Consider the following 57671-nt stretch of genomic DNA (forward strand, 5'->3'; position numbering starts at 1 on the left):
TTCTGCCGGCAGCTGGGGACACTCCTTGCACCGGCGTTACATCGAATGCTTGGGAAAATGCGACCCGGTTTTTGGCCGAATAGTGGGTTGCGGTTTCCGGATGGGGTGGGTTGCGGAAAGTGCGACCCGGAATATTGCTCCAAAACGGGATGTCGTTTCCCCGACGCGCCTCAAACGGAAAGTGCATCCCATTCCGGAGCCCCAAAACGGGATGCCGTTTCCGCGTGGAAGAATTGTCGCAGCTACGTTAAGCGGCGGCTCCGCTACTCGCCCAGCACCAGCGCCGCGAGCTCTGCCTGGCTGTCCACCACGTAGTCGGCGCCGGCGGCTTCCAGCTCTGCGCGGCCGCGGAAGCCCCAGCTGACGCCCGCGCTCTTAATACCGGCGTTGTGGCCGGTCAGGATATCGACATTGGAATCGCCCACATAGAGCGTGGTCGCCGGGTCGGCGCCCAGCTCTTCCATCACATGCAGCGTGACGGGTGCCTCGGGCTTGGGCGGAAACGCATCGACACGGCCCTGTACCAGCGCAAAGCGCTCGGAACCAAAATACTTCTCGATAAGCGGGGCCGCCGAGACGTGGTCCTTGTTAGTGAGCACGGCAAGCTGCACACCCGCGGCACGCAAGCGGTCGAGCATCTCGATCGTGCCGGCATAGGGGGCGGTGTGGTCCTCCTTGTGCTCGCCGTAATAAGCCCTAAACTCGGCAAGCGTCTGCTCAAACATACGGCCGTCGCCCGCGTACTCGGCGGGCATAAAGCGCTCAACCAGCTTGAGCATGCCGTTTCCCACCTTGTAGCGGTACTCGTCAACGGCAAACGTGGGCCAGCCGTGCGCCTCGCAGGTATGGTTGCCGGCGGCTGCCAGGTCCTCGAGCGTGTTGAGGATGGTGCCGTCCAGATCGAAGATCACATGGGAAAAAGCTGCTGCCATGAAAGCTCCCGTCGTTGGGTTTCAAAACGCACCCCATAATACTGGGCTTACGCGTTGGGTGTGCTTGGAATCTGAACATCTCCAGGGATATCAGGTGACATCGCGCCACTCATGAGATTCCGCCCTAGCAAATTCTCGGCAGCTGCTCTCCCACGAGCATGTCGAGGATGCGGGTAGAGCCCCAGCCGGTGCGCACGCGCACGGCGGGACGGGCGTCCGATCCAAGCGGCAGCACGCGGCCGATGATGGCGGCATTCTCGCCGTAGCGGGCGGCGCGCATGGCGGCTAGAGCCGCATCGGCTTGCTCGGCCGGCACCACGGCGACCATCTTGCCCTCGTTTGCCACCTGCAGCACATCGTAGCCGAGCATCTCACATGCCGCCTGCACGTCGGGGCGCACGGGCACGGCATCCTCGTCGATCTCCATGGCAACACCGCTGGCCTGGGCAAACTCGTTGAGTGTGGATGCCAGGCCGCCGCGCGTGGGGTCGCGGAAGCAGCGCGTGCCGGGCGCTGCGGCCAAAACGTCGGCAATCAGGTGGTTGAGCGGCGCGGCATCGCTTTCGATCGTGCTCGAAAATGCCAGGCCCTCGCGCTGGCTCATGATGGCGATGCCGTGGTCGCCGAGTGTGCCCGACACCAGGATGACATCGCCAGGCTGGCAGTTTGCACCGCTGAGCGCCACACCCGCAGGCACTTCGCCCACGCCGGCGGTATTGATGTAGACGCCGTCGGCCCCGCCGCGCTCGACCACCTTGGTGTCGCCCGTGATTATGGACACGCCCGCCTCGCGCGCCGTCTCGGCCATCGTCTGCACAATCTGGCGGAGCTTATCCATGGGATAGCCCTCTTCGAGGATAAAACCGCACGATAGGTAGCGCACGTTGGCGCCCGAGGTCGCGACATCGTTGACGGTTCCGCACACGGCGAGACGGCCGATGTTGCCACCGGGGAAGAACTGCGGCGAGACTACAAAGCTGTCGGTCGACATGGCGATGCGCCCGCTCGCGGGCAGCGCGGCGACGCCGGCGTCGTTGCCTTCGAGCAACTCGGGCGCCCCAAAGGCATCCAAAAAGACCTCATCGATGATGCGTTTCATCATCTGACCGCCGGAGCCATGGCCCAAAAGGACGGTGCTATCGGTGGCAGTACGGGACATATCGAAAACTCCAATCGTGGGTGGTGCCAGTGTGCGGGTGCGTCCGGACTAGTTGCGGTAGCGGTAGTACGCCGCGCAGCTGCCTTCGGAGCTCACCATGCACGGGCCGACGGGGTGCTCGGGCGTGCAGGTGCGGCCAAAGAGCGGGCAGCCGCTCGGCGTAATGGCCCCGCGCAGCACGTCGCCGCAGCGGCACCCACGCGGCTCGACCGTCGCCTCAACGGGCACGTCAAAGCGGGTACGGGCATCAAAGCGCGAGAACTCAGGGCGGATGGAAAGGCCCGAGTTGGCAATTGGCCCCAGCCCGCGCCATGTGGTGTCGCATGGCTCAAACACCTGCTCGACCAGCTGTCGCGCCACGGGGTTGCCGCCTGCGTTGACGCCACGGCGGTAGGCGTTGTCGATCGCGGGCCTGCCCTCGACAACCATCTGGACCAGCATGCAGATGCCCTGCAGGATGTCGACCGGTTCAAATCCCGTGACCACGCCCGGGGTATCGAACTCGTCGACCAAAAAGCTAAAGGGCGCCAAGCCCGTGATGGTGGCGACGTGGCCCGGCAGGATAAAGCCGTCGATGGCGGTCTCGGGATCGTTGGCGATGGCGCGCAACGCCGGCGGCGTGGTCTTGTGGGCGCAATAGACCGAAAAGTTCAAAAGCCCGCGCGCCTCGGCCTCCAAGATGGCAGCGGCGATGGTGGGCGTCGTAGTCTCAAAGCCCACGCCCATAAAAATGACCGGACGATCGGGGTTTTGCTCGGCAATGTCGAGCGCATCGAGCGGGGAGTAGACGATGCGGATATCGCGCCCTGCCGCCTTTTGCGCTGCGAGCGAGGTGGACGATCCGGGCACGCGCATCATGTCGCCAAAGGTGGTGATGATGGCGCCGTCTATGTTGGCGAGCGCGATCGCGTGGTCGATGTCACGGTTGGCAGTAACGCAGACGGGGCAGCCCGGGCCGCTCAGCAGCTTGAGCCCGGCCGGCATAATGGAGCGAAAGCCATAGCGGCCGATGCTCACGGTGTGCGTGCCGCAGACTTCCATAAGGTTGATGGTACGGTCGCCGACAAGACCGCGAATGCGTTCGATGAGCTCGCGGGCCAGCTTGGAATTGCGAAATGCCGAAAAGTCGATACCGGAGCGAGCCGGCTGTCCGGCCGCCACTAGTATGCCTCGGCCGGGTTGCTGGCCAGTTGGTCTTCTTCGGCCAGTTCGGTCATGGCATTAACGAGCTCGAGTGTTTCTTGCGCTTCCTGCTCGTCGACGATCTGGATGCCAAAGCCGGCGTGTACGAGAATATAGTCGCCAACCTGCGCCGTCGGCACGAGTCGCAGCGACACCGGACGCTCGACGCCCATCATATCGACGGTGGCCTTGAGGCCGTCGTCGCGTTTGACTACTTTACCGGGGACGGCAAGGCACATATTGTTCCCCTTTTAGACGTTTTGCGCTGGATAGGCGCTCAATAATCCATCAGTTGATGGTAGCGCTCGCGGGGTTCGCGGGCAAACGCGTTACGCCTGTGAGACGGCTGGGCACAGCGGTGTGCGAGAGCGAGCTACTGCGATGCGATCTGCGCAAGACGAGCGCTTGCGACCGCCGCCTGACCGTAGGCGATGCAGCCGTCATTGACGGGCACGGTATGGGGGATAAGGACAGTAAGACCTGCGCTTTTGAGCTCGCGGGTGAGGAGCTGGAGCAGAAGTCGGTTCATGAACACGCCGCCCGAGAGCGCAACGGTATCGAGGCCTTCACGGGTGCAGATCTCGCTGGCGATGCGTGCCGAGGAGCGCGCGACGGCGACATGGAAGTCGAGTGCGAGCCTGTCGGCGGGCACACTGGCTCTGGTTCCCTCCAAAAGTGCCGCAAAAAGTGAGCTGGGGCTCAGGACGAGAGACCTGCTCGAGGTTGCTTGGACAGTTAGTTCAGATTTGTACTTTTTAGAGTGGTAATGGGTGGTATAAATCGTCTGCGAGGGCCCCGAATGGGTTGATTTGGGGTATCCGGCGGGCGAATTAACCGCAAATGAGGTGCCTGGAGAGCCCTCTTCGGGGTAATCTGAGTCAAAACCGTTGGTTAGAGGGTCTGTTTTTAATACAAATCTGAACAAACTGTCCAGTCGCAATGGGTCAGATGCGGAACAGCCGTCTTTATCGCCGGGAACATGGGTAATTTTGCTGCCGAGCGCGCGCCAGGCGGCGGCTTCGAGTTCGATGGCGGGCTCGCCTTCGTAGGTTGCCTGCCCGCAAATGCCCAAAACTGCAGCGGCGGCGTCAAAGAGACGCCCCATACTGCTCGTGCGTGGGCTGTTGATGTTCCGCTCGATCATCGTTGCCGTCACGCTGCGTGTTTGCTCGTCTAGGCCGTCCAAGAGCCGCTCGGCCCCCGGATGTTCAAGCAGGCCGAGCTCACTGAGCAGGGCAAAGGCGTTGCGGCGGGCGTCGCGCACGGAGGCCGCCCCGCCGGGGAGCGTCCAGGTGCGCAAATGCGCGGCGCGCTCAAAGCCGCCAAGGCTGGCAACAAGAAACTCGCCGCCCCAAATGGTCCCATCGGTGCCGGCGCCGGTGCCGTCAAAGGCGATGCCAAGGACGCGCGCGTCGGTTGTAAGCTGGCCCGCGGCAATCGCCTCTGCCATTACGCTCGCGATGTGCGCATGATGGTGCTGCACCTCGACGAGCGGCAGATTGCATTTTCGCGCCTGCTCGCGCGCCCATTGGCTCGACAGATAGCTGGGGTGTAGATCGCAGGCCAAGGCGGCGGGCGCCAAGTCAAAGAGATCTTCCAAGCGCGTGCGCGCGGCGTTCCAGGCATCGAAGGTCCTGCCGTTTTCAACATCGCCGATATACTGCGATACAAAACAGGTTGCCTCGCCGTTCGTCCCTTCACGCGTGAGCGCAATCGTGGCCTTTTGTTGTGGCCCGCAGGCGAGCACGCAGGACGGAGCGCCGTCGAGCGCCGGCAACGGCAGCGGCTGGGGTGCATATCCGCGAGCGCGGCGAACGGGCATGGCGACCCCACCGACCACGCGCACCACGGAATCATCGTAGCGCGAGAGAATCGCACGGTCGTTGCCAAGTAGCGCGTCAGCGATGCCGGCGGCAACAAGGTGCTCCCATGCAAGGGTATCATCGGTCTCGATGGGTTCTTCGCTCAGGTTTCCGCTGGTCATGACGAGCGCGTGCATACCGCGGGCTTCTGCCGCGGCAAGCAACAGATGCTGAAGCGGGGTGTAGGGGAGCATAACGCCAAGCTCAGGAAGGTTGTGCGCGACGGACGGCGCGAGCGCGTTGGGGGAGCCGCCGCTCTCGCAAACGGCACGTCGGTGCAGCAGCACGATGGGGCGAATGCTGCCGGTCAGCAAGCCGCGTTCAACGTCGTTGACATGGCACAGGCGTTCAGTATCGGCAAGGCCGCGTACCATGACGGCAAGCGGTTTGTTGCTGCGGCGTTTGCGGCGGCGAAGCTCGGCTACCGTCTTCTCGTTGGAGGCGTCGCATGCCAAGTGAAATCCGCCCAGACCCTTGATGGCGATGATACCGCCGTTGGCCAGCAGCTCAACACAGCGGTCGATAATGGCGTCGCTGGTCTTGCGCGTGGTGCCGACGGTCAGCGACACGGCGGCTTCGCCGGCCTCGCGCCACGTAATGTGCGGCCCGCAATCAAAGCAGGCATCGGGCTGCGCGTGAAACCGCCGGTCAAGCGGGTCGCCATACTCTGCGGCACAGGTGGGGCACATGGGAAAGCAATCCATCGAGGTGGCCGCTCGGTCATAGGGCAGCGACCGGATGATGGTAAAGCGCGGTCCGCAGTTGGTGCAGTTGATAAAGGGATAGTGAAAGCGTCGGTCGGCGGGGTCGAACAGCTCGTGCAGGCAGTCGTCGCACGTGGCGATGTCGGGCGAGACGAGCGTCGTGTGGGCGGTTTGATCCTGCGATGCCACAATGCGAAAGCCCCGCTCGTTGGCGGCGTCCCAGTCGCCGGGCGCTAGGTCCATAACCTCGACATGCTCCACACGAGCCGCCGCAGGCGTATGCTCGGAAAGCGCGGCGACAAATTCGTCGAGCGCCTCGCTTAGAGCGTGCGCCTCGATATGCACGCCATCGCCCGCGTTAAGCACCCAGCCGCAAATGCCGTGCGCCATGGCCTCGCGATACACAAACGGTCGCATGCCGACGCCCTGCACAATGCCCGTTACATGGATATGCGCATGTCGCATGCGACCCTCCTTCATCGAGACCTGCCAAAAAGGGACAGGTTTATTTTGGTAGGTAAAACGTTAAACCTGCCAAAACAAACCTGTCCCTTCTTGGCAGGTGCGCCGCGCAAAGACCCGCTACAGCCCCAGGCTCTGCTCGGTGGCGGCGCAGGTGAGCTCGCCGTGCTTAACGCCGCGCAGGCCCAGCAGACGGTCGGCCAGCTCGTAGACACGTTCGCCGCGACCCTTAAGCGCCAGAATCTCCAAGCAGTTGTGGTGGTCCAGATGCACGTGCATGGTCGAGACAATCTCGTCGGTGTAGTCGTGCTGCACCTCGTCCAGGCGGCGCGTCAGGTCGCCGGTGTGATGGTCGTAAATCATGGTGAGCGACCCGATGACCTGCTCGTCGGGCGTTCGCATCTGCTCCTTGGCAATGGAGGCGCGAATCAGGTCGCGCACGGCCTCGGAGCGGTTGGCAACGTCGCCGCGGCGCGCGATTTGCTCGTCAAAGAGGCGCAACAGGTCGTCGGGCGCGGTGACCGAAAAACGGACCAGCTCGGAGGCGGAGCTGCTGCAACGGCAGCCCACGTCGCCGGTCGGCCCGTGCGGATGCTCGTGCTCGCAGGCGTGCTCGTGCTCGGCCACGCTACACCAGCTTTACGGAGCCAACGGAGTTATGGTCGGCCTCGATGGCCTCCTCGTAGCCCTCGAGTGCGTCGTGCGCCTCGTGGAGCGCCGCCATGGCGGCCTCGAGCTTGGCGCCAATGCGCTCCATGTCAAAGTTCTCGGTCGCATGCAGCAGCTGATGGCTCCACTCGTGGGCGAGCTCGATCGTGTCGTCGACCTGCTTGACGCTCATGGCAAGCTGGCTCATGTTCATTCCGACGTCATGCATGGGAATCTCCTTTTGTACGGGTCTAATCAGTGGTTCAGATTCTACTACGCCCGCTTTACGCATCGCCGCATAAGAAAACGGGTGCGAGTCCGTCTGACCCGCACCCGTTCACTGGGGGCTGTTTGTGATTACCATACTATCCGTGGTCGCGGGCGCAACACCCGGCTCTCCGGCGAGCGGCACAAAACCACTCATGGACGGCAACAAATGACCGGCGTATTACAGGTGCTTCTCAAGCAGCGCCTGCAGCCTGGCCTTGGGCAGCGCACCGACGGAGCGGTCGATTTCCTCGCCGTTCTTAAAGACAACCAGCGTGGGGATGCTCATAACGCCAAACTTCATGGCCAGGTCCTGATTGTCGTCGACGTTGCATTTGGCGACGGTAATCTTGCCGGCCAGCTCGTCGGCCACTTCGTCAACAATGGGCGAGAGCGAACGGCAGGGACCGCACCACGGTGCCCAAAAATCAACCAGCACGGGAAGGCTGCCGTTAACGACGGAATCGAAATTCTCGGGGGTAATCTGCTTAATGTCAGCCATGGTGACCTCCATAGTGCGACGCGGCTCGGCCGCGTAAAACTCAGTACGACCGTGCTTATACCCAACGGCCCGCAATGCAACCACTCGCGGGCGGCTCTTTTATATAATGGTGGGCATTCAAACGATTGGAGAGCGCATGCCCACGTCACAAAGCCAGAAAAAAGAAGCCATCGCCCAGGCGGCCGAGCAGGAGCTCGCATCGCTCGCGGGTCGCGGCGTGCGTATCGCGGGTAACGCGTGCTCGCCGATTGTGCTGGTAAAAGGTGATTTGGACGATGCCGAGCGTGCGGGTGGCGAGCTGGCTGCCGGTCCAGACGGCGCCGCGTTGCGTAAGGCGCTCGGCGCCATCGGTTACGCGCCCGAGGATTTCTGCGTGCTGGCAAGTGTTGCCGGCGCGGGCGACGGGGCGGTTGCGGCGGGCGAGGACCTGCCGTGCGAGCTGTTCCGCGAGGCGCTCGAGGCCTTGGACCCCGAGGCGGTCCTGCTGTTGGACGATCGCGCGGCCGATACCATGCGCGAGACCTACGCAGACATGCTCGTGGCAATCGACGACTTTGATACCGCCATGCTCAAGCCCGGCTTGGTCGCCCACGTGCAGGGTCGTCGCGTACTCGCGCTCGACGGCTTTGAGGCCGCGCTCACTGACAGAGCCGCCAAGCAGCGCATGTGGGCCTACATCAAGCAGCTGACCCCGGCCGCCGCGCCGCTGTAGCGGACTGGCGCCGGCAAGGCGGTCCTGATGGGTCGAGCGCGGCGCCGACTTGTCGCGCCCTTACATCACTGCACGAAGCTCAAACCGATTGCCGTGAATGCGAAACTGGCAGTTGCCGTTCATGCGCTCGACGGCAAGCTTAATGCTCCTGGTGCCAAAGCCGTGTCCGGTGTGCCCGGCTACGGGCATGCCGTCGACCATGCGCGGCGGCCGTCCAAAGATGCCTCCTGCGTTATCGAGAGCTCGACTGTCCTCAGCTTGCCAGTTCGAAAATGGACCCGCCCCAAGATTGAATCCTTATTCCAACTTTACACCTGGCTTTACAGCTGTCTTGTCAGCTGTAAAGCCAGGTGGCATACTAAAGCCCCAAGATTCGCCAAAAGAGAGGGGCCTTGATGGCACAGAGCGCGAACATGGATGCATCGGAGCTTGCACGCGATATCGCGGCCGGCCTGGCATCGGCAACGACGGCAACGGAGCGCGCGGCACTGGTGCCCGCAGAGCTCGTCGAGGCCATTCATCGGCTAAAAACCCAACGTGACGCAGTGATTCTGGCGCACTATTATGTGGCGCCCGAGGTTCAAGCTGTGGCCGATTACGTCGGCGACAGCTTCTACCTGGCAAAGCTCGCCAAGAGCCTGCCGCAGCAGACTATCGTGCTGTGCGGCGTGGAGTTTATGGGCGAGAGCGCCAAGCTGCTCAACCCCACCAAGACCGTGCTGCTGCCCGAGCCGGGCGCGGACTGTCCCATGGCGCACATGGTCAAGCACGAGACGGTCGACGCGGCGCGCGCCGAATATGGCGACGACCTGGCCGTGGTGTGTTACGTCAACTCGACGGTCGAGATCAAGAGCTGGAGTGACGTGTGCGTTACCAGCTCTAACGCCGTCAAGATCGTCTCCGAGCTGCCGCAGCAGCACATCTTGTTCATTCCCGACCAGAACCTGGGTCGCTTTGTGGCCGAGCAGGTGCCCCAAAAGCACGTCATCCTCAACAACGGCTACTGCCCGCGCCATCACATCATCACCGTCGAGCAGATCGTCGACGCACAGGAGGCGCACCCCGACGCGCTCGTGCTGGCGCACCCCGAGTGCAAGGCCGACGTCCTGGCCGAGGCCGACTACATCGGCTCCACTGCCGGCATCATCAAGTATGCCGAGGAGTCGGACGCGAGCGAGTTTATCATCGTGACGGTCCGCGGCGTGCTCTACGAGCTCGAGCGGCGCTGCCAGGGCACCGGCAAGAAGTTCTACTTCCCCGCGGTGCAGCCCACCTGCGTCAACATGGATCTCATCACGCTCGAAAAGCTCGTGCGCTGCCTGGAGACGGGCGAGGGCGAGGTGCAGATCGGCGTGTCGGATGAAGCCGCCGACCAGGCCAAGCTCACGCTCGACCGCATGCTCGAATACGCGGCGCGCTAGAACGATGTGACATGAGGGACCATCCCTTATGTCACATTGCAAGGGAGAGGATTCCTGTGGAAACCAAACAATGCCCCGACATGGAGTGCGATGTCGTCATTGCCGGTTGCGGCGTGGCGGGCCTATACGCGGCCCTCAATCTGCCGACGAGCACGCGCGTGATCATGCTCTCCAAGGGTGCTGTCGACGAGTGCGATTCGATGCTCGCGCAGGGCGGTATCTGCGTGCTTCCCGAAGGCTCTGACTACGACGCCTTCTTTGAGGACACCATGCACGCCGGCCACTACGATAACCGCCGCGAGAGCGTCGACATCATGATCCGCTCGAGCCGCTCGGTCATCAACGACCTGCTGGCCATGGGCGTGGACTTTGAGCGCAAGGCCGACGGCAGCCTCGACTTTACCCGCGAGGGTGCGCACAGTCGCCCGCGCATCGCCTTCCATGCCGACATTACGGGCAAGGAAATCACGACCAAGCTCCTCCAGGCCGTTCGCAAGCTGGATAACGTGCAGATTTTGGAGCACGTGGCCATGACCGACATTCTGACGGGCGAGCGTGATGGCGCCACGGCGTGCCTCGGCGTCGTCGCCGTTCCCGTGGACGAGGACAACTCGGTTCGCCCCGCCGACGAGCTGGCAAATGCCGCCGAGGGCGTGCATGCCGGCGAGCCGTTTAAGATCCATGCCCGCCACACGCTGTGGGCGACAGGCGGCATCGGCGGCGTGTACGACCACTCGACCAACTATCCGCAGCTCACGGGCGATGCCTGCTACATCGCCCAGGAGCATGGCATTAAGATGGAGCACCTGGACTACGTGCAGATTCACCCCACGGGACTGTTCTCGCCGCAGCCGGGCCGCACCTTCCTGATCAGCGAGAGCTGCCGCGGCGAGGGCGCGATTTTGCTTAACGCCGCCGGCGAGCGTTTTACCGACGAGTTGCAGCCGCGCGACGTTGTCACCGCCGCTATTCGCGAGCAGATGAAGCAGGATGGTACCGAGCACGAGTGGCTGAGCTTTGCCCCCGTTGAGCGCGACGTGGTAACCGGACACTTTGCCAACATTCGCGCACGCTGCCTGGAGGACGGCCGCGACATCTTGGACGAGCCCATTCCCGTCACACCCACGCAGCACTACTTTATGGGCGGCGTGTGGATCGACAAGGACGGCCGCACCTCGATGCCCGAGCTCTACGCCGCCGGCGAGACGGCCTGCAACGGCGTTCACGGCAAGAACCGCCTTGCATCAAACAGCCTGCTCGAGGCGCTGGTCTGGGGTCGTCGCGCCGCGTGGCACATGCGTACCGGCCAGTCGCTCGCCGTGGAGCAGGCGGGCGAGCCCGCGCTCGATGGCCGTCATCGCGCCCTGAGCGCCGACACCCTGGCAATCGATGATTTGGCCCGTGCCGCCGGCACGCAGGCCGTGGAGGAGTAGACCATGAACCCCATTACCATGAAGCTCGTCGTCGATGATCTGATTTTGCAGGCTCTGCGCGAGGACATTACGTTTGAGGATGTGAGCACGGCGAGCGTGTGCCCCACGGCGCGTCCCGCCACGGTGGAGCTCATCGCCAAGGCCGATGGCATCATCGCGGGCCTGGATGTGTTCGCTCGTACCTTTGAGCTGCTGGATTCGCAGAGCTCGGTGCTGTTTGACGTTGCCGATGGCGACGAGGTGCACGCCGGCGACCATGTGGGCCAGGTACGCGGCGATGCACGCGTGCTGCTTTCGGGCGAGCGCGTGGCGCTCAACTACCTGCAGCGCATGAGCGGTATCGCTACCTATACGCACCAGATGGCTGCGGCGCTCGAGGGCACCAAGACCGTGCTCGTCGACACGCGCAAGACCACGCCGGGTATGCGCGTCTTCGAGAAGGCCGCGGTCGAGATCGGCGGCGGCAGCAACCACCGCTACAACCTGTCGACGGCCGTCATGCTCAAGGACAACCACATCGACGCCGCCGGCGGCGTGACGCGTGCGATCGAGATGGCGCGCGCCCATGCATCGTTTACCGCGACGGTCGAGATCGAGTGCGAGAACCTGGACATGGTGCGCGAGGCCGTGGAGGCCGGCGCCGACATCATCATGCTCGACAACATGACCCACGATGACATGGCTGCCGCGATTGAGCTTATTGCCGGTCGCGCCAAGACCGAGTGTTCGGGCAACGTGGATGCCGGCAATATCCGTGCGCTTGCCGACCTGGGCGTTGACTTTATTAGCTCGGGGGCGTTGACGCACTCTGCGCCGATTCTCGACCTCTCGCTTAAGCACCTGCGTCTGCTGGACGGTAAATAATGGACGCCCGCGAGCGTCGCCGTGCCATCATGGGCGTGCTCGAGCGAGCCAAAGACCCCGTCTCCGGCAGTACGCTTGCTCGCGAGGTGGGTGTGAGCCGCCAGGTTGTCGTGCAAGACATCGCCCTGCTGCGCGCCGATGGGCACGATATCGTGGCGACCAATCGCGGCTACGTGCTGCAGGAGGCCCCCAGCAGCCCCGCCGTGCCCACGCGCCTGGTCAAGGTTCGCCATAGCGTGGAGCAGACAGGCGATGAGCTCACGAGTATCGTCGACGCCGGAGGCGCCGTGCTCAACGTAATCGTCAACCACCGCGTGTACGGTAAGATCACGGCCGACCTGGACATCCGCAATCGTCGCGATGTTGAGCGCTACCTGCACGATATCGAGAGCGGCAAGAGCTTTCCACTACTAACGGTGACGAGCGGCTATCACTTCCATCGCATCGCGGCAGAGGATGAGCAAGCCCTCGACGAGATCGAGGCTATGCTCAAGGAGAAGGGCTATCTGGCAGACCTGATGCCCTACGAAGACGATCTGTCGTAGCCGACGCTGCAAACGCCCCTAAGCGGCAATCTGACGTTCAATCGTCGGTCGCGTACAAAAGTACGCTTCTCTTCTCTTTCGCGTCACCTTGCTCGCTTAGGGGCGTTTTCGCTGACTTATGCTCAACCTGCGACGGTGCCAAATTAGCTATCCGCACAAAAAAGAGGCCTCTGCGGCGATGCGGAGGCCTCCTTTTTTGTGCACGGTGTACTTGTGAGTGTGCAAGTGGGGGAGTTGTTACTCCTCGACGATCTCGGTGATCGCGCCGGCGGGGCAAGCGTCCTGGCAAGCGCCACAGGCGACGCAGGAGTCCTCGTCAGCAACGGTAGCGACGTCCTGGAGCTCCAGAACGCCAGCGGGGCAGGAGTCGACGCAAACGCCACAAGCGATGCACTCGTCGGCATCAATTACGGGATGAGCCATGGTAGTTTCCTCTCTGTTGACCGACGCTACAGGCGATGCGCGCCGGTTTGATTCGGGCAAAAACATACCACGTGAGCGACCGTTTGCAATACCCTCTGGCCGGCATCTTCATACCATTCGCCGAGTATGCCACGGCTTACTAAGAAACGCACAGGTGAGGCTGGTGAGCTGTGCAAATGTTAGCTAAAGGTGACTCGAATTATTGAGCAATTGAGTGGGCTTTCGGAAAGCGCATCCCGTTATCTGGTCGAAAAACGGGTCGCAGTTTCCGGTTGGGCCCGCTAGCGGAAACTGCGACCCGGTATTAGCTCTCAAAACGGGATACAGTTTCCGGTTGAGCCTTCAGACGGAAACTACGACCCGGAATCCACGCTCAAACCGGGACGAGCTTTCCGTAAAGCAGCCCCAAGCACCCCCGGCCCAAACCTCAGCCATCTCTACATAGATCTCGATAGATTTGCCGAGAACTCAATCAGCGCATCTACCTGCGTATTCGAGAACCTAAACTCTAAGTGATAAGAAATCTTATATGAATTGACTTAGATTTTGTATATTCCGGTCCATAAGGGGATACACTACATCCTGAAAGACAAACCGAAAGACCGCTTGGCAGACCGCCGAGTCGGTGCAAACGCACAAGAGAGAGGGAATTTCTAATGGGCAAGATTCTTGGTATCGACCTTGGTACTACTAACTCCGCAATGGCCGTTCTCGAGGGCGGTTCTCCGACCATCATCGTGAACGCCGAGGGCGACCGCACCACCCCGTCTGTCGTGGGCTTCCGTGCCGACGGCGACCGCGTCGTGGGCAAGGCCGCTAAGAACCAGGCGGTCACCAACCCCAAGAACACCGTGTTCTCCATCAAGCGCTTCATGGGCCGCAAGTACTCCGAGTGCACCTCCGAGCTCAAGACCGTGCCGTATGAGGTCAAGGAGGGCCAGGGTGGCCGTGCCGTCGTCGACATCGAGGGCAAGGAATACACCGCCGAGCAGGTGAGCGCCATGACGCTCGCAAAGATGAAGGCCGACGCCGAGAAGTATCTGGGCGAGACCGTCACCGACGCCGTCATCACCGTCCCGGCCTACTTCAACGACGCCCAGCGCCAGGCCACCAAGGACGCCGGTAAGATCGCCGGCCTCAACGTTAAGCGTATCGTCAACGAGCCGACCGCTGCCGCTTTGGCCTATGGCCTGGACAAGCAGGGCTCCGATCAGCGCATCCTGGTCTTCGACCTGGGCGGCGGTACCTTCGACGTCTCCATCCTCGACCTCGCCGACGGCGTGTTTGAGGTTCTGTCCACCTCGGGCGACAACCACCTGGGCGGCGACGACTGGGATCAGCGCGTCATCGACTGGATGGCCGATAAGTTCCAGCAGGAGAACGGTGTCGACTTGCGTCAGGACCCCATGGCCCTGCAGCGTCTGAAGGAGGCCGCCGAGAACGCCAAGAAGGAGCTCTCCGCCGCCCAGCAGTCCACTATCAACCTGCCGTTCATCACCATGAACCAGTCCGGCCCGCTGCACCTCAACTACACGCTGACCCGCGCCGAGTTCGAGAAGATCACCCGCGACCTGCTCGAGCGCTGCAAGCAGCCTGTCACCAACGCCCTGCGCGACGCTAACCTTAAGCTCTCCGATCTGACCGAGGTCATCCTCGTCGGCGGCTCCACCCGTATGCCCGCCGTCCAGGAGCTCGTCAAGACCATGACCGGCAAGCAGCCCAACATGTCCGTGAACCCCGACGAGGTCGTTGCCGACGGCGCTGCCGTCCAGGGCGGCGTGCTCACCGGCGACGTCGAGGGCATCCTGCTGCTCGACGTTACCCCGCTGTCGCTGGGCGTCGAGACCATGGGCGGCATCATGACCAAGATGATCGACCGCAACACCACGATTCCGACCTCCAAGACCGAGGTCTACTCCACCGCTGCCGACAATCAGACCAGCGTCGAGATCAACGTGCTCCAGGGCGAGCGCGAACTTGCCCGCGACAACAAGTCGCTCGGTAAGTTCCAGCTGACCGGTATCCCGGCTGCCCGCCGCGGCGTGCCGCAGATCGAGGTCACCTTCGACATCGACGCCAACGGCATCGTCAAGGTCTCCGCTAAGGACAAGGGCACCGGCAAGGAGCAGCAGATCACCATCTCCGGCTCCACCGCTCTGTCCGACGAAGAAGTCGATCGTATGGTCAAGGACGCCGAGGCTCATGCCGAGGAGGACAAGAAGCAGAAGGAAGAGGTCGAGGTCCGCAACCAGACCGACAGCCTGTGCTACTCCACCGAGCAGACCCTCAACGAGCTGGGCGACAAGGTTTCCGCCGACGTGAAGTCCAAGGCCGAGGCCGCTATCGCCGATGCCAAGAAGGCGCTCGAGGGCTCTGACGTCGAGGCCATCAAGGCCGCTGGCGAGTCCCTGCAGTCCGTGGCTTACGAGCTGGCTCAGGTTGTCTACGCCGACGCTCAGCAGCAGACCGACGGTGCCGCCGGCGCCCAGCCTGCCGACGATGACGTCGTCGACGCCGACTACGAGGTTGTGGACGACGAGGACAAGTAATCATGTCCGCCCGTAAAGCTCGCACGGAGGCGGCTGCCGTTGGAGCCGCCCCCGTTGACTCTGAGGAGAAGGACGTGAAGATTCCCGTAGAGGCCGTCGACGATACCGAGGCCAACGAGGCCGAGGCCGCCGAGGCTGTCGAGAACCAGGTAGAGGATTCCAACAAGGAGGCGACGATGACCGAGGACGAGATGGTGGAAGCCGCTATCCGCGCCGGTGAGGAAGCCGCCGACAACGACTTTAAGCTCAAGTTCGAGCAGGCCCAGAAGGAGCTTGCCGACGTGCGCAATGAGCTCGATGCCGCGGCAGAGGCTCAGAAGGCTGCCGAGGACAAGGCGAAGGACGCCACCGAGCGCACCGCCCGTCTGCAGGCCGACTGGGAGAACTTCCGTCGCCGCACCGCCAGCGAGCGTATCGCCGAGCGTGAGCGCGCGACCGAGAAGCTCGTCACTGCGCTGCTGCCGGTGGTCGACGATATCGAGCGCGCGATCGACCATGCTCGCAGCCAAGAGCTTTCCGACGACTTTAAGCAGTTCGTCGACGGCGTCGACGCGGTGCATGCCAAGCTACTCGATGTGTTTGCGCACGAGGGCGTTGAGCCCATCGACCCCAAGGGCGAGGCGTTCGATCCGCTCGAGCACCAGGCTGTGGGTCGCGTCGAGGACTCGTCGCAGTACGACGAGACCGTCAACGACGTGTACCAGAAGGGCTACCGCATGGCGGACCGCATCCTGCGTTCCGCGATGGTGACGGTGACCTACGGTGGCGAAAAGCGCCCCGCACCGGAGCCCGAAGCGGCGCCCGAGGATGCTGCGGCCGATACGGCCGAGAGCACCGAGGAGTAATTGAGAAGGGCCCCGGGGCAACACCCGGGGCCCTTTCTGGCCTAGTGCCATATGAAAGCATGAACCGCCGCCCGCTGGGCGACGGATAAAACAGGAGAGGAGCTACGATGGCTGCAGGCAAAACCTTCTATGACATCCTGGGCGTATCCAAGAGCGCCTCCGACAAAGAGATCAAGAGCGCGTTTCGCAAGCTCGCGCAAAAATATCACCCCGACGCCGGCGGCGACGAGGCCAAGTTCAAGGAGATCAGCGAGGCCTACGAGACGCTTTCGGACGAGAAGAAGCGCAAAGAGTACGACCAGATGCTCATGTTTGGCGGCATGCCGGGCGCAGGCGGCGCGTATGGCGGCGGCTACGGTGCCGGCGCGGGTGCCAGCGGCTGGGGCGACATCTTCGACAGCATCTTTAGCGGCAACGGCGCCTGGGGCAGCGATTGGGGCTCGGGCTTTGCCGGGGCTGCGGGCGCTGCCGGTGCCGGCGCGGGTCGCAGCCGCGCTCGCAAGGGCGGCGACCTGTCGCTGACCGTCGATGTGACGGCCGAGGACGCGTTTCGCGGCGTGACGCACAAGGTCACCTATCGCATTCCCTCGACAGGCGAGCAGCAGACCATTACGGTCTCGGTGCCCGCGGGCGCGGTCGACGGCGGCAAGCTACGCTACAAGCGTCGCGGCGAGTATGGCGTCGCCGGCGGCGAGCGCGGCGACCTGGTCGTGACCACGCATGTGGAGGAGCACCCGCTGTTTAAGCGCAAAGGCGCCGACGTGACCATGGAGGTACCGGTCTCGGTCTACGAGGCGGCGCTCGGCTGCACGGTGGACGTGCCCACGCCCGGCGGTGCGACGGTCCGTTTGAAAGTGCCTGCGGGTACCCAGACGGGCAAGAAGTTCCGCTTTAAGGAGATGGGGGCGCCCGACGTTAAGCACCGTGGCCGTACGGGCGCGCTGCTCGTCGAGATCAAGGTACAGGTTCCCACGAACCTATCCGATGACGAGCGCGATGCCATGACCAAGCTGCGCGAGGCCGACACGCGCGACTACCGCGAGAAAGTTAACCGTTACAAGGCGACGTTCTAGGGCGGTCGCGGTGCACGCCCACGCCCGCGGGCTTATGATGGACGATAACGAGACGGAAAGGGGTCAGGTAGCATGGCCGAGGACAATAGGAACAAACCGCTGTACATGATCAGCGTGGCGGCCGAGCTGACCGGCATGCATCCGCAGACTCTGCGCGTCTACGAGTCCAAGGGTCTGGTGAACCCCCAGCGCTCGGGCGGCAACACGCGCCTGTATTCGCGTGCCGATATCGAGCGCCTGGAGCTCATCAACCAGCTGACCGACGAGGGCATCAACCTTGCCGGCGTGGTGCGCATCCTCGATATGAAGGAGCGTGCCGAGGAGCGCGAGCGCGAGAACGAAAAGCTCCGCGCCCGCATGCGCCAGCTCGAGGACGAGCTGCACGAGTACAAGATGCAGAAGAAGATCACCTCCCTGGCCCCGCGCGATGGCTCGGTTAATCCCGAACAGGTCATGCGCAAGCTACTGGGAGCCGGCGGGGATCTCTAGGTTCCGCCGTTCTAACGAACGGCGGACCGGTCGACGCTGCGCGCCGCCCAGAGCGACAATTTGTCATTCAAAAGGCAAGGCATGACCAGAAGGTCTATGCCTTGCCTTTTTCATGCCAACTTGTTCGCTCTGGACGTCGCTCGCTGTCCGTCCTCTACCTGCGGCGTTGCCATGGTCCGGATGCGGCACTTGGGGACGTTCCTCACTTTGGAAATGCGGCCCGCTCGCTGTCCGTCCTCTACCTGCGGCGTTGCCTTGCTTCGAATGCGGTAGTCGTTGGTAGTCATTGGGGCCCGCTCGCTGTCGTTGCCAAAACATCGGTGTTGCCGGAGTAGTCATTGGGACGTTCTTAAATGACTAGTCGAAAGGGACGCTCTTGCACCAAATCTGCTGATCCACATCGGGCTCGTCCTGTACTTTACCAAGATAAAGTGAACATGCAGATTCGTAACCCATTCGCAACCGTTCTATGGCACGATATTGAACGAATGCATGCTATGCGCCCAAATTTTTTGGGCAGAGTGGGAGACAGTATGGTCAAGCTGTACGAGGACGGCATCTACCTGCGCGGCGGCAGCGAGGTTGTGCCTGCGGCCGAGGCTGCCGAGCGCGGTATTACGCAGACGCCCGAGGATGCCAAGCGCGGCACCATCGCGTATTCGATCCTCCAGGCACACAATACGTCCGGCGACCCCGAGGCGCTCAAGATTCGCTTCGATGCCATGGCGAGCCACGACATCACCTTCGTCGGCATCATCCAGACGGCGCGCGCCTCGGGCATGGAGCAGTTCCCGCTGCCCTACGTGCTCACCAACTGCCATAACTCGCTGTGCGCCGTGGGCGGCACCATCAACGAGGACGACCACGTCTTTGGCCTTTCCGCGGCCAAAAAGTACGGCGGCATCTTCGTTCCGCCGCACATCGCCGTCATCCACTCCTTTATGCGCGAGAACTTCGCCGGTTGCGGCAAGATGATCCTGGGCTCCGACTCGCACACCCGCTATGGCGCCCTGGGCACCATGGCCGTGGGCGAGGGCGGCGGCGAGCTGGCAAAGCAACTGCTGCGCGACACCTACGACGTTGCCTATCCCGGCGTCGTCGCTATCTACCTCACGGGCGTCCCGCGTCCCGGCGTCGGCCCGCACGACGTGGCGCTCGCCATCATCCGTGCCGTTTTTGCCAAGGGCTATGTCAAGAACAAGGTCATGGAGTTTGTGGGCCCCGGCATCGCGAGCATGACGACCGATTACCGCAACGGCGTCGACGTCATGACCACCGAGACCACCTGCCTGTCGAGCATCTGGGCCACCGATGAGGACACGCACGCGTTTTTGGCCATGCACGGTCGCGGCGACGACTACCGCGAGCTCAAGCCCGCCGATGTCGCCTACTACGACGGTTGCGTCGAGGTCGATCTGTCGGGCATCAAGCCCATGATCGCGCTGCCATTCCATCCTTCCAACGGCTTTGAGATCGAGGAGCTCAACGAGAACCTCGAGGACATTCTGCATGAGGTGGAGCTCGAGGCCGCCAAGATCGGCGAGGGCAAGACGCACTTTAGCCTGCTCGACAAGATCGTCGACGGCAAGCTTCACGTGCAACAGGGCGTTATCGCCGGCTGCTCGGGCGGCAACTACGACTCCGTGGTCCAGGCTGCCCGCGTGCTCAAGGGCGCCAACACCGGCTGCGGCGAGTTCTCGCTGTCGGTCTATCCCACGAGCCAGCCCGTGGCACTCGAACTTACGCGTCGTGGCTATATCTACGACCTTATGGAGGCTGGCGCGATCGTGCGCACGGCGTTCTGCGGTCCGTGCTTTGGCGCCGGCGACACGCCTGCCAACAACGGCCTGTCCATCCGCCACACCACGCGCAACTTCCCCAACCGCGAGGGTTCCAAGCCGGGCAATGGTCAGCTGAGCGCCGTGGCCCTGATGGACGCTCGCTCCATTGCGGCGACAGCTGCCAACGGCGGCGTCCTGACGCCGGCGACCGACCTGCCCGAGGAGACTTGGGACGAGGCCTGCGAGTACACCTTTGACGACGCGCCGTACAAAAAGCGCGTGTACTGGGGCTTTGGCAAGGCAGAGCCTGCCGACGAGCTGGTCGAAGGTCCCAACATCAAGCCGTGGCCCGCAATGGAGCCTCTCGGCGACGATATCCTGCTCAAGGTGTGCTCCAAGATCATGGACCCGGTCACCACGACCGACGAGCTCATTCCCTCGGGCGAGACGAGCTCCTTCCGCTCCAACCCGCTGGGCCTGGCAGAGTTTACGCTCAGCCGCCGCGATCCGGCCTACGTGGGTCGTTCCAAGGAGGTCGACGCCGTGGAGAAGCGCCGCGTTGCCGGCGAGGCGGCGGGCGATCTGGCGGCACTCGATGCCGAGCTTGCCGGCGTGTTTGAGGCGCTGGCCGGCGCCGGCGTCGTGGCCGATGCCAAGGCGACTGAGTACGGCTCCATGCTCTATGCCAAGAAGCCCGGTGACGGTTCTGCCCGCGAGCAGGCCGCGAGCTGCCAGCGCGTGATTGGCGGTCTGGCCAACATCGTCCACGAGTACGCCACCAAGCGCTATCGCTCCAATGTGATGAACTGGGGCATGGTGCCCTTCCAGATGGAGGCCGAGCCCAACTTTGAGGTGGGCGACTACGTCTTCGTGCCGGGTATCCGTGCCGCGCTCGACGGTGATCTGCAGAACATCGCCGCCTACGTGGTGCGCGCCGATGGTGCGGTCGAGCAGATTGAGCTCTACATTGCCGATATGACGGCAGAGGAGCGTGCCATCGTCAAGGCCGGCTGCCTGATCAACTACAACAAGTTCAAGGCCGCTGCCGAGTAACGCACTTAATTGTCCGCCCGGGGCTTGTCCTTTCCCGCCCGCTCACGCGCTTCGCGAGGGTCGCCCGAGGGAAAGGTGTGGCAGGGGCTACCGCGACGTTCTCGTTGGGTCTTGAGGGACGCTAATAAATAGACTTGCTTGATGCCGCCTCTGTTAATGGGGCGGCTTCTTTTTTGTCGAAAACCGCCACAAAGGGGACAGGCACCTTTGTGGCGGTTCTCGGTTTGTCTCGATCTGTAACATCTTGGCTGCTAAAAGTGGGCCTGGTGTTACAGATTTAGATTTTCGATTCGGGTGTCTTCTGTTCGTCTCGATTTGTAACAGATAGAGCTCTATTTGCCGAGTAGATGTTACAGATTGAGACAAACGGGTGCCGCTGGCCATTTCATCTTGATTTGTAACATCTGGAGCCATAAACAGTCGCTAGATGTTACAGATTGAGATAGTAAGGGGACAAGTCCGCAGCGGGTGAGCGTGCCTGCTCCCTATCGCTTAATCACTCAGAAAATCTTATATATAGAGACTTAGATTTGTGTATAAGATCGTACAAAGCTGGCAACAATACTTCTCGGACAACGTGAAGCCGCCCCGTAGGGCGGCCGCCCCAAGAGAGGTGATTCCATGAGAATCGATAAGCTAGCAATGACGTCGCGCGAGGCGTTGCAGACCGCCATGAGCACGGCTGCCGACGCGCAGGCCGGCGCGGTGGAGCCGATTCACCTGCTGTCCGCCCTGCTCGGTGCCGGCGAGCGCAATATCTCCGTGATTATCGAGCGCATCGGCGCCGACGCAGCCCAGCTTGCACACTCCACGCAAGATGCCATCGACCGCGCACCCAAGGTTTCGGGCGAGGGCCAGCAGATGGGCCTGTCCAACGAGCTCGTCCGTGTCATCGAGAAGGCCGAGAAAAAGGCCACCAAGATGGGCGACAGCTTTGTAGTGACCGAGCATCTGCTGATGGCGCTTGCCGAGGACAAAGGTGAGGCGGGCCGCGTGCTGCGCGATGCCGGCGTTACCAAGGAGCGTATCGAGCAGGTCTACGAGGAGCTGCGCGGCGATGACCGCGTGACGTCCGCCGAGGACAAGACCCAGTTTGAGGCACTGGAGCAGTACGGCCGCAACATCTGCGACCTGGCCCGTGCCGGCAAGCTCGATCCGGTTATCGGCCGTACCGACGAGATCCGTCGTACTATCCAGGTCCTGTCCCGTCGCACCAAGAACAACCCTGTGCTCATCGGCGAGCCGGGTGTCGGTAAAACGGCCATCGTCGAGGGCATCGCCCAGCGTATCGTGGCCGGCGACGTGCCGAGCACGCTGCGCGACCGCGACCTCATCGAGCTCGACATGAGCGCGCTGGTCGCCGGTGCCAAGTACCGCGGCGAGTTCGAGGACCGCTTGAAGGCCGTGCTCAAGGAAGTGCAGAAGTCCGAAGGCAAGGTCATCCTGTTCATCGATGAGCTCCACACCATTGTGGGCGCGGGCGCCACCGAGGGCTCCATGGACGCCGGCAACATCCTCAAGCCTGCGCTCGCCCGCGGCGACCTGCACGCGATCGGCGCGACCACGCTCGACGAATACCGCAAGTACATCGAGAAGGACGCGGCGCTCGCCCGTCGTTTCCAGACCGTTATGGTCTCCGAGCCTACCGTTGAGGACACCATTTCGATCCTGCGTGGCCTCAAGGAGAAGTACGAGATCTTCCACGGCGTGCACATTACCGATAGCGCGCTCGTGGCCGCCGCCGATCTTTCCGATCGTTACATCGCCGACCGCTTCCTGCCCGACAAGGCCATCGACCTGGTCGATGAGGCCGCAAGCCGCCTGCGCATGGAGCTCGACAGCATGCCGGTCGAGATCGACGCCACCACGCGTCAGCTCACCCAGCTGCAGATCGAGGAACAGGCGCTCATGAAGGAGACCGACGACGCCTCCAAGGAGCGTCTGGAGACCCTGCGCCAGGAGATTGCCGAGGTTCAAGAAAAGCTCAACGTGCAAAAGGCCGGTTGGCTCAACCAAAAGAACGCCATCGACCATGTGCAGGAGCTCAAGGGCCAGCTCGATGAGGCCAAGAGCGAAGAGGAACGTGCGACGCGCAACGGAGACTTGGGCCGTGCGTCCGAGCTGCGTTACTCCGTGATTCCGGGTCTGCAACAGCAGATTCAGGATTCCGAGGCCGCGCTCGAGGCACAAAAGCAGCAGGACGGTGAAGGCCTCAACGAGCAGGTGACCTCCGACGAGATCGCCGAGGTCGTGAGCGCCTGGACCGGTGTGCCCGTCTCCAAGATGATGCAGGGTGAGCTCGACAAGCTGAAGGGCTTGGAAGGCGAGCTGCATAAGCGCGTCATCGGCCAGGATGAGGCCGTCTCCGCCGTCGCCGCGGCCGTGCGCCGTAGCCGTGCGGGCCTCTCCGATCCGGACAAGCCCATCGGCAGCTTCTTCTTCCTGGGCCCCACCGGTGTGGGCAAGACCGAACTCGCCAAGGCGCTGGCCGAGTGCCTGTTCGATGACGAGCGCGCACTCGTGCGTATCGACATGTCCGAGTACATGGAGAAGTTCAGCGTTCAGCGTCTGATCGGTGCGCCCCCGGGATACGTGGGCTACGACGAGGGTGGACAGCTCACCGAGGCCGTGCGCCGTCGCCCGTACTCCGTGATCTTGCTCGACGAGATGGAGAAGGCTCACCCGGATGTCTTCAACGTGCTGCTGCAGGTGCTCGACGACGGTCGTCTGACCGATGGTCAGGGTCGTCAGGTGTCCTTCAAGAACACGATCATCATCATGACGTCCAACGTGGGCTCCAAGGCTATCGCCGATCTTTCGGGCAAGGACGAGGAGGAGATGCGCCATCAGGTTGACGCGGCCATGGCTCAGACTTTCCGTCCCGAGTTCCTCAACCGTATCGACGATATCGTGGTGTTCCATCCGCTCGGCATGGCGCAGATCGAAAAGATCGTCGATATTCAGCTCGCCGACGTCCGCGCACGTCTGGCCAAGGAGCGCATGACGCTTGCCATCACCCCGGCGGCCAAGCAGATGCTCGCCGTGGGCGGTCTGGACCCGGTCTTTGGCGCCCGTCCGCTCAAGCGTCTGGTGCAGCGCGAGGTCGTGGACGCTATCGCCGCCGCTATCATCGACGGTACGGTGCGCGAGGGTGATCAGGTGACGGTTGACGTCGACAAGGACGGTGCCTTTACCGTCGTGTGCGATAACACGCCGTCTGCCACCTACGAGGTGCCCGACGCCGAGTAGATTGTTGGGCCATGCCTTAAAATCTACCTTTTGAGCCAAACGCCAAGGGCGGCGGATCCAATTGGGTCCGCCGCCCTTTTTCGTGCGACAATCGATGATGTTGAACGTGAGTACATGGCAAGGAGCTATGCAGATGAAAGACGAGAACGAGACGAACGCACCGGCGCCTGAGTCAGCGCCCGCCGCACCCAAGCCTGCGCCCAAGCCGGCACCCAAGCCGCGCGACCCCTACATCCGTGCCGAGAACGAGGACGACGACGGCTACGATCCCTACAGCGATCGCCGCCCCGAGCGCGAGCCGATGTTCGAAGCCGATCCGTGGCGCTAACTCCTGCAGGGTAGCTAATTTGGGACGGGGCTTTTTTAGCTGCCCCGGCTGGTAATGTGCCGGCTTAGTCGATTAACGGTCGGGGCAGCTAAAAAAGCCCCGTCCCAAATTAGCTACCCTCGCTGCGGCCGGCTAGTCTTGGGCCTTGATGCTTGGCATCAGAATCTGAGCGAGGTAGTCGGTCTCGAGTTTGGTGGCAGCGTCGGCCTTGCCGTCTTTGCCGACCAGTACGTTCTTGATCTGGCTATAGGTATAGCGGTTGCCGGTTGTAAGCTCGACAAGATCGATGGCCGTGTCCATGGGGTAGGTCGACACGGGGTCTTGTGTGCGCCCGTTGATGGTCTGGGGCACCACATACGGATAGACGGGGCCGCTGGCGTAGACCGTGTAGCCGTTGCCAAGGCTTGCCGCACCTAAAACCGTATCGCCCTTATCGGGCGTAAAGCTCTCGCCGTCGCGCACTGCGACAAGCGTCACGATCGGCGTATTGCTGTCGCTGGCAAGATAGATGCACAGCGTATTGCCGTTTTGCCAAGTCGCGACTTTGCCGTACCACTCAACGGGAATATCGAGCTGATACAGGTTCGTTGCCTTATGCCGGGCATCGGCGTCGCGGGCCGCCTGCGCCTCGCGGGAACTCATGGCATTGACGGCGGCGTCACGGCGCGCGGTTGCCGCCTGCTGGAGCACCTTTGCGACCGCGGCAGAGCTCGCGCCGCCCTCCTCGGCGTACTTGGCCGCGGCATCGATCTGGTCGTCGGTCACCGTGTCTGCCGAAGGTACCTTAAGCTTAAAGGATGCCTGAGCGCTCAGGTCCTGCCCGTCGCTCTTTACGCTAACCTGCGCCTTGGTGGTTGGCACGGTGTAAATGGTACCGTCGGCTGCGATGGGGGACCCAGCGATGGAGAGCGTATAGTCGCCAGGCAGCAGCTTAATACCGCGACCGTGCTCATCAACATAGAGCGTCTCGCTCACGGAGGAGCCGTCAGAGTCTTGCCCGCTCACCTGCACGGGAATCTTGGAGCCGGTGGAACAGTCGAGCCCTGCGGCATGTACGCCAATCTGCACCGACATCATGGTGTGGGCGTTGACGGCAGCGACGGCAGCCTGTTCTTGTTGGTATCCGTTCCAAGCGGCATAGCCCGCGCCGCCGGCAACGAGCGCGGCGGCAACGACGCCGGCAACCATCAAATTGCGTCGCTTGGGCGACATCTTGTGATGGCGAGCCTCGGCTTCGCGTGCCGAGGGAACGGACGGCAGGGGAATATCGCCCATGGCGATGGTCTCGTCGACGGCCGGCGCAGAACCCAGGCCAGGAAGCTCGCGGGTGAGCGAGTCATCGGCAGGCAAGCTGCCAAGCAGGGCGGTCTCTTCTCCCGAGGCGGATTCCGACTGGACGTCGTCCTTGCTATCGTCCTCTTCGGCTTCGGCCTCGTCAGAAGCGTCTTTGGCGTCGCTGCCTTCGTCCTCAGTGCCTTCGCGCACCTCGTCCTGCGCGTCGACGGCCAAATCGCTCAATGAGAGCTCGTCTAGCGCAATCCGGTCAAGGCTCTCCAGGGCCTCGGCACATGCTTCCGCATCCTGGGCCGCATCCTCGCGGCCACGTGTCTCATCGCTCATATATCCCCCAATGCAATATCGGCTCAACACTGTACCCAAAAATGGATTCATATAAAGCGCATGCGAAATTTAAGATCCGATTTAACCCGAGCGTATCGTTCAGCCGCATCCTCGCGGCAGCAAAAGGCCCCCGGAACGCGAACGAATCACGTTTCGGGGGCTCTGCAGTGCGTTGAGTTGCGCGGAGCCGGCTATGCCGCTTCGTGCTCAAGTGGTGTTTGCGTCAGGCGCGTTACTCGGCGTGCGCGTAATCAACCTTGGCGCGACGGGCAGTGGCCTTCTCCCAATCGCTGGTGCCCTCAAAGACATCCTGCTTGTAGGGGTTGCGGCCGAGCTTCTTGGCACGGTAGGCGACGTAGATGATCGCGGCGATGTTGGCGACCAGCGCGACGATCGAGACCGCGGTGGCGGCGTTGGGGTCGAGCGTGGAGTGCGTCACAAAGATGGACTCCTCCTGGAAGTAGGGGAACACCTGGGCAAACATGCACCAAATGGCCAGCGTAAAGGCGCGGTTCTGGATCCAGCCGCCCTTGTTCCAGATAAAGGCGGCGACGGTGGGCGCCAGCAGCAGCGCAAAGCCGCAGAACCAGGAGTGGGTGGGCAGGCAGTTGTAGGTGTAGCAGAAGTTCCAGATATCGTAGGCGATGATGTAGACCCAGGTCATGTCGGGCCACAGCATGTCGGTCTTGTCCTCGGAGGCGTAGACGCTCCACCAACCGGTCATGCAGAAGATGTTGATGATACCGGCGATGCCGTTGAACACGTTGTTCCAGCCGGCCAGCTGCGTAGCACCTTCGGAGGTGACCCAGGTGGACTCGCCCAGGACAAAGAAGTGATAGGCGCTCTCAAAGTCGGACACGACGGCGATCAAGATGTTGATGGCGACGATCACAAACGGCCATGCGCGGAACCAATGCGCCTTGCCGATCTTGCCCCACTGGTACTTAATGGCAATGAAGCCCCAGCAGCCGGCCAGCGCCGCGTATACCTTGGCGTAATGGAACCAGCTGTTCTGGTATACATGGGTGGGGTTGGTGAGCGCCCACTCGGCACCCTGCGAAACGCCGACGGCGATGGCGATGCAGTAGATGGTCATGGCCAGCGGAGCCACGCCAAAGATGATGGCCGCGCCGAGCTTGGTACGGCGGCCGACCTCGTTGAGTACGATCAAGCCGATAAAGACCATCGCCCAGCCGGCCCAGTGGATAAGGGTATCGCTACCCCAAACATCGAACAGCATGCTGCTCTCCTTTCATACGCCCGCGGCCCCTCTTCCGTCGCGGGCAGTTTGGCCAAATGTCATCAGTTCCTGGGCTTGCGCTCGGAATACTTGGCGGTGTAGCCCTCGATGTGGAGTGTCGAGGCGATAATCTCCTTAACCGTCTCGTCGGGCACATCGGGGTGCGTGCGGATGTACATCAACAGCCCCATGATGAGGGTGTAAAACGTCTCGTAGACATGGTCGATGCGCATGTCATGATGGGCGACAAAGTCCACCACGGTGGTGTCGCAGATGTATTGCGCCACGCGCTGGACCACGTTGTGCAGAAAGCCGCCGTAGAGCGCGCCGCTGCTCGAGGTGAGCGTGCTCGGCAGCTCGTGGCCGCTCACAACCAGGCGCTTAAAGAGCGGGGCGACGGTGTCGAGTGCGCCCTCGATATCACCGACGATGCGGCTGGCATTCCACTGCTCGAGCTCGGAGATAAAACCGTCGATTGCCTCGTCCATGACGGCGGTGACGGCGGCGTCCATGTCGACGAAGTAGTGGTAGAACAGCGAGCGCGTGCAGCCGGCTCGCTTGGTCACGGCCGAGACGGATAGATGGGACACGCCCAGCTCGGAGCTCACGGCGCGCACGGCGGCGAGAATCTCGCGACGGCGCTCGTCACCTGTCAGGCGCTTTGCCGCGTTGTCGGGCGTGGAGACGGCGTCGGCCACAGGGGTGCTCGCTGCGTTATCGCTCATGCGCTTGCCGCCTTTCATCCGTTTGGGCCCGACCGTTCGCCTAATAGTCTTGAATATTGTTGACGGTTCGTCAATACTATTTTTGACATAATGTCAACAATGGCGGGTGAACGGCATGGGGGCATGCCCGGCCTGCAAAAAAGAGGGGCGCTGCGGCCTCGTCGGGCTGCGGCAAGAGAAGGGACAACCATGATTCTCAACGGACCGGGAATTAGCTACACCGAGCCCGACATCGGTTCGGAGTTCGTGCCGCCGCTGCCGGAGCATCCGCGCGAGGCCATTGTCAAGCTGTGCGAGCATTGCACCAACCGTCTGCTGCATCGCGACGAGCTGCTGGGCTACGAGTACTGGTCGTTTGCCGAGGCCGCAACCGACGAGCAGGCCGAAGTGCTCTGCAAGATGAAGATGCGCCGTCCCTATACGCTGCCCGAGATGGTCAAGCTCACCGGCATGCCCGAGGCCCAGATCGAGAAGATGCTCGACGACATGAGCTACACGGGTCTGCTCGAGTACAACTGGGAAAATCCCGAGCGCGCCAAGCAGTGGGTACTGCCCATGCTGGTGCCGGGTTCCGCCGAGTTCCTCAACATGCGCGTGGGCCAGCTCGAGGAGCATCCGGTCTATGCCAAGTTCTTTGAGCAGGCGTCCAAGGGGCCGCTGTCCAAAGCCACGCCGATGGTGCCGCCCGGAGGCGCCGGCATCGGCATGCACGTCATTCCGGTCGAGAAGGCTATCGATGCTTCGAGCACCTCGGTGCCGATCGAGCATATCGAGCATTGGCTCGACAAATACGATGGCAAATATGCCGCCAGCACCTGCAGCTGCCGCGCGAGCCGTCGTGTGATGGGCGAGGGCTGCGCCGACGACCCCGCCGACTGGTGCATTGCCGTGGGCGATATGGCCGACTATGTGGTTGAGACCGACCGCGGCCATTATGTGACGCGTGAGGAGGTCTATGACATCTTGCGCCAGGCCGAGGACAACGGCTTTGTGCACCAGATCACCAATATCGACGGCGAGAACAAGATCTTCGCCATCTGCAACTGTAACGTCAACGTGTGCTACGCCCTGCGCACCTCGCAGCTGTTCAACACGCCCAACCTGTCGCGCTCGGCCTATGTCGCCAAGGTCGAGAAGGACAAGTGCGTGGCCTGCGGTCGCTGCGTTGAGGTGTGCCCGGCCGGTGCCGTCAAGCTCGGCCAGAAGCTCTGCAGCAAAAAGGCCGGCGGACAGGTGCCCGAGTATCCGCGCCAGGAGCTGCCCGATGCCACCAAGTGGGACCACACCAAGTGGTCGCCCAACTACCGCAACGACAACCGCATCGAGACACACGATTCCGGCACCGCGCCCTGCAAGACGGCCTGCCCCGCGCACATTGCCGTTCAGGGCTATCTGAAGCTCGCGGCGCAGGGCCGCTATGACGAGGCGCTAGCGCTCATCAAGCGCGAGAACCCGCTGCCCGCTATCTGCGGCCGTGTGTGCAATCGCCGCTGCGAGGATGCCTGCACCCGCGGTCGCGTGGACGAGGCCGTGGCCATCGACGAGGTCAAGAAGTTTATCGCCCAGCGCGATCTGGATGCCGCGACCCGCTATGTCCCACCTGTGGTGACCCCGACGCGCGCCGGCGGCTTCGACCAGAAGATCGCCATCATCGGTGCCGGTCCGGCCGGCCTGTCCTGCGCTTTCTACCTGGCCGAGAAGGGCTACAAGCCCGTCGTGTTCGAGAAGAATGAGCGCCCGGGCGGCATGCTCACCTATGGCATTCCCAGCTTTAAGCTGCAGAAGGATGTTATCGAGGCCGAGGTCGAGGTCATTCGCCTGATGGGCGCCGAGTTCCGCTATGGCGTGGAGGTCGGTCGCGATGTGACGCTCGACGAGCTGCGCGAGCAGGGCTTTAAGGCCTTTTATGTTGCCATTGGCTGCCAGGGCGGCCGCCTCGCCGGTATTCCGGGCGAGGATGCCGAGGACGTGACCGTGGCCGTCGACTTTTTGCGCAAGGTCAACAGTGGCAAGATCGACGCGCTGTCCGGCCGCACCATCGTGGTGGGCGGCGGCAACGTGGCTATCGACGTCGCGCGCAACGCCTGCCGTCTGGGTTCCGAGCACGTTGAGATGTTCTGCCTGGAGAGCGAGGCCCAGATGCCCGCCAGCGAGGAGGAGCGTCGCGAGGCCGTTGAGGACGGCGCCCACATCAGCTGCGGCTGGGGCCCCAAGGAGGTTCACCTGGACGAGGCCGGTCGTGTGTGCGGTATCACCTTCAAGCGCTGCACGCGTGTCTTTGACGACGAGGGCCGTTTTGCGCCCGAGTACGACGAGAACGACCTGCGTCGTGTCGACGCCGACCGCGTGGTCATGTCGATCGGTCAGTCCATCGTGTGGGGCGACCTGCTGGCTGGCTCCAAGGTGGAGCTTGGCCGCGGCCAGGGTGCCCTTGCCGATCCTCAGACCTACCAGACCGCCGAGCCCGACATCTTTGTGGGCGGCGACGTCTACACCGGTCCGAGCTTTGCCATCAACGCCATCGCTGCCGGTCATGAGGCCGCCGTGTCCATCCACCGCTTTGTGCAACCGGGCTCCACGCTCACCATCGGCCGCAACCAGCGCCGCTACATCGCGCTCGACCGCGACGATGTCGTGATCGAGAGCTACGACAACGCGACCCGCGAGGTGGCACATGTCGACCGCGAGCGCGAGAAGGCCGCGCCCTTTAGCGAGTACGTCGAGACCTTTACCGAGGAGCAGGTACGCGCCGAGACCGCCCGCTGCCTGGGTTGCGGTGCCTCGATCGTCGACCCCAACAAGTGTATCGGCTGCGGTCTGTGCACCACCAAGTGCGCGTTCGACGCCATCCATCTGGATCGCGACCGCCCCGAGTGCTCCACGATGGTTAAATACGAGCAAAAGCTCCCCAGCTTGGGCAAGTACGCGCTCAAGCGTGCCATCAAGATCAAATTCGGGAAGAAGTAATGAGGCTCCGCCGTTCTAACGAACGGCGGCACTGCCGACGCTGCGCGGCGCCCAGATACCCCATCTTGCCCCTCAACTGCGGCGCCGCGGGCAAAAAGCCCAGCGGACGCCTTGTTTCGGGGCAACCTGGGGCACCTGGATCGCCGCTCGCTGATATATGGATTGACATCGTATCAACCGCTGCAGAAGGGTTTTCGCCTTGCATGAATTGGGAATCGTCTATCACATTATTCGCGATGTCGAGAACGTGGCGCGCGCCAATGGCGTGAGTCGCGTTTCGAGCGTCACGCTGCTGCTGGGCGAGGTCTCGGGCGTCGTTCCCGACTTGCTGCTCGACGCTTGGCGCTGGGCGGCAGATAAAAAGCCTATCACCGAGGGCGCGGAGCTTATCGTGGAGCCTGTCGAGGCCGTGACGCATTGCGAGGCGTGCGGCCGCGACTATGCGACGGTCGAGCACGGCAAGATCTGTCCCCATTGTGGTAGCGGCGAGACATACCTGCTGCAGGGCCAGGAGGTCATGATCAAGCAGATTGAGACCCCCGACGAGGACCCGGCAGACACTGTTCCCGATGACCCCTCCGACGCCCCCGATGCCGTCGACGCTGCCAACCCCCTCCACATCGTCTAGCCCCTAGTCGTTGGGGACGTTCTTGTTTGACTAGTCGTTTAAGAACGTCCCCAATGACTACTTACGTTAGTGCATAAGTCACGCTAATAGTCAAGTTATGTCTGTTTAAACAAAATAACTGCAGTACAAGCGCATTCGCGCTTGCCTAAAATCGATATTAATGACCAGCCTGCTTGTATCTGTAAAATGAATGGCTTGATAAGTGACGCCTTGGCGTGTAATCCGTCAAAAAGCAGTAACGTAATCAACTTGTAACAAACCTAGACGTTTAAACAAATTATCCAATCATTCGCATTTTTCTCTATAATTTTACAGGACGAACAGGTATACTCCTTTCATGTCGTGTAGGAAATACGTAGACAAAGAGGAGGTTATGTGATGGTAAGTATTGTTCTTGCTAGCCACGGGGACTTGGCAGCCGGAATCAAGCAGACGGGCTCGATGGTCTTTGGCGATCAGCCGTCTGTGGCCGTGGTCTCGCTCGAGCCGAGCATGGGCCCCGACGACTTCCGTGCCAAGGTCGAGGAAGCAATCGCTTCCTTCGAGGACCAGGAGCAGGTGCTCTTCCTCGTTGATCTGTGGGGCGGCACGCCGTTCAACCAGATCAGCGGTCTCATCGAGGGCCACGATTCCTGGGCTATCGTCACCGGTGTCAACCTGCCTATGCTCATCGAGGCATATTCGCAGCGCTTTGACGCAAAGAACACTGCACATGCGATCGCAAAACATCTCGTGACTGAGGCTAAGGCTGGCGTGCGCGTCAAGCCCGAGTCTCTGGAGCCCGAGGAGAAGAAGCCGGCCACGGCCGCCGCTGCTCCTGCAGGCGCCATCCCTCCGGGAACGGTCATCGGCGATGGGCACATCAAGATCGCCCACGTCCGTATCGACACCCGTCTGCTGCATGGTCAGGTGGCCACCACGTGGACCAAGCAGATCAACCCCAACCGCATCATCGTGGTTTCCGACGGCGTTGCTCACGACGAGCTCCGCAAGACCATGATCGAGCAGGCTGCCCCTCCGGGAGTCCATGCCAACGTCGTGCCCATCAAGAAGATGGCCGAGGTTGTCAAGGACACGCGCTTTGGTGACACCAAGGCCATGCTGCTCTTTGAGAACCCGCAGGATCTGCTCAAGGCTATCGAGGCCGGCGTCGACATCAAGGAAGTCAACATCGGTTCCATGGCTCACTCCAAGGGCAAGGTCGTCGTCACCAACGCCGTCGCTATGGGCGATGACGACGTTAAGACTCTCGAGGCCCTCAAGGCCAAGGGCGTCAAGTTCGAGGTCCGCAAGGTTCCTTCGGATTCCTCCGAGGATCTCGACGCCATGTTGAAGAAAGCTAAGGCCGAACTGGCCGCTCAAGCATAGTAAAGGAGGGTCCGATACATGTCTGCAATCACTATTCTGCTTGTTGCGATTGTCGCGTTGCTTGCCGGTATGGAAGGCATTCTGGATGAGTTCCAGTTCCATCAGCCGCTCGTGGCATGCACGCTTATCGGTCTCGTAACCGGTCACCTTCAGGAGGGCATCCTCCTGGGCGGTTCGCTCCAGATGATGGCCCTTGGCTGGGCTAACGTCGGCGCTGCCGTCGCGCCTGACGCCGCTCTGGCCTCGGTCGCTTCTTCGATTATCATGGTGCTCGCCCTCAACGGTGGCGCCACCGATTCGGCCAAGGCCGTTACCGCCGCCATCGCCGTCGCCGTCCCGCTGTCGGTCGCTGGTCTGTTCCTGACCATGATCTGCCGTACCCTGGCTACCGCTATCGCTCACGCCATGGACGGTTGCGCCGAGAAGGGCGACTTCTCCGGCATCGAGCGCTGGCAGTACGCCGCCATCCTCATGCAGGGCCTTCGTATCGCCATCCCGGCAGTACTTCTGTGCATCATCCCGGCCGAGGCGGTTACCAACGCGCTTAACGCTATGCCCGACTGGCTGTCCGGCGGCATGGCTGTCGGCGGCGGCATGGTCGCTTCCGTCGGTTACGCCATGGTCATCAACATGATGGCCACCAAGGAGACCTGGCCGTTCTTCATCCTCGGCTTTGTCCTTGCTGCCATCCCTCAGCTCACGCTGATCGCTCTTGGCCTCATCGGCATCTCCCTTGCCCTCATCTACCTTGGCCTCAAGGATCTGGCCAAGCAGGGTGGCGGCATGGGCGGTGGCTCCGGTGACCCGCTCGGCGACATTCTGAACGATTACGAGTAGGAGGGGAGTGATACATATGGCAGAGAACAAGATTCAGCTCACCAAGGCTGACCGCAAGAAGGTTTGCTTCCGTCATCAGTTCCTTCAGGGCTCGTGGAACTACGAGCGTATGCAGAATGGCGGCTGGTGCTTCGCAATGATCCCTGCGATCAAGAAGCTCTACACCAGCAAGGACGACCAGATTTCCGCGCTTAAGCGCCACCTGGAGTTCTATAACACCCATCCCTATGTTTCCGCCCCCGTCATTGGTGTTACCCTCGCTCTTGAGGAGGAGCGCGCCAACGGTGCGCCGATCGATGACGTCGCCATTCAGGGCGTCAAGGTCGGTATGATGGGCCCGCTCGCCGGCGTCGGCGACCCCGCCTTCTGGTTCACCCTTCGCCCGATCCTGGGCGCTCTGGGCGCTTCCCTGGCCCTGTCCGGCAGCATCGCCGGTCCGCTGCTGTTCTTCTTCGCATGGAACATCATCCGTTACGCCTTCCTGTGGTACACGCAGGAGTTTGGCTATAAGGTCGGCTCCTCCATCGCCAAGGATCTCTCCGGCGGTCTGATGGGCAAGGTCACCGAGGGTGCTTCCATCCTGGGTATGTTCATCATCGGCGCCCTGGTCGAGCGCTGGGTGTCCATCTCCTTCACCCCGGTCGTCTCCAAGGTCACGCAGTCTGCCGGCGCCTTCATTGACTGGGCTAACCTGCCTTCCGGTGCCGAGGGCATCAAGGAAGCGCTGACGATGTACAACTCCGTCGGTGCTACCGCCCTTGATCAGGTGAAGGTCACCACGCTTCAGGCTAACCTCGATCAGCTCATCCCCGGCCTTGCTGCCGTGTGCCTGACGCTGTTCGTCTGCAAGCTGCTCAAGAAGAAGGTCAGCCCGATCGTCATCATCCTGGCTCTCTTCGCCGTCGGTATCATCGGTCGCGTTTGCGGCTTCATGTAATCGCGCTTCGGCTTAAGACCGAGAGTTGCTAGGCAAGGGCTTTTGAGCCATTGAAACGGACCGCACCCGGTGGGTACACTGGATGCGGTCCGATTGTTTTATTTGGAGGGCGAGGCGCGCATGGCGCAATCTCAGAACAGCACGGTCGATCTGGCAACACCGGCAACCTGCCTGATGGGGCTTACCAGCCACGGTAACGTGATGGTGGGCAATAAGGCGTTCGAGTATTACAACGAGCGCAATCCCGAGGATTTTATTCAAATTCCGTGGGACGAGGTCGACTATATTGCCGCCGAGGTTTTGCGCGGCACTAAGAAGATCACGCGTTTTGCTATCTTTACCAAGGATAACGGCCACTTTACGTTTTCGACGCGCGACGACAAAGAGACGCTTCGTGCAGTTCGCAAGTACGTCGACGAGGATAAGCTTGTGCGTTCGCCCGACTTTATCGATGTGACGGCCAAGGGCGCCAAGAGCATACCCTCCGTTATCAAAGGCCTTTTCCACAAAGGCAACTAATCGCCTGCGACGTTCTTATACGACTAGTCATTTAAGAACGTCCCCAATGACTACCTGTAGCTCTTCGCGGGATTCGCTGGGGAAATATCATCCCAGTTTGAGCGCCTATTTTGGGATACAGTTTCCGGAACAGGCTCATTTGGGAAACCATATCCCGTTTCGAGCTCAAATTTCGGGTCGTAGTTTCCTAGAGAGGCCCCATCCGGAAAGCCCGTCCCAGAATTCGTCTGGATAGTGGGACACGCTTTCCGGAAGGCTGTTCCACCGTAACTTCGAAGAGTGGCTATGCGCTGCATGGCAGTGGCGCAAATCTGCTACACTAGTACAACATGCCTCCGTAGCTCAGGGGATAGAGCACCGCTCTCCTAAAGCGGGTGTCGACGGTTCGAATCCGCCCGGGGGCACCAGAGCAATATCGCGCCCGGTACCGCTGCGGTACCGGGCTCTTCTGGTTTAAAGGCATACCGTAGTTTTCGCTGCTTCGGATAAAGAAAGCGCCCGCTTGCTGGGGGAGCAAGCGGGCGCCTGTGAGCGAATATGTTTGCGGCATCAGCCGCTGTGGGCAATGTCTCGATGACTAGTTGGTCGTGCCGGAATCGTCGCCTGAATCGGTGCCAGAGCCAGAAATCGAAACCGTCAGCGTGATCGTGCTGTCGGTGGACTGCTTGCCAGTGGGGGAGACGCCCGTCACGGTGGCGTTTTCGTTACCACTCACGGGGTTGCCGTTCTGATCGCAGAATGCGATGTTGTAGAATCCGGCGTTGTTGAGCGCGGTGACGGCGGAGGAGATGCTCTTGCCGTACAGGTTGCCCGGAACGTTTGCCTTGCCGGACTTCTTGGCGATGACGACGGTAATCGTGGCGCCGGGCTTTTGCTTACCGCTGGGGTTCCAGCTAATGACGGTGCCCTCGGTGACGGAATCGTTCTCCTGGTAGGTTACATCGACGCCGAAGCCGGCCATATCGAGGGCGTTGCGTGCCTGAGCCTCGGTCATGTCGGTCAGATCGGGAACGGAGGTGGTGTCGGGTCCACTCGAGACTTTGTACGAAATGGTCGTGCCCTTCTCGACTTCCTTGCCCGCATCGGTGCCCTGTTCAAAGACTTCGCCCTTTTCGGCCTCGTTGGCTTCCTCGGTGGCATTGCCCTTAAGGCCGACGCTTGCCAGCGCCGCCTCTGCCTGGTCCTTGGTCAGACCAACGAGCTGCGGGACATCAACCTTCTCGGAGGGCTTGGGACCCTTGGAGATTACCAGATTCACCTTGGTGCCCTTGGGCTTCTTGGTGTGACCGTTAGGAGTCTGCTCGACAACCTTTCCCTCGTCGACGTCGTCGTTGTAGCTCTGGTCAATGGTTCCGACGTCAAGGCCGGCATCCTTAATCAGTTCGACGGCGGTCTGCTGGTCCTTACCCAACACATCGGGAACCGGGACCTGCTCGCCGCCAAAGAGTCCGGTGGCAAAGGCCACGATGACGCCGATAACGGCTACCGCAGCAATTACGGCGGCGATGATCTTGTTCTTGTTGGATTTGGGCTGCTCGGTGGCGTAAGAGCCGGTTGAACCCGAGACGGAGCTGCGAGCGTTATTTTGTCCGCTCACGCCCGAGACGGGGCGTACCATGGCGCGCGTCTGGTCGGATAGCTCTCGGGTCTTGGTGGCACCCAGGTCGCCAACGGCGCCGATAACGCGCGTAGGCTCCGGCACGTTGACGGCGCGACCAGACAGGTAGCTGTTGAGCACCTGACGCAGCTCGTCGGCCGTCTGGAAACGGTTGGCCGGATCTTTTTCCATGCACTTGAGGATAATGCGCTCAAGATCGGCATCGACACCGGAGTTGATCTGGCTCGGCGGCACGGGCAACTCGTTGACCTGCTTGAGTGCGACCGAGATGGCATCGTCGCCGTCGAAAGGCACGCGGCCGGTGGCGCACTCGTACATCACGACGCCCAGCGAGTAAATGTCCGAGGTGGGGCCTAGATCCTGCCCGCGGGTCTGCTCGGGGCTTACGTAGTGGGCGGTGCCCAAAACGTTGTTGTCCTGCGTAAGGTGGCTGTTCTTGGCGCGCGCGATGCCAAAGTCCATGACCTTGATGTTGCCGTCGGGCAGCACCATGATGTTCTGCGGCTTAATATCGCGGTGGATGATCTCGTGCTTGTGGGCGACCGAAAGTGCGGAGCTGATCTGCGAGCCGATCTGGGCGACCTTTTTGGGGTCAAGGGCGCCGTGGCTCTTGATGCCGCTCTTAAGGTCGGTGCCGCGCAGGTATTCCATGACGATGTAATAGGTGTCGCCGTCCTTGCCCCAATCGTAGACGCCGACGATATAGGGGGAGGAGAGGCCGGCGGCTGCTTGGGCCTCCTGCTTAAAGCGTGCGGCAAAGGTGGCGTCGCCGGCATATTGCGGCAGCATGATTTTGATAGCTACCGTGCGGTCGAGGACCTGGTCCTGTGCACGGTAGACGGTCGCCATGCCGCCCGTTCCTACCTTATCCTTGAGGAGGTATCTTCCCCCGAGGACCCTCTGTTCCATTCCTGCTCCTAACATGACTATTCGCTCAACGATGTGTGTAGTACCAAATTTGAGGCCGCTGGGGCCGTGTGGCGCATTGCCGCTAGCGTTATCGGCCGCGGCACGCCCCATGCTTGCGCATCAATCACGGGCATCACGCTCCCTGGGCGGCAAGCGCCGCGGTCAGGACGATGCCGGCGATCTTTGCCGCCTGGACGTCGTGCTTGTCGTAATCCTCCAAGGCTACCGAGATGGCGACCGTGGGTGAATCGTAAGGCGCAAAACCGACGAACATTGAGTTGACTTTGGTACCGACGGTCTCGGCAGAGCCGGTCTTGCCGGCAACCTTGACGCCCGGAATCTGGGCATCGGTGCCGGTGCCGGATTGAACGACGTCGAGCATGGCCTGTTTGACCTGTTCGGCCGTGGTGGCGCTGACGGCCTGGCCCAGTGAGCGGGACTGCGTGGTTTTGACCACGGTTCCGTCTGGGGCGAGCACCTGGGCAACGAAGAACGGGTCCATGACGACGCCGCTGTTGGCGATGGCCGCCGCGATAACGGCGTTCTGCATGACGGTGGTCTGCGGACCCGGCGTGTGGTCCATGCCGACGGGCTGGCCGGCGCCGGCCCAGGCGGTTTCCCACTCGGTCATGAGCGAGGGGTCGGCCATGATGGACGCCGTGGCGGTTAGGTCCTGACCGAGCTTTTGGCCATAGCCAAAGGCGTTGGCGAACTGTACGAGTGAGCTGGCGCCGACCTCGTTTGCCACCTGACCAAAGACGACGTTGGACGACACGGCAAAGGCCTGCTGCAGGCTAATCGTGCCGTAGCTCTCATTGGCGGAGTTGGTGACCGGTGCATTGCCGATATCCATGGAACCGGGCGCCTGATAAGTGCTCGAAAGGCTTGCGGTGCCGGTCTCGAGTGCCGCCGAAAGCGTGACGACCTTAAACGTGGAGCCCGGAGTATAGAGGGCGTCCATGGCGCGGTCGTACATAGAACCGTCCTCACCGCCGCCCGATTGCAGCAGGGCGTCGATGTTGGTGTTGTCGTAGGTGGGCGAGCTGGCGCATGCGAGCACCGCGCCAGTGCGCGGGTCCATGACCACGACGGCGCCCTTAAAGCCCTTGAGAGCCTGTTCGGCAGCCGTCTGGATGCGGGAGTCGATGGTAAGTTTGGCGGTGTTGCCCGGCTGGTTTTGGCCCGCGAGCGACGCGATGGCGTTGTTCCAGCTGGAGTAATCCTTGGAACCGGTGAGCGTGTCGTTCATCACGCTCTCGATGCCGGCGGTACCGTACTGCTGGCTCACATAGCCAACCACATGGGCGGCCAGGTTGCCGTTAGGGTAGGAGCGTACGTAGGTGCCGTCCTCCTGTTGCAGCGATTCGGCCAGCGTCACGCCGTCGGACGTGATGATGGAGCCGCGCTGGATGTACTTGGAACGGGCGATGGTGTGATTGTTGGTCGGCATATCCTGGTAATCCTTGGCCTTGATGACCTGGACATAGGTGAGGTTGCCGATGAGGATGGCGAACAGGGCCGTAAAGGCAAACACCGCGCGGGTTAGGCGGTTGGCGAGCGCCACGCGGCCGAGCACGCCAGATTCGGGCGTATCGAGCAGGCGACGACGCATGCGCGAGCCGGTGGAGTGGCTGCCACGGCCGTAGGAAGACGAAGAAGCGAAGCGCGTGCCGGCATGCGCCGCGGCAGAAGCGACCTGGTCGTCAGTGATGGCGGCCATGGTGCCGGTACCGGTGAGCTCGGCTTCGCGACCGGTGGCCTCATCGCCGGCGCGCAGCAAAAGCGCGACAATGATAAAGCTCGCCAGCAGCGAGGAGCCGCCCTGGCTCATAAAGGGCAGGGTGACGCCGGTCAGCGGAATCAGGCGGGTAACGCCGCCAACGATCAAGAAGGCCTGGAAGCTAATGGCGGCCGTGAGGCCCGTGGCGCTAAATGCGGCAAGGTCGGACTTAGCGCGGGCGGCCGTGGTCAGGCCTCGCACGGCAAAGAGCATAAACAGGACGAGTACGGCGCCGCCGCCCAAAAGGCCCATTTCCTCGCCGATGGCCGAGAAAATGAAGTCGGACTCGACGACGGGGATGTTATTGGCCATGCCATTACCGATGCCAACGCCGATAAGACCGCCGTCAGCCAACGAGAAAAGGGATTGCACAATCTGGTAGCCCTGGCCCTGGGCATCCTTAAAGGGGTCGGCCCAGATCTGGAAACGTACCTGGACATGCGACAGGAACTTGTAGGCGCCCACGGCACCCACTGCCAAAAGCGCAAGGCCGATGACGACATACGAGAAACGTCCCGTGGCGACGTAGAGCATCAGCAAGAAGATGGTGTAGAACAGCACAGCGGAGCCCAAGTCGCGCTCGAAGACAACGACCAGAAGGCATACACCCCACACAGCGAACAGCGGTAGCAGCAGGCGCAGGCGCGGGACCTTGAGGCCCAAGATCTTGCGATTGGAGATGGAGAGTAGCTCGCGGTTTTCGGCTAGGTATCCGGCCAAGAACAATACGATAAAAATCTTGGCGAACTCGCCGGGCTGGATGGTGAAGCCGGCGATGCGAATCCACAGCTTGGAGCCCGAGATGGTGGTGCCGATAAAGATGGGCAGCATCAGCAAGATGATGCCGATGATGCCAAAGGTGTACTTGTAGCGCATGACCACATCGAGATTCTTGATCATCGCGAGCGTGCCCACCATCAGTGCCACCGAGACAAACAGAATGACGAGCTGCGAGATGGCGAGGGCGGGTGCCAGACGCGTTACGAACGTGATGCCGATACCCGAAAGCACAAAGACGATGGGCAGGATGGCCGGATCGGCACCGGGCGCCAGGATGCGCACGGCGATATGCGCCGCGGCGAAGGCGGCAAAAAGACCGATCGGCACGGCGAGCGTTTCAAACGAGATGGAAGCGCCTGCGGTGAGCACGTACATCGCATACAGCAGGATGACGGGGAACGCCGAGGCGATGAGCAAGAGCATTTCGGTGTTGCGGCGACTCATAAGCGGCACTCCCTTTCTAATTCTTATCGGAGGCTTCGGCCTCGGCGGACTGTTCGGCGGTTTTTTCGGAATTCGATTTGGAAGTCGATTCCTGGTCGGTGTTGTCGCGAATCGTTTGCGCGTCGATCACCTGGCGGGTCTGTTCCTCATCGATTTGATGACGGTACTTGGAGATAGTGTCCTGCGCGTCGTCGACACTCGTTTGCGGAATGCCTGCTTTCAGGCGATTCTGCGTGTCTTCGGGTAGGTCGGATAGCTTGATGGCGGTCGTGCTCTCGAGCCAGTGCAGCTTAAGGCCGAGCGGCTTGCCGGGAATGCCCCGGTAGACCGCGACGGTGTCCTTGTAGGTGCCCAGGTAATACGAGCCGGTGACGCCCGCGTAGGCCCAGATGGCTGCCGCCAGCACAAAAGCGATGCCCAGGATGGCGGCAATGGTGACGTTGCGGCGGCGAACACGCTTCGCCTCGCGCATGACGCCGTCGTCGACCAGGTCCACAACGACTACCGTCACGTTGTCGTGGCCGCCGGCAGCGAGCGCGGCGTCCACCAGGTTGTCGACGCAAATCTGCGCCGTAGACGATTGCGTGGCGATGTTTTCGATTTCGCTATCGGGAATCATGCTCGAAAGGCCGTCCGAGCACAGGATCAGGCGATCGCCCTCTTCGATGTGCAGGGTAAAGTGGTCGGCATACATGGCGGGGTCCGAACCCAGCGCACGCGTGATAACCGAGCGGTTGGGATGGACGCGCGCCTCGTCGGCCGTAATTTCGCCAGCGTCCACGAGCTCCTCCACATAGGAGTGGTCGCGGGTCACGCGGATGAGCGTGCCCTCGTGGAGCAGGTAGGCGCGCGAGTCGCCCACGTGGGCGATGGCGAGCATGTCGTTTTCGATATAGGCGCAGGTTGCCGTGCAGCCCATACCGGGCTTGCCCAGGCCGTTGAGTGCGGCCTCGATGACGGCGGCGTTGGCAGCTTCGACGGCTGCGGCTAGGCGCGCGGCGTCGGCAGCCTGTGGCGCCGTCTTGGCGATGGTCTCGACCGCGATGGATGAGGCTACCTCGCCGGCGGCGTGACCACCCATGCCGTCGCACACGCAAAAGAGCGGCGACTGTACCAGGTAGGAGTCCTCGTTGTGCGGACGCACGCAGCCAACATCGGAGCGGGCGCCCCACATGAGTTGCGTGGTGGTGCCGGCATCGTAGGTCGAATCGGTCTCGATGCGCTCGTCGGTCAGCGGCTCAAAACTCATGGTCGAACCAGGGTCCTTGAGCTTGGCCTCCACGGCGGCGACATCAATCTCGGCCGTGTCGCCGGGCGAGACGGCGTTGGCCACGCTGCTCGGGTCGTCGACTTTAGACGTGGCGGGCACTTCGGTTGTGTTGTCGGCAGGCTCTTCGTCTTGCGGGGCGATGGCTGCGGGCTCGGGTGCCGCGAAGTGCGCGGGCGCGGGCGTGCTGTGGGGCTGAGAGGCGTCCTCCGTCGCTGTGACGGGCATCTCTTCGGCCGTAGGCTGCACGGCCTCGGGCGCCGATGCGGCCGCGGGGGAGGATGCCGCCGCGGGTGCCGGTGTAGATGCGGGCTCGGGCGCTGCGGTGGGTGCTGGAACTACGGGAAACACCGGTGCCGTGGGCTCGGGGGCCAAAAACACCGCGGCGCTCTCATCGATTGCCGCGGCGACAGACTCGGCAAAGTGGGCCGGCGCAGGTGTAGTTTCCGGTGCCGAAGGTTGATCGGCAACGGCGTGCGCGCCGATGGGGGCATCGGTGGAATTATCTTCATCCTGGCCATCGATGGGCATCGGATGGTCTTGCGTTACATGCGAAAGAGGCAGGGAGAACACGGTGTCCTCGGGCTCCACGGGCGCAGGGCCCGCCGGGGCGGCATGAGCCGGCACGGCCGCGGGGGCAGCCAGTGCCTCGGACATGGTTGCGGACTTGTTCTCCTCGTCGATCATCGACGGTTCACCTTCATGACCACGTCGCCAATCTGGACTTCGTCGCCCTCGCGCAGCGTTGCGGGCTCCACCAGCTGGCGGCCGTTAACAAGGGTGCCGTTGAGCGAGTTGAGGTCCTCGATAATAAGTGCCGGGCCCTGCAGCGAAAAACGCGCATGCGAGGCAGAGACAAACGGCTCGTTGATGCAGATGTCAGATGACGGCGAACGACCGACGATGACGGGGCCAAGCATATCCACGTGAATACCGCGAATGCCGCGCGGGCCCTTGTCCACATCGATCGTCCAGATGGCAGAGTCGCGGCGCTGGCCGCGCACGAGCCCCACGCCGGTCTTCATGACGGCGAACAAGAAGATATAAAGCAGGACGACCAGTACGATGCGGCCTGCAAAAAGGACGATATCGATGTTCATAAGCGATTAACCCCTAAATTCAAAGGTGCTCAGGCCAAACGTTAGCAGATCGCCGTTGCGCAGCGGGCAGCGCGTGATGCGACGGTTGTTGACGAGCGTGCCGTTGGTGGAGTTGAGGTCCTCGATCGACCAGTCAGAGCCGGTAAAGGTGAGCTGGGCATGACGGCGCGACACGTTGGGGTCGCGCAGGGCGATGTCGGATACCGAGCGCTCACGACCGATGGTCACCTGCGCGGAGGTGATGTTGTGGCTCTCGCCGCTCACGACGTCGACGAGTTGGGCGAGCGGACGCTGCGGGGCGCGGGGGCTTGCCATGTTGGAGGCGATGCTGGTCGCAGCGCCAAGACCCACGGCGGCGCCAGTGGCAGCCGCTCCGCCCATACCGGCAAGTGCGTCGCGCGAGACGGTTTGCGGCACAGGGATGGGGGCTGCGGGATCGGGGACATTGGGTGCAAAGGGGTCGGCCACAGCGAGCGGGTCGGGAGTGGCAGCGCGGGGTGTCGGCTGCTGCTGGGGCATGGCGGCCGGGTGTTGCTGCGGCGATGCAAACTGCTGCTGACCGGCGCGGGGGGCGCTTGCGGCACGGCTTGTGGCCGAGCTGTTCTGTCCCAGGCCATTTTGATAGGCGCGCTCTTCCTCGTACAGACGGCCGAGCGTGGGAGCGTCGACGTTCTCGGCAAAGACCGAGAACTTGCCGGCGCGCAGCTGAGGGTCGATCATAAAGCGAACAAGGGGCTCGCCGACAAAGACGTAGCGGCGTTTTTCGGCCTGCGCCTTCACAAACTCGCGCACCTCGCGCGAAAGCTCGGGATAGAACGGGGCAAGCATGGGATCGTCATCGGTGGCGATCAGGATGGTATAGAGCGCCGGCGCGGTGTTGACGCCGTTGATCACCAGAGTTTGATCCTCCATGTCGCGAGCAGCCTGCTTGGCAAGCTTCTTAAAGGAGAACGGGGCACGGGTGGCACCGAAGATGCCGGCCACGTGGTCCTCGAAGATGTTCAGGAAGTTCACGAAAGATCACTCTCCGTATAGGTTCTTTGGTATCCGAGCAAATACAGGCATATCCCAACGATTATAGAGGATAGGATTCCCGCAACCGCCGCCTTGGCGACGACCGTGCCCGCAAGGCTGGCAATTTCCATATGGTGTGCAAGACAAAACGATACGGCCGAGCCGATACCGGCGACGGCAATTGCGACGATGGCGGCGAGGTTTGACCCCTGCTCGGCGCGCTTGGCATGGGCATTGAGCAGCAGCGACGTTGCCGCGGCTGCTGCTGCGATCAGTGCGAAGGCGGCCCAGAGGAACGCGTCGCCCAGCGCTGCGGCGACATTGCCAAGCCCCAGCACGCCTCCCGTAGGGAGGGCAGCTGCGGCCAGGCGGGCAAAAAGCGCGCCTATACCCGTGGCGGCAGCGGCGCTTGCCGGGCCGAGCCAAAACGCCGCGAAGCCCGCGGCGGCCCCGGCGGCAAGGATGGCGTCGCCGGTTAGACAACCTAGCGCAAGCGCGCAGGTGAGTGCCGCGCTCGCGGCCGCTTCGGTGCGTCCCCAGGCAATCCACCATCCGGACATGGCGGCGGCAAAAATGACCGCGACCGGCAGCATCGACAGGATGCCCTGCGCCTGCATGGTGGCGTTGGCCATGAGCACCAAAAAGCCCACGGCCGAGATAGCCGAGCCGATCTGCGGTGCCAAGCCTGCCGCCGCGCCAATAGCGATGGCCGCGGCGACTAGCCCGGGAAGCGCCGCGACGCCCGCTGTCTGCATAAGCAAAAAGCTGAAGGTTGCACACGTTAGTGCCGAGATACCGCGCATGGTGTAATCGCGCGCGCAGCTCCAGCGCGTGCCCGCCCAACCAAGCGCGGGGTCGACTTCGATGGCGTTATCCTCGTAAGGTAGCGACTCCATATCGTCTGCCGCGTGCTCGTCGTCCGAAAGCTCGCTTACCATCTGCTCCAAGCTGCGACGGCCTTCGCGCACGCTCCCCAAGCCGGCAAGGAGTTGGTCGCAGAATGCCTCGATGCTATCGGGGCGGTCTTGCGGCATAGGGGAGAGGGCGCTCATGAGCGCTGCCTCGGCTCCCGGGGGAAAGTGCGGGATCAGCTCGCTGGGATAGGTGGCGCCGCCGATGATGCGGTCGAGCGAGTCGGCAGGCGTTGCCGCCATAAAGGGGGCGCTGCCGCACAGGCCCTCGTAGATCACGCAGGCAAGGGCAAAGACATCGGCGCGCTCGTCGACCGTGCCGGTCTCGATATCGAGCTGTTCGGGCGGCATGTAGCCGATGGTGCCGCCGCGCGATCCGCCAAAGCCGCCGGCAGATGACAGCCGCGCCATGCCAAAGTCGGTGAGCTTTACATTGCCCGAGTGGTCAATGAGCACATTGGCGGGCTTTATGTCCAGATGAAGCACGCCGTTTGCATGGGCAAAGGTGAGCGCCTGACCCAACGCGTCGGCAATGGTCGCTGCCTCGTCAAAGGTGAGCGAGTGGCCGTCCACGCGATGCAAAAACTCGGCCAGCGACATGCCGTCGACATACTCCATGACCAGGTAGGCATAGGCGGTGTCATGCGTAAAGTCGATAACCTGCACGATATTGGGATGTTGAAGCATGGCGGCGGTATGTGCCTCGCGCAGTACATCCATGATGTCGCTGGCGGGCATGCCGGAGCCGTTGATAAGAGGGATGCGCTTAATGGCCACGCGACGACGCAGGTGCGTGTCGCGGCAAATCTCGATGGAGCCAAAACCGCCGGTCGCAAGCGTCTCGAGCGGCTGGTACCGCTTGAGCAGCTCGCGAGAGCTGGTGCCCTCCAAAGGGACGTCCGGCGAGAACCGGGCGGTATGTTGCGAGAAAAGCGGCATGGCCAACCCTCGTGCGTTTAAAGTTCGTTTGCGAGCGGCGGGCGCGGGGCCGAGCCATTCGCGGTGGCATAGATGCTGCTAGTGTAGCACGCTCTGGTGCATGGGGAGGATAGCGGGATGCGAGGCTGCCTGTCTGACTTGGCCTTAGCGCTTCTTCTTGCCCTTCTTCTGCCAGCACTGCTTGCTCTTGTTGTCCTGGGGCTTGTCTGCCTTGTCTCCCTGCTTGGCCTCGGCTGCAGCCTTCTCGGCCTTCATTTTCTTCTTCTTGGTCTCGATGCGGAGCTTTTTGTTGATGCGCGCCTTAAGGAAGGAGCCAAACTGCTCGGCGTCGCCGCGAACAAAGGTGTCCTTGGGGATCGTCACGCCCTGGTCTGCGAACATGGCAACAAAGATGCGCTCGCCGTCGAGTACGTGGTCGAGCTTCTCAAACGGGAAGAACTGCGACTTGCCGCTCTTGCCCCATACCATCAAGCCGTCCTCGTTGGCGGCGACGCGGCGATAGCGGCCACCCATGGACTTGTCGGCCTCGACGGCGTCGATAAAGTCGCGGGCGAGCGTGTGGTGCAGGTTTTTGCTCCACCAGGCCAAAAAGGCGCCGAACACGATCAGGACGACGCCAAACTTAATCCAGTCGCCGCCGGCCACCAACATGCCGATGCCGAGCAGCGCGGCAATTGCCGCGGCGACATACAGCGAGCCGCGACGCCTGGGCGAGGCGACCAAGCGGGCGAAGTCGGTGACGAGGTCGTTTTCGTACTGATACTCGTTGAGGTACAGGATGCCGTCGTCGGCTGCTGCCTGTTTCTCGAGCGCGACCTCGACCTGGTCGGCTGCTTCGGAGGGGACGAGGTTGCTCTCTGCGTCTGCCATGCTCTTTGGACTCCTATCGCGGCGGGCTCGCCGTACGGGTTATTATGAGTGCAGTATGCCGTGCGACCGCATGGCCGTCGCGGCAACAAAACTCAGTATACCCGGGGGAGCACCCATGGAATCGTTGTACCGAAAGTATCGCCCGCTCACCTTCGACTCCGTGGTGGGCCAGCAGCATATCGTCTCGACGCTCGAGCACGCCATCACCGAGGGACGCCTGTCCCACGCGTACCTGTTCTGCGGACCGCGCGGCACGGGCAAGACCACCATGGCGCGCATTCTGGCCAAGGCGCTGCTGTGCCGCAATGCCGAGGCGGCGCGCGCCGAGGGCGCAAGCGGCTGCATGCCCGACGGCACTTGCGAAGAGTGCGAGCTCATCGCCGAGGGCAACCACCCCGATGTCTACGAGCTCGATGCCGCAAGCCGTACGGGCGTGGACAATGTGCGCGAGGAGATCATCAACTCCGTTAACTTTGCCCCGGTGCGTGGCAAGTACAAGATCTATATCATCGACGAGGTCCATATGCTCACGACGGCGGCGTTCAACGCGCTGCTCAAGACGCTCGAGGAGCCGCCGGCGCACGTGATCTTTGTGTTGTGCACCACCGATCCGCAAAAGATTCTGGAGACCATCCTCTCTCGCTGCCAGCGCTTCGATTTCCACCGCATCGGCAACGAGGATATCGAGCATCGTCTGTCCTACGTGTGCGAGCAGGAGGGCTTCGATTACGACGACGAGGCGCTGGCCATCGTGGCGCGCCATGCCAAGGGCGGCATGCGCGACGCGCTTTCCACGCTGGAGCAGCTGAGCGTTTTTGGCAACGGCGCCGTGCATGCGGACGATGCCCGCTCGCTTTTGGGCGAGGTTTCGGACCAGATCCTGGGCGAGTTTGCCCGCGCCATCGCCGAGCGTGATATTGCTGAACTCTATGGGCTCATTCGCGCACAGGTCGAGGAGGGCAATGACTTGCTTGAGCTGACGCGCGACCTGGTGGCGCACGTGCGCGACGTGTATGTGGCCTGCGTTGCCGGTACCCGTGGCGAGCTGTTTGAGGGCGGGGCCGAGCAGGCTGAGGCGCTTGCTGCCGAGGCCGCTGCCTTTGGCGGGCATCCGGCCGACCGTCTGGCCCGCGTGCTGACAGTGCTCGACGATGCCGCGTTGGAGATGAGGGGTGCGAGCGACGTGCGCCTGGTGCTCGAGATCGCCTGCACGCGCCTGGCACGTCCCGAGGCCGATCTGACCATTGAGGCCCTGGCCGAGCGCGTGGCACGCTTGGAGGCCATGGTCGCCAACGCCGCGGTGCCGGCGAGCGTGGCTGCTGCTGGTGCTGCGCCTGCGGCTGTCGCGGCTGCACCTGTGGCGACACAACAACCGACGCTGATCTCGGGTGCCCGAGCTGCTGCCCCTGTGGCATCCGCCGCTCCCACTGCTACGCCCGCGCGCCAGGGCGGCATGCCTTGGGATCGCGGTGCCGCCGCTCCGGCGGCCCAGCCCGCGCCGGCCCCCAAGCCCGCTGCGCCTGCGCCTCAGCCTGCCCCGGCTCCGATGCCCCAGCCCACCGCCGCTTCGGCTCCTGCACCTGCCGCTGCGCCGGCGCCTAAGCCCCAGCCCAACACTGCCGCTCAGGTTGCTGCCGCCGGCGCCGCCGAGACCCCTGCGGTCGAGGATGCCGGCGAGCTCCAGCGCAAATGGGTCGAGGTCGTCGAGCGCGTCAAGGCCCAACAACCTTCTTATGCGGCTCTCCTGTTGAACGCTCGCGCTACGGCAGACGATGGTTCTAAGCTCACGGTCTCGTTCCCTACGGCATTTGCTATCAAGATGCTCGGGCGTGCTGATACACAGGCGGTGTTTTTGCCGACAGTCAGTGCGGTCTTCGGTCGTCGCACCGTCGACTATGTCCTGGATGGGGGTGTCAGGCCGGCTCCTCAACATGAGGAGCATTCTCCATCTGTACGGGCTGCGGCATCTGCGGACCCGCAACCCGTGTCCTCGGCGGCCCCTGTATCCTCGAGCGCCAGCGCGCCGCAGCAGCAAGCGGCACCGGTAGCGGCACCGATCCCGTCGGTGACTGAACCCGCCGTGTCCAAACCGGCTGCTCCGATCCCCGCGTCCAAGCCCGCTGCCGCGCCTGCACCCAAGTCATCCGACCTGGCCAAGGCCCCCTGGCTGCGCTCCGACAACCCTGCCGGTGCTCCTGCCACGGGCAAGCTCCCGACCGAGCCCGCGCCCCGAGTGTCCGAGTGCGCGTCTGCTCCCAAGATTCAGCCGTCTGTGCAGGCTGCGCCATGGGAATCCGAGCAGGTACCCTACGACGACGCCATGGTCGGCGGCTTCGCCGGCGATGCGAACGGGGAAGATCTTGCTCCGTTCGACGTGCCTGCCGCGGCGCCTGCGCCCAGCCCTGCCGCTTCGGCCGCAGCTCCCGCGGCTGCGACGTCCGCTCCTGCAAGTGACGACGGCCTCGCTGCCCCTTGGGAGTCCAACCCCGGTGCTGGCAGTCCTTTCGGTCACCAGGGCGCAGCCCCGGGCATCCCGCAGACCGAGGACGAGGCCAAAGCCCTCATACGTAGTGTCTTTGGCCAGTCCACCATCTTCAAGCCGGTGGAGTAACTATGCGGGCGGGTATATACGCCGAGTTGTGAGACCTTGCATAATTCGACCTTGCATAGTCTTGGGCGGCGCGTCACGCTAGAGGACATGTACATCGACTGAGTTAGCGCGACCGCCCCGCTCGTTTGCCCCGCGCCGTGGTACGATTTTTGAGTTTGAAAGTCCCGCCGTGCCCGGCTGCCCTTGCAGCTTGTCGCGCGACCACACGTAAAGGAGCCATCATGGCCGGTATGAACATGCAGCAGATGATGAAGCAGGCCCGCAAGATGCAGGAGCAGCTTGCCGCCGCGCAGGAGAACCTCAAGTCCCAGACCGTCGACGCCTCTGCCGGCGGCGGCATGGTCAAGGTGACCGTTAACGGCGAGATGGAGCTCGTCAACCTCACCATCGACCCCGATGCGCTCGATCCCGAGGACGTCGATATGCTGCAGGACATGATTATGGCTGCCGTCAACGAGGCCGTCCGCGGCGTCAACGAGCTCGCCAACAAGCAGATGGGCGCCATCGCCGGCGGCCTCAACATCCCGGGCATGCCGTTCTAAGACGCGCACATATATGAGTGCCAACCATAGTCTGCAAAAACTGCTCGATGAGCTGGGCCGTCTGCCGGGCATTGGCCCCAAATCGGCCCAGCGCATCGCCTACTACCTGCTTGAGGCCGACGCCGAGGAGGCGCGTCGCCTGGCCGAGGCCATTCTAGAGGTTAAGCAGGAAGTGCATTTTTGCAGCCGCTGCTTTAATTACGCCACCGCTGACGAGTGCTCCATCTGCCAAGACTCGATGCGCGACACCACCCGCATCTGCGTTGTGGGTGAGCCGCGCGATGTCCAGGCGATTGAGCGCACGGGCAGCTACCACGGCCTCTACCACGTGCTGGGCGGCGTGATCAGCCCCATGGACAAGATCGGCCCCGAGCAGCTGCACATCCGCGAGTTGCTGGCGCGCTTGGGCCACGAGGACATCCACGAGGTCATTATCGCCACCAACCCCAACATTGAGGGCGAGACCACGGCGAGCTACCTTGCCCGCACCATCAAGCCTCTGGGCGTCGAGGTGTCGCGTCTGGCGAGCGGCCTGCCCGTGGGAGGCGACCTGGAGTATGCTGACGAGCTCACGCTCGGCCGTGCTATCGAGGCCCGTCGTGCGATCTAGGCGGCGTCAGCTCCGCGGCATGTCCCGTCGGCCTGCCGCACGGGGCGCTCATAATTGGGCACGCGTTCATGCATTTGTTGTACAACAAACCTGCTTTTCATCCGCTTATCGCGTGGATGGGTCCACTCTCACCTCGTATTTGCCCATTCGTTGCACAACCTTTTGAGTTCGCTGATACACTCAAATGTGGATATGAAAGAATACGCCGCTTTTAAGCGGCGTGTTTTTGTTGGAGGAGAACGCATGCGGCCCGCTAGCACTCAGACAAAGCATGGCGCCGCGGTGCGCATGCGACGCCGGCTGGGCCTGGCGCCTCGGGCGTACGTGCTGCTGTCTTGCTCGCTTGTACTGGTCATAGCCGGTGTTTCGGCTTATGGCATGACGGTGCCGTCCATGGTACAGGCGTATGCTGCGCGCGAGCTGCATATTGGGCGCAAGGCCAAAAGCGACTTGGGAACGACAACCGGATATGCGTGGGCGAGCGTGGTCTCGCATGTTGTGTTCGGTGGCGACGATGCGGACAGTCCAGAAACATCGGACAATGAGGTTACGCTGGCAAACGGCAAGACCATCGTGCTCACCAACACCAAGGTCATTACGAAGCTTTCCAACAACAGTGTGGCTTCTGTCGTCAATAAGGCCGAGCAGCAGAAGGGGCAGGACGCCCAACAGACAGGCCAGCCCGGCGGTTCGGGTTCGTCTGGCTCCAGCTCCGATTCGTCGGGCGGCGGTTCCGGTTCGGGCTCCGCCTCTGGCGGTGGATCTTCGAGTGATGGCTCGACGGACGGCGGTGCCGGCGGCGACACGGGCTCGGGTGGTCTCTCGGCTGCCGAGGAGGAGAGTATTCACAGCTGGCTCGTGACCAAATACAACATGCTCGATGGCTATGTCGCCCGCGCCAACAGCGTGGTTTCGACCTATAACGCTACGGGCGATACCGGACCGTGCGATAGCCTGACCAACGATATGTTTGTCATCCGTGCCGAGTTTGGCCGGCAAACGTTTTCTCCCAAGTCAAAGTGGTATCAGCAATACGCCAACCTATGGGGTTGCTACACCAATCTGTGCCAATGGGTGGGGCATTATGGCGATGACGACGTCGCGCTCAACAACTTCAATACCAAAGTGGCGGCGATCGCCCTATGACGAATAGCCTTGCTTCTGTGGCAACCCAGTCGCTCAGCCGTGATCCCATGGTGGGCCTGCGCCTGGCGCGCGTTGGAGGGTTTGAGCCCGCCATTGCGCTGGGCCCGGACGAGCTTCCCGCCTACCTGCGCCGTTTTACGATGCTGTTTGCCGATGACACCACCATGCGCCGCGGCGGTATCGGCCGTGTGACGCGTGCCGTCAACGCGCAGGGCGAGGCCGTGGCACTCAAGCAGCTCATCTTGCCAACGCGCGACGAATTTGATGACGATGTCGCCCACGAGGCGCTGGTCACCAAGTTCAAGGCGGCGTTTCGCGAGGAATATGAATGCCATCGTGCCCTTTCGGGCCTTAAGGGCTTTCCCCGCTTATACGGATGGGGCGAGGTTGACGGCGTGCCCGCGATTGTCATGGAGTGGGTCGAGGGCGAGACGCTCGCTCGCCTGCGCTCGCGCCTTGCCGTGGACGATGCCGGGCGTCTGTCGCCGCTCGTGGCGGCGCGTCTGGGTCGCGACCTGTTCGATCTGCTCTGCCGCATGAGCTTGGTAGGCGAGGGGTTCGTCCATCGCGATATCTCGCCCGCTAATATTATGGTGCGCACGGCGCGCCTGCCGCTCGACCGACAGCTTGCCGAAGGCACCTTCGACCTGTGCTTGATCGACTTTGGTTCTTCGCTGGCGCTCGAGCCCGCCTCTGCGGTGGCCGGCACCGGCGGCAAGGCGTCGTTTACCGAGCGCTATGCCACGTTGCGCCGCGCGACGGTGGCCTACGCCCCGCCCGAGATGCTCACCGACGATATCCCCGACCTGCGCATGCTTCGCATGTCGCCGGCAATCGATGTGTATGCAGCGGCGAGTACGGTCTACGAGCTCATCGCCGGTGTCGCGCCGTACGAAGTGGCGCCGGGTGCGTCGGGTACTTCGGGCTCGCGCAAAAAGACGTGCGATATCGCCAGCCCTTATCGCCTCAAGATGGATACGCTGCCCGATTATCCCGTTGGCGCCCACGCGCCCGGCTGCGACTTGACGCAACTGCTGCGACGCGAGCCCGATGTGGCACTTGCCGCGGCCGAACAGGCTCAGCAGCTGGGACTCGATCCAAATTCCGAGGATCTGCGCGATGCGCTGGCGTTTGTCGATGCCCAGTTGTTCGACGTGGTCATGGCCTGCCTGTCCTGCCATCAGGAAGATCGTCCCGAGCCGGCTGCGGTGGAGGCGGCGCTCTCGGCATTTTGCGACCACTATGCGCAAAATGTCGCCCGCTCGCTTCGCGCCGAGCCGCTCTTGCCGTGCACGATGGAGGTATCGGGGCACACGGCCCGGCGTGCGGCGATGGTTGGTGCGACGGCGGTATGCGGCGTGCTTTGGGCTGTGGTCGTGGTATCAGCTGCGCTGTTGGCGTCGGGCGCCCATGTGACGCTCGTCGTAGGACCGCTTATGTGGTCCGGGAAGCTGCCGGCCATTATCGCCGCACTGGCGCTGGCACCGCCGGGCATGGTGGGCATCGCTGCCGGCGCCATGGCACACGATCGTCGCACGGGGTTCCTGCATGGCGTACTGGCGCTTTCTGCCTGCGAGGTTCCGGTGCTGATCGCGGTTGCATGCACCGTGTTTTCCCAGCGCGCCGTAGCGAGCGGCTTCGTTGCCGCCTTAATTGCAACCTATGCGCTCACGTGGTTTTTGCTGGCGATGGGGTTTGCCTTTGAGCTTCCCGTCGTGTCAGCGCGACGTGCGAAAATTTCCATGGCGACGCCGCTTGCCGGCGGAGCCGCGGCTGCTCGCGCCTTTGGCGGGCCGGCCAAAGTATCCGACACTATCTCTGCGACCAAGGAGGGCTAAGCCATGGCTTCTCAAGCTGAGCTCACCCCGTGCGGGGCAATGTTTGACATCTTCAAGCGCGCAGCGCACCTGAGTCATATCGAACTGTGCGGCCTGGTGCTCTCGAGCCGCCCGCTCGTCGACGGCCGTAGTCCGCAGAGCCGTGCTGCCGATCGCTCTTGGGTTTCGCGCTTTATCGTGCGCGCGCCGGTCGGCACGCTGCAGGAACGTTATTTTGCCGATTACGGCACCTCGGCCGCGCGCATTATGTCGCAGCTGGCCCTGCGCCGCCGCAATCCCATGGACGCCGCGGCCGTGACCAACATGGTGTGCGGCCCCGCTGGCGAGCCCATGGTGCGGGCACTCGAGGAATGCCATCAGGACACGAATCTCTATCGCAATGCGCTCGAGCGCCTGTCGCAGGCGGCTGAGCTCATGCCCGCCGAGCGCGCCGAGGCCATCCTGGTGCTGTTTGTCGCCGTGGGCTGCTCGGCAGATGTCCGCTCGTCGGTGACCTATGCCCTCGACTACGCTCATGCGACCTGTGGCGGCGCCACGTCGACGCCGCGCTCGCTGAGTACCTCGACGGTCACGGGCGAGCGCGAGGCGGCGCCTGCGCACCCGTTGGGACTGCTGCGCGTGCAAAACGGCTACGTGGTGAGCGCCCCGCGCTGGATTCAGCCGAGTGAGGAGGGCGTCGAGATCGGCGCGCTGGCGACGGGGGAGGGCGATATCACCGATGTGGGCGATGACGTTTCGGCTCGCCATGCCCACGTGTGGTGCGATGACCAAAATGTCTGGTACGTCGAGGACCTGTCGTCCACCAACGGAACTGTGGTGGTAAACGGCGCGACGAACGTCTGCACCCAGGTCGAGCCCGGCCGCTCCGCTCAGCTCAACCCCGGTGACGAGCTCAGGCTCGGAGAATCCACAACCTACGCCATCCTCCTCGGCGCCCTCTGACTCATCTCCTAAATAAGTTGCGGTGAAATAGGGACTGTTTAAGGCTACGGCCGGCAAAAACAGTCCCTATTTCACCGCAGCTGCCATTTGGTCCCTCGGTGACGGAAGGATTATTTTTGCACTTGATGGTCGCTCGGGATAAACCTTTACCGCCCGCCTATATTTGTCGAAATTACACTTGACGGCGGGGTACAATAAACCCGCATGCGGATTTCCGTTGCGGGCGCTTCCCATCACCGGGGCGTGCCCGGGAGCATCCGGCATGCGGCCTTTGCGGCGCTCGATCATGTGCAAGACGGGTAGCTGGGCCTGTGGAGCGCGTGCAGCCTCCTCGCCTCGGCATGCCTTCTCTCCACGCCATGTATCTGCTGCTGAGTCCGCCTGTCAGATGACTGGAAGCAACAGCGAAAATCCCATCACGCCAACATCCCGGTAATCGCCGGGGCCTGTATACCTATATGAGAGGAGAGGGGTATATGGCGCGTAAGTTTAAGTCTATGGACGGCAACGAGGCGGCCGCATATGTTTCGTATGCGTACACCGAGGTAGCGGGAATTTATCCCATTACGCCGTCCAGCCCGATGGCCGACCATGTCGACCAGTGGGCGGCCCAGGGTCGCAAGAACATCTTTGGCACCCCGGTCAAGGTCGTCGAGATGGAGTCCGAGGCGGGTGCAGCCGGTACCGTTCACGGTTCGCTGGGCGCCGGTGCTCTGACCACCACCTACACGGCTTCTCAGGGCCTACTCCTGATGATCCCGAACATGTACAAGATCGCGGGCGAGCAGCTCCCGGGCGTCTTCCACGTCTCCGCGCGTTGCGTCGCTTCCCACGCCCTGAACATCTTTGGCGATCACTCCGACGTCATGGCCTGCCGCCAGACCGGTTTCGCCATGCTCGCCGAGGGCAACGTCCAGGAGGTCATGGACCTCTCGCCGGTGGCTCACCTTGCCGCCATCGAGGGTAAGACCCCGTTCCTCAACTTCTTCGACGGCTTCCGCACCAGCCACGAGATCCAGAAGGTCGCCATGTGGGACTACAAGGATCTTGCCGAGATGTGCGACATGGACGCCGTCCAGGCTTTCCGCGACCACGCGCTCAACCCTGAGCACCCGCACACCCGCGGCAGCCATGAGAACGGCGACATCTTCTTCCAGAACCGCGAGGCCTGCAACAAGGTCTACGACGAGCTCCCTGCCGTCGTCGAGGGCTACATGAAGAAGATCAACGAGAAGCTCGGCACCGATTACGGCCTGTTCAACTACTACGGCGCTCCCGATGCCGATCGCGTCGTCGTGTGCATGGGCTCCTTCTGCGACGTGCTCGAGGAAGTCATCGACTACCTCAACGCTCACGGTGAGAAGGTCGGCTTGGTCAAGGTTCGCCTGTTCCGTCCGTTCTCCATCAAGCACTTCGTGGACGTTCTCCCCGAGACCGTCCAGAAGATCGCCGTCATGGACCGCACCAAGGAGCCGGGTTCCATCGGCGAGCCGCTCTACCAGGACGTCGTCTCCGCTCTCTACGAGGCCGGCAAGACGGGTATCAAGGTCGTCGGCGGCCGTTACGGCCTGGGCAGCAAGGACACGCCTCCCGCGTCCGCGTTTGCCGTCTTCGAGGAGCTCAAGAAGGACGAGCCCAAGCGCGAGTTCACCATCGGCATTGTCGATGACGTGACCAACCTGAGCCTGCCCGAGGCCGAGGATGCGCCCAACACCGCAGCTCCCGGCACCATCGAGTGCAAGTTCTGGGGTCTGGGTGGCGACGGTACCGTCGGCGCCAACAAGAACTCGATTAAGATCATCGGCGACCACACCGACAAGTACGTTCAGGCCTACTTCCAGTACGACTCCAAGAAGACCGGCGGTGTTACCGTCTCGCACCTGCGCTTTGGTGATTCCCCGATCCGCTCGCCGTACTACGTGACCAAGGCCGACTTTGTCGCTTGCCACAACCCCAGCTACATCGTTAAAGGCTTCAAGATGGTCCGCGACGTCAAGCCGGGCGGCACCTTCCTGGTCAACTGCCAGTGGAGCGATGAGGAGTTCGCCGAGCACATGCCCGCCGTGGCCAAGCGCTACATCGCGAACAACAACGTCAACGTCTACCTGATCGACGCGATCGACCTGGCCGCCAAGGTCGGCATGGGCAAGCGCACCAACACGGTGCTCCAGTCCGCCTTCTTCGCGCTGGCCAAGGTCCTGCCCGCCGAGGACGCCCTGCAGTACATGAAGGACGCGGCTACCAAGTCCTACATGAAGAAGGGCCAGGCCATCGTCGACGCCAACCACAAGGCCATCGATGCCGGCGCTACCGCCTTCCGTAAGTTCGAGGTTCCGGCCGACTGGGCTACCGCCGAGGACGCCGCTCCTGTCGAGCTTTCCGAGGAGACCAAGTCCGCTATCGCCCAGCAGGTCAAGAACCTGCTCGAGCCCATCGATCGCATGGATGGCGACAGCCTGCCCGTTTCTGCCTTTGTCGATTGTGCCGACGGTCAGTTTGAGCTGGGCGCCTCCGCATACGAGAAGCGCGGCGTCGCCGTGGTCGTTCCCCACTGGGACGAGACCAAGTGCATCCAGTGCAACCAGTGCGCCTATGTGTGCCCGCATGCCACCATCCGTCCGTTCGCGATGACCGAGGACGAGGCTGCCGCCGCGCCCGAGGCTACCCGTACGCTCGACGCCATGGGCCCCAAGGCCAAGGGCATGAAGTTCACCATGGCCGTGTCCCCGCTCGACTGCATGGGCTGCACCAACTGCGCCAAGGTCTGCCCCAAGGGCGCCCTCGAGATGGTTCCCACCGAGCAGGAGATGGATCAGCAGCCCGTTTGGGACTACATGGTCAAGAACGTCTCCGAGAAGAAGGAGCTCATCGCGGCCAACGTCAAGGGCAGCCAGTTTAAGCAGCCCTACCTGGAGTTCTCCGGCTCCTGCGCCGGCTGCGCCGAGACCGCTTATGCACGTCTGGTGACCCAGGTCGCCGGCGACCGCATGTTCATCTCCAACGCCACCGGTTGCTCCTCCATTTGG

General features: G+C 62.5%; 45 protein-coding genes and 1 tRNA gene (1 of these 46 running past the window's edge). 26 read left to right on the forward strand and 20 right to left on the reverse strand.

All coding sequences use genetic code 11. From position 1 onward, the window contains the following. Positions 1-263: 263 nt before the first annotated feature. The 8 genes from ACQRAQ_RS04585 to trxA all read right to left on the reverse strand — a co-directional run bounded on the left by ACQRAQ_RS04585 (position 264) and on the right by trxA (position 7718). Positions 264-932: an HAD family hydrolase gene (locus ACQRAQ_RS04585; RefSeq protein WP_427794071.1), complete on the reverse strand. Its 669-nt coding sequence runs from the start codon at positions 930-932 to the stop codon at positions 264-266. Between the two features lie 124 nt (positions 933-1056). Then, positions 1057-2091, reverse strand: a complete 1035-nt coding sequence (hypE, locus tag ACQRAQ_RS04590; RefSeq protein WP_427794072.1) for a hydrogenase expression/formation protein HypE — start codon at positions 2089-2091, stop codon at positions 1057-1059. Positions 2092-2139: 48 nt separating this feature from the next. Beyond that, entirely contained in the window at positions 2140-3252 is a 1113-nt protein-coding gene (gene hypD, locus ACQRAQ_RS04595) for a hydrogenase formation protein HypD (protein WP_427794073.1), read from the reverse strand. Beyond that, positions 3252-3512, reverse strand: a complete 261-nt coding sequence (locus ACQRAQ_RS04600) for a HypC/HybG/HupF family hydrogenase formation chaperone (protein ID WP_427727316.1) — start codon at positions 3510-3512, stop codon at positions 3252-3254. Before ACQRAQ_RS04600 ends, hypD begins: the two co-directional genes overlap by 1 nt. Positions 3513-3646: 134 nt before the next feature. Further along, positions 3647-6304 (reverse strand): carbamoyltransferase HypF, encoded by a 2658-nt coding sequence (gene hypF / locus ACQRAQ_RS04605; protein ID WP_427794074.1) that lies wholly within the window; start codon positions 6302-6304, stop codon positions 3647-3649. A 117-nt stretch (positions 6305-6421) separates the two neighbouring features. Further along, entirely contained in the window at positions 6422-6928 is a 507-nt protein-coding gene (nikR, locus tag ACQRAQ_RS04610) for a nickel-responsive transcriptional regulator NikR (RefSeq protein WP_427794075.1), read from the reverse strand. A gap of 1 nt (position 6929) precedes the next feature. Beyond that, positions 6930-7178, reverse strand: a complete 249-nt coding sequence (locus tag ACQRAQ_RS04615) for a hypothetical protein (protein ID WP_006235225.1) — start codon at positions 7176-7178, stop codon at positions 6930-6932. 219 nt (positions 7179-7397) lie between these two features. After that, entirely contained in the window at positions 7398-7718 is a 321-nt protein-coding gene (trxA, locus tag ACQRAQ_RS04620) for a thioredoxin (RefSeq protein WP_154518161.1), read from the reverse strand. Between the two features lie 136 nt (positions 7719-7854). Between trxA and ACQRAQ_RS04625 the strand changes: the two genes are divergently transcribed. Further along, positions 7855-8430 carry a hypothetical protein gene (locus tag ACQRAQ_RS04625; RefSeq protein ID WP_427794076.1) on the forward strand — a complete coding sequence of 192 codons (576 nt, stop codon included), beginning with the start codon at positions 7855-7857 and terminating at the stop codon, positions 8428-8430. A gap of 60 nt (positions 8431-8490) precedes the next feature. On the opposite strand, the gene ACQRAQ_RS04630 is transcribed toward ACQRAQ_RS04625, so the two are convergent. After that, positions 8491-8631 (reverse strand): hypothetical protein, encoded by a 141-nt coding sequence (locus ACQRAQ_RS04630; RefSeq protein ID WP_427794077.1) that lies wholly within the window; start codon positions 8629-8631, stop codon positions 8491-8493. A 194-nt stretch (positions 8632-8825) separates the two neighbouring features. Here ACQRAQ_RS04630 and nadA point away from each other — a divergent pair, with 194 nt between their 5' ends. The 4 genes from nadA to ACQRAQ_RS04650 are packed head-to-tail and all read left to right on the forward strand — an operon-like array spanning position 8826 to position 12693. Beyond that, positions 8826-9851: a quinolinate synthase NadA gene (nadA, locus tag ACQRAQ_RS04635; RefSeq protein WP_427794078.1), complete on the forward strand. Its 1026-nt coding sequence runs from the start codon at positions 8826-8828 to the stop codon at positions 9849-9851. Between the two features lie 56 nt (positions 9852-9907). After that, positions 9908-11284 carry an L-aspartate oxidase gene (locus ACQRAQ_RS04640; RefSeq protein WP_427794079.1) on the forward strand — a complete coding sequence of 459 codons (1377 nt, stop codon included), beginning with the start codon at positions 9908-9910 and terminating at the stop codon, positions 11282-11284. Positions 11285-11287: 3 nt separating this feature from the next. Beyond that, positions 11288-12148, forward strand: coding sequence for a carboxylating nicotinate-nucleotide diphosphorylase (gene nadC, locus ACQRAQ_RS04645; RefSeq protein ID WP_427794080.1), 861 nt, complete (start codon positions 11288-11290; stop codon positions 12146-12148). After that, the gene (locus tag ACQRAQ_RS04650; protein WP_427719302.1) at positions 12148-12693 is read left to right on the forward strand and encodes a transcription repressor NadR; all 546 of its coding nucleotides are present in this window, start codon (positions 12148-12150) and stop codon (positions 12691-12693) included. The genes nadC and ACQRAQ_RS04650 overlap by 1 nt, the downstream gene beginning before the upstream one ends. Before the next feature lie 237 nt (positions 12694-12930). Here the strand turns inward: ACQRAQ_RS04650 and ACQRAQ_RS04655 are convergent, their stop codons facing one another. Then, positions 12931-13182, reverse strand: a complete 252-nt coding sequence (locus ACQRAQ_RS04655) for an indolepyruvate ferredoxin oxidoreductase subunit alpha (protein ID WP_158564522.1) — start codon at positions 13180-13182, stop codon at positions 12931-12933. Positions 13183-13772: 590 nt separating this feature from the next. Between ACQRAQ_RS04655 and dnaK the strand changes: the two genes are divergently transcribed. The 7 genes from dnaK (at position 13773) to ACQRAQ_RS04690 (ending at position 24483) form a co-directional block, all read left to right on the forward strand. After that, positions 13773-15665 (forward strand): molecular chaperone DnaK, encoded by a 1893-nt coding sequence (dnaK, locus tag ACQRAQ_RS04660; RefSeq protein WP_154518137.1) that lies wholly within the window; start codon positions 13773-13775, stop codon positions 15663-15665. A gap of 2 nt (positions 15666-15667) precedes the next feature. Beyond that, a complete protein-coding gene (locus tag ACQRAQ_RS04665; protein WP_427794081.1) occupies positions 15668-16510 on the forward strand; it encodes a nucleotide exchange factor GrpE in 843 nt (280 codons plus the stop codon). Positions 16511-16617: 107 nt separating this feature from the next. After that, positions 16618-17583, forward strand: a complete 966-nt coding sequence (locus tag ACQRAQ_RS04670) for a DnaJ C-terminal domain-containing protein (RefSeq protein WP_154518131.1) — start codon at positions 16618-16620, stop codon at positions 17581-17583. A gap of 72 nt (positions 17584-17655) precedes the next feature. Continuing rightward, positions 17656-18072: a heat shock protein transcriptional repressor HspR gene (locus ACQRAQ_RS04675; protein WP_427719306.1), complete on the forward strand. Its 417-nt coding sequence runs from the start codon at positions 17656-17658 to the stop codon at positions 18070-18072. Positions 18073-18605: 533 nt separating this feature from the next. Continuing rightward, complete coding sequence (locus ACQRAQ_RS04680) at positions 18606-20906, forward strand: hydratase (protein WP_427794082.1); 2301 nt, start codon at positions 18606-18608, stop codon at positions 20904-20906. A 621-nt stretch (positions 20907-21527) separates the two neighbouring features. Then, entirely contained in the window at positions 21528-24155 is a 2628-nt protein-coding gene (clpB, locus tag ACQRAQ_RS04685) for an ATP-dependent chaperone ClpB (RefSeq protein ID WP_427727353.1), read from the forward strand. Between the two features lie 133 nt (positions 24156-24288). Next, on the forward strand, positions 24289-24483 hold the full coding sequence (locus ACQRAQ_RS04690) for a hypothetical protein (RefSeq protein ID WP_229770727.1): 195 nt from the start codon (positions 24289-24291) through the stop codon (positions 24481-24483). 132 nt (positions 24484-24615) lie between these two features. Here ACQRAQ_RS04690 and ACQRAQ_RS04695 read toward each other — a convergent pair whose 3' ends face one another. From ACQRAQ_RS04695 to ACQRAQ_RS04705, 3 genes are all read right to left on the reverse strand, one after another. Continuing rightward, positions 24616-26103 carry a hypothetical protein gene (locus ACQRAQ_RS04695; protein ID WP_427794083.1) on the reverse strand — a complete coding sequence of 496 codons (1488 nt, stop codon included), beginning with the start codon at positions 26101-26103 and terminating at the stop codon, positions 24616-24618. 232 nt (positions 26104-26335) lie between these two features. After that, positions 26336-27343 carry a DUF5692 family protein gene (locus ACQRAQ_RS04700; protein ID WP_427794084.1) on the reverse strand — a complete coding sequence of 336 codons (1008 nt, stop codon included), beginning with the start codon at positions 27341-27343 and terminating at the stop codon, positions 26336-26338. 62 nt (positions 27344-27405) lie between these two features. Further along, positions 27406-28068: a TetR/AcrR family transcriptional regulator gene (locus ACQRAQ_RS04705; protein WP_427794085.1), complete on the reverse strand. Its 663-nt coding sequence runs from the start codon at positions 28066-28068 to the stop codon at positions 27406-27408. A gap of 189 nt (positions 28069-28257) precedes the next feature. Between ACQRAQ_RS04705 and ACQRAQ_RS04710 the strand changes: the two genes are divergently transcribed. From ACQRAQ_RS04710 to ACQRAQ_RS04740, 7 genes are all read left to right on the forward strand, one after another. Beyond that, positions 28258-31035 carry an FAD-dependent oxidoreductase gene (locus ACQRAQ_RS04710; protein ID WP_427794086.1) on the forward strand — a complete coding sequence of 926 codons (2778 nt, stop codon included), beginning with the start codon at positions 28258-28260 and terminating at the stop codon, positions 31033-31035. Positions 31036-31234: 199 nt separating this feature from the next. Next, the gene (locus tag ACQRAQ_RS04715) at positions 31235-31663 is read left to right on the forward strand and encodes a hydrogenase maturation nickel metallochaperone HypA (RefSeq protein WP_427794087.1); all 429 of its coding nucleotides are present in this window, start codon (positions 31235-31237) and stop codon (positions 31661-31663) included. 378 nt (positions 31664-32041) lie between these two features. Further along, the gene (locus tag ACQRAQ_RS04720) at positions 32042-33031 is read left to right on the forward strand and encodes a PTS sugar transporter subunit IIB (RefSeq protein WP_154518426.1); all 990 of its coding nucleotides are present in this window, start codon (positions 32042-32044) and stop codon (positions 33029-33031) included. A gap of 18 nt (positions 33032-33049) precedes the next feature. Further along, positions 33050-33868, forward strand: a complete 819-nt coding sequence (locus ACQRAQ_RS04725; protein WP_055285302.1) for a PTS mannose/fructose/sorbose transporter subunit IIC — start codon at positions 33050-33052, stop codon at positions 33866-33868. A gap of 16 nt (positions 33869-33884) precedes the next feature. After that, positions 33885-34805 carry a PTS system mannose/fructose/sorbose family transporter subunit IID gene (locus ACQRAQ_RS04730; RefSeq protein WP_154518429.1) on the forward strand — a complete coding sequence of 307 codons (921 nt, stop codon included), beginning with the start codon at positions 33885-33887 and terminating at the stop codon, positions 34803-34805. Positions 34806-34925: 120 nt separating this feature from the next. Beyond that, positions 34926-35324: a DUF956 family protein gene (locus tag ACQRAQ_RS04735; protein ID WP_427719318.1), complete on the forward strand. Its 399-nt coding sequence runs from the start codon at positions 34926-34928 to the stop codon at positions 35322-35324. A 331-nt stretch (positions 35325-35655) separates the two neighbouring features. After that, a tRNA-Arg gene (locus ACQRAQ_RS04740) sits at positions 35656-35731 on the forward strand. Positions 35732-35901: 170 nt separating this feature from the next. Here the strand turns inward: ACQRAQ_RS04740 and pknB are convergent. The 7 genes from pknB to ACQRAQ_RS04775 all read right to left on the reverse strand — a co-directional run bounded on the left by pknB (position 35902) and on the right by ACQRAQ_RS04775 (position 46956). Next, positions 35902-37851: a Stk1 family PASTA domain-containing Ser/Thr kinase gene (pknB, locus tag ACQRAQ_RS04745; protein WP_427794088.1), complete on the reverse strand. Its 1950-nt coding sequence runs from the start codon at positions 37849-37851 to the stop codon at positions 35902-35904. Positions 37852-37984: 133 nt separating this feature from the next. Then, complete coding sequence (locus tag ACQRAQ_RS04750) at positions 37985-40855, reverse strand: FtsW/RodA/SpoVE family cell cycle protein (RefSeq protein ID WP_427794089.1); 2871 nt, start codon at positions 40853-40855, stop codon at positions 37985-37987. A gap of 16 nt (positions 40856-40871) precedes the next feature. Continuing rightward, a complete protein-coding gene (locus ACQRAQ_RS04755) occupies positions 40872-42809 on the reverse strand; it encodes a Stp1/IreP family PP2C-type Ser/Thr phosphatase (RefSeq protein ID WP_427794090.1) in 1938 nt (645 codons plus the stop codon). Beyond that, positions 42806-43222 (reverse strand): FHA domain-containing protein, encoded by a 417-nt coding sequence (locus tag ACQRAQ_RS04760; RefSeq protein WP_055250779.1) that lies wholly within the window; start codon positions 43220-43222, stop codon positions 42806-42808. The genes ACQRAQ_RS04755 and ACQRAQ_RS04760 overlap by 4 nt, the downstream gene beginning before the upstream one ends. Before the next feature lie 6 nt (positions 43223-43228). Then, the gene (locus tag ACQRAQ_RS04765) at positions 43229-44236 is read right to left on the reverse strand and encodes an FhaA domain-containing protein (RefSeq protein WP_427719325.1); all 1008 of its coding nucleotides are present in this window, start codon (positions 44234-44236) and stop codon (positions 43229-43231) included. Next, a complete protein-coding gene (locus ACQRAQ_RS04770; RefSeq protein WP_427794091.1) occupies positions 44233-46086 on the reverse strand; it encodes a serine/threonine-protein kinase in 1854 nt (617 codons plus the stop codon). The genes ACQRAQ_RS04765 and ACQRAQ_RS04770 overlap by 4 nt, the downstream gene beginning before the upstream one ends. Before the next feature lie 144 nt (positions 46087-46230). Continuing rightward, positions 46231-46956 (reverse strand): hypothetical protein, encoded by a 726-nt coding sequence (locus ACQRAQ_RS04775; RefSeq protein WP_427794092.1) that lies wholly within the window; start codon positions 46954-46956, stop codon positions 46231-46233. Positions 46957-47071: 115 nt separating this feature from the next. On the opposite strand from ACQRAQ_RS04775, the gene dnaX reads away from it, so the two are divergent. The 7 genes from dnaX to nifJ all read left to right on the forward strand — a co-directional run. Then, on the forward strand, positions 47072-49567 hold the full coding sequence (gene dnaX / locus ACQRAQ_RS04780) for a DNA polymerase III subunit gamma/tau (protein WP_427794093.1): 2496 nt from the start codon (positions 47072-47074) through the stop codon (positions 49565-49567). Between the two features lie 221 nt (positions 49568-49788). Beyond that, a complete protein-coding gene (locus ACQRAQ_RS04785; RefSeq protein WP_427719331.1) occupies positions 49789-50109 on the forward strand; it encodes a YbaB/EbfC family nucleoid-associated protein in 321 nt (106 codons plus the stop codon). Positions 50110-50122: 13 nt separating this feature from the next. Beyond that, complete coding sequence (gene recR, locus ACQRAQ_RS04790) at positions 50123-50719, forward strand: recombination mediator RecR (RefSeq protein ID WP_099432550.1); 597 nt, start codon at positions 50123-50125, stop codon at positions 50717-50719. 243 nt (positions 50720-50962) lie between these two features. Then, positions 50963-51865: a hypothetical protein gene (locus ACQRAQ_RS04795; protein WP_427794094.1), complete on the forward strand. Its 903-nt coding sequence runs from the start codon at positions 50963-50965 to the stop codon at positions 51863-51865. Continuing rightward, entirely contained in the window at positions 51862-53703 is a 1842-nt protein-coding gene (locus ACQRAQ_RS04800) for a serine/threonine protein kinase (protein WP_427794095.1), read from the forward strand. Before ACQRAQ_RS04795 ends, ACQRAQ_RS04800 begins: the two co-directional genes overlap by 4 nt. Positions 53704-53706: 3 nt before the next feature. Next, on the forward strand, positions 53707-54645 hold the full coding sequence (locus ACQRAQ_RS04805) for an FHA domain-containing protein (protein ID WP_427794096.1): 939 nt from the start codon (positions 53707-53709) through the stop codon (positions 54643-54645). 476 nt (positions 54646-55121) lie between these two features. After that, positions 55122-57671 carry the 5' portion of a pyruvate:ferredoxin (flavodoxin) oxidoreductase gene (gene nifJ / locus ACQRAQ_RS04810; RefSeq protein ID WP_427794097.1) on the forward strand. Its footprint extends 990 nt past the window's final position, so only the first 2550 of its 3540 coding nucleotides appear in the window; it begins with the start codon at positions 55122-55124; its stop codon lies beyond the right edge, outside the window.

This window comes from Collinsella sp. SGI.178 (assembly GCF_050313495.1).
Taxonomy (GTDB): domain Bacteria; phylum Actinomycetota; class Coriobacteriia; order Coriobacteriales; family Coriobacteriaceae; genus Collinsella.

Excerpts from the sequence above, each read along its gene's own strand:
- clpB (WP_427727353.1), top strand. The coding sequence starts at position 21,528 with ATGAGAATCGATAAGCTAGCAATGACGTCGCGCGAGGCGTTGCAGACC.
- hypE (WP_427794072.1), bottom strand. The coding sequence starts at position 2,091 with ATGTCCCGTACTGCCACCGATAGCACCGTCCTTTTGGGCCATGGCTCC.
- ACQRAQ_RS04770 (WP_427794091.1), bottom strand. The coding sequence starts at position 46,086 with ATGCCGCTTTTCTCGCAACATACCGCCCGGTTCTCGCCGGACGTCCCT.
- nadC (WP_427794080.1), top strand. The coding sequence starts at position 11,288 with ATGAACCCCATTACCATGAAGCTCGTCGTCGATGATCTGATTTTGCAG.
- ACQRAQ_RS04720 (WP_154518426.1), top strand. The coding sequence starts at position 32,042 with ATGGTAAGTATTGTTCTTGCTAGCCACGGGGACTTGGCAGCCGGAATC.
- ACQRAQ_RS04775 (WP_427794092.1), bottom strand. The coding sequence starts at position 46,956 with ATGGCAGACGCAGAGAGCAACCTCGTCCCCTCCGAAGCAGCCGACCAG.
- ACQRAQ_RS04655 (WP_158564522.1), bottom strand. The coding sequence starts at position 13,182 with ATGTTTTTGCCCGAATCAAACCGGCGCGCATCGCCTGTAGCGTCGGTC.
- ACQRAQ_RS04800 (WP_427794095.1), top strand. The coding sequence starts at position 51,862 with ATGACGAATAGCCTTGCTTCTGTGGCAACCCAGTCGCTCAGCCGTGAT.
- pknB (WP_427794088.1), bottom strand. The coding sequence starts at position 37,851 with ATGGAACAGAGGGTCCTCGGGGGAAGATACCTCCTCAAGGATAAGGTA.
- ACQRAQ_RS04650 (WP_427719302.1), top strand. The coding sequence starts at position 12,148 with ATGGACGCCCGCGAGCGTCGCCGTGCCATCATGGGCGTGCTCGAGCGA.
- ACQRAQ_RS04700 (WP_427794084.1), bottom strand. The coding sequence starts at position 27,343 with ATGCTGTTCGATGTTTGGGGTAGCGATACCCTTATCCACTGGGCCGGC.
- ACQRAQ_RS04730 (WP_154518429.1), top strand. The coding sequence starts at position 33,885 with ATGGCAGAGAACAAGATTCAGCTCACCAAGGCTGACCGCAAGAAGGTT.
- ACQRAQ_RS04735 (WP_427719318.1), top strand. The coding sequence starts at position 34,926 with ATGGCGCAATCTCAGAACAGCACGGTCGATCTGGCAACACCGGCAACC.
- ACQRAQ_RS04615 (WP_006235225.1), bottom strand. The coding sequence starts at position 7,178 with ATGCATGACGTCGGAATGAACATGAGCCAGCTTGCCATGAGCGTCAAG.
- ACQRAQ_RS04750 (WP_427794089.1), bottom strand. The coding sequence starts at position 40,855 with ATGAGTCGCCGCAACACCGAAATGCTCTTGCTCATCGCCTCGGCGTTC.
- ACQRAQ_RS04670 (WP_154518131.1), top strand. The coding sequence starts at position 16,618 with ATGGCTGCAGGCAAAACCTTCTATGACATCCTGGGCGTATCCAAGAGC.
- ACQRAQ_RS04795 (WP_427794094.1), top strand. The coding sequence starts at position 50,963 with ATGCGGCCCGCTAGCACTCAGACAAAGCATGGCGCCGCGGTGCGCATG.
- dnaX (WP_427794093.1), top strand. The coding sequence starts at position 47,072 with ATGGAATCGTTGTACCGAAAGTATCGCCCGCTCACCTTCGACTCCGTG.
- ACQRAQ_RS04625 (WP_427794076.1), top strand. The coding sequence starts at position 7,855 with ATGCCCACGTCACAAAGCCAGAAAAAAGAAGCCATCGCCCAGGCGGCC.
- ACQRAQ_RS04690 (WP_229770727.1), top strand. The coding sequence starts at position 24,289 with ATGAAAGACGAGAACGAGACGAACGCACCGGCGCCTGAGTCAGCGCCC.
- nadA (WP_427794078.1), top strand. The coding sequence starts at position 8,826 with ATGGCACAGAGCGCGAACATGGATGCATCGGAGCTTGCACGCGATATC.
- ACQRAQ_RS04785 (WP_427719331.1), top strand. The coding sequence starts at position 49,789 with ATGGCCGGTATGAACATGCAGCAGATGATGAAGCAGGCCCGCAAGATG.
- ACQRAQ_RS04705 (WP_427794085.1), bottom strand. The coding sequence starts at position 28,068 with ATGAGCGATAACGCAGCGAGCACCCCTGTGGCCGACGCCGTCTCCACG.
- ACQRAQ_RS04755 (WP_427794090.1), bottom strand. The coding sequence starts at position 42,809 with ATGATCGACGAGGAGAACAAGTCCGCAACCATGTCCGAGGCACTGGCT.
- ACQRAQ_RS04695 (WP_427794083.1), bottom strand. The coding sequence starts at position 26,103 with ATGAGCGATGAGACACGTGGCCGCGAGGATGCGGCCCAGGATGCGGAA.
- ACQRAQ_RS04760 (WP_055250779.1), bottom strand. The coding sequence starts at position 43,222 with ATGAACATCGATATCGTCCTTTTTGCAGGCCGCATCGTACTGGTCGTC.
- ACQRAQ_RS04630 (WP_427794077.1), bottom strand. The coding sequence starts at position 8,631 with ATGGTCGACGGCATGCCCGTAGCCGGGCACACCGGACACGGCTTTGGC.
- ACQRAQ_RS04585 (WP_427794071.1), bottom strand. The coding sequence starts at position 932 with ATGGCAGCAGCTTTTTCCCATGTGATCTTCGATCTGGACGGCACCATC.
- hypF (WP_427794074.1), bottom strand. The coding sequence starts at position 6,304 with ATGCGACATGCGCATATCCATGTAACGGGCATTGTGCAGGGCGTCGGC.
- trxA (WP_154518161.1), bottom strand. The coding sequence starts at position 7,718 with ATGGCTGACATTAAGCAGATTACCCCCGAGAATTTCGATTCCGTCGTT.
- ACQRAQ_RS04600 (WP_427727316.1), bottom strand. The coding sequence starts at position 3,512 with ATGTGCCTTGCCGTCCCCGGTAAAGTAGTCAAACGCGACGACGGCCTC.
- ACQRAQ_RS04805 (WP_427794096.1), top strand. The coding sequence starts at position 53,707 with ATGGCTTCTCAAGCTGAGCTCACCCCGTGCGGGGCAATGTTTGACATC.
- ACQRAQ_RS04665 (WP_427794081.1), top strand. The coding sequence starts at position 15,668 with ATGTCCGCCCGTAAAGCTCGCACGGAGGCGGCTGCCGTTGGAGCCGCC.
- ACQRAQ_RS04680 (WP_427794082.1), top strand. The coding sequence starts at position 18,606 with ATGGTCAAGCTGTACGAGGACGGCATCTACCTGCGCGGCGGCAGCGAG.
- ACQRAQ_RS04675 (WP_427719306.1), top strand. The coding sequence starts at position 17,656 with ATGGCCGAGGACAATAGGAACAAACCGCTGTACATGATCAGCGTGGCG.
- ACQRAQ_RS04725 (WP_055285302.1), top strand. The coding sequence starts at position 33,050 with ATGTCTGCAATCACTATTCTGCTTGTTGCGATTGTCGCGTTGCTTGCC.
- recR (WP_099432550.1), top strand. The coding sequence starts at position 50,123 with ATGAGTGCCAACCATAGTCTGCAAAAACTGCTCGATGAGCTGGGCCGT.
- ACQRAQ_RS04710 (WP_427794086.1), top strand. The coding sequence starts at position 28,258 with ATGATTCTCAACGGACCGGGAATTAGCTACACCGAGCCCGACATCGGT.
- dnaK (WP_154518137.1), top strand. The coding sequence starts at position 13,773 with ATGGGCAAGATTCTTGGTATCGACCTTGGTACTACTAACTCCGCAATG.